Annotated in this window: 58 protein-coding genes (2 of these 58 running past the window's edge); 40 read left to right on the top strand and 18 right to left on the bottom strand. The window is 72.6% G+C overall.

The genetic code is table 11. The features are described 5' to 3' along the window. The 3 genes from ACPOLA_RS04705 to ACPOLA_RS04695 all read right to left on the bottom strand — a co-directional run. Positions 1-779 carry the 5' end (the start) of an SDR family oxidoreductase gene (locus ACPOLA_RS04705; RefSeq protein ID WP_435769237.1) on the bottom strand. 1,267 nt of this gene lie to the left of the window's left edge, so 779 of the gene's 2,046 nt are visible here — the first part of the coding sequence; the start codon lies at positions 777-779; its stop codon lies off the left edge, out of view. Positions 780-805: 26 nt separating this feature from the next. Then, positions 806-1,729, bottom strand: coding sequence for a septation protein SepH (gene sepH / locus ACPOLA_RS04700; protein WP_435769236.1), 924 nt, complete (start codon positions 1,727-1,729; stop codon positions 806-808). Positions 1,730-1,859: 130 nt separating this feature from the next. Next, on the bottom strand, positions 1,860-2,252 hold the full coding sequence (locus ACPOLA_RS04695; protein WP_435769235.1) for a YchJ family protein: 393 nt from the start codon (positions 2,250-2,252) through the stop codon (positions 1,860-1,862). Between the two features lie 75 nt (positions 2,253-2,327). Here ACPOLA_RS04695 and ACPOLA_RS04690 point away from each other — a divergent pair, with 75 nt between their 5' ends. After that, entirely contained in the window at positions 2,328-3,125 is a 798-nt protein-coding gene (locus tag ACPOLA_RS04690; protein ID WP_435769234.1) for an SDR family oxidoreductase, read from the top strand. Between the two features lie 14 nt (positions 3,126-3,139). Here ACPOLA_RS04690 and ACPOLA_RS04685 read toward each other — a convergent pair whose 3' ends face one another. Both ACPOLA_RS04685 and ACPOLA_RS04680 read right to left on the bottom strand, forming a co-directional pair. After that, complete coding sequence (locus tag ACPOLA_RS04685; RefSeq protein ID WP_435769233.1) at positions 3,140-4,468, bottom strand: D-arabinono-1,4-lactone oxidase; 1,329 nt, start codon at positions 4,466-4,468, stop codon at positions 3,140-3,142. After that, positions 4,428-5,654 carry an MFS transporter gene (locus tag ACPOLA_RS04680; RefSeq protein ID WP_435769232.1) on the bottom strand — a complete coding sequence of 409 codons (1,227 nt, stop codon included), beginning with the start codon at positions 5,652-5,654 and terminating at the stop codon, positions 4,428-4,430. The genes ACPOLA_RS04685 and ACPOLA_RS04680 overlap by 41 nt, the downstream gene beginning before the upstream one ends. Before the next feature lie 32 nt (positions 5,655-5,686). Between ACPOLA_RS04680 and ACPOLA_RS04675 the strand changes: the two genes are divergently transcribed. The 3 genes from ACPOLA_RS04675 (at position 5,687) to ACPOLA_RS04665 (ending at position 8,023) form a co-directional block, all read left to right on the top strand. Further along, positions 5,687-6,778 (top strand): ferrochelatase, encoded by a 1,092-nt coding sequence (locus ACPOLA_RS04675; RefSeq protein WP_435769231.1) that lies wholly within the window; start codon positions 5,687-5,689, stop codon positions 6,776-6,778. Continuing rightward, positions 6,775-7,593, top strand: a complete 819-nt coding sequence (locus tag ACPOLA_RS04670; protein WP_435769230.1) for an inositol monophosphatase family protein — start codon at positions 6,775-6,777, stop codon at positions 7,591-7,593. Before ACPOLA_RS04675 ends, ACPOLA_RS04670 begins: the two co-directional genes overlap by 4 nt. Before the next feature lie 139 nt (positions 7,594-7,732). Beyond that, entirely contained in the window at positions 7,733-8,023 is a 291-nt protein-coding gene (locus ACPOLA_RS04665) for a DUF4193 domain-containing protein (protein WP_240249118.1), read from the top strand. Positions 8,024-8,303: 280 nt separating this feature from the next. Here the strand turns inward: ACPOLA_RS04665 and ACPOLA_RS04660 are convergent, their stop codons facing one another. Continuing rightward, complete coding sequence (locus ACPOLA_RS04660; RefSeq protein WP_435769229.1) at positions 8,304-8,594, bottom strand: DUF4235 domain-containing protein; 291 nt, start codon at positions 8,592-8,594, stop codon at positions 8,304-8,306. A gap of 20 nt (positions 8,595-8,614) precedes the next feature. Beyond that, complete coding sequence (locus tag ACPOLA_RS04655) at positions 8,615-9,082, bottom strand: DUF3093 domain-containing protein (protein WP_435769228.1); 468 nt, start codon at positions 9,080-9,082, stop codon at positions 8,615-8,617. Positions 9,083-9,134: 52 nt separating this feature from the next. On the opposite strand from ACPOLA_RS04655, the gene dut reads away from it, so the two are divergent. The 4 genes from dut to ACPOLA_RS04635 are packed head-to-tail and all read left to right on the top strand — an operon-like array spanning position 9,135 to position 11,463. Beyond that, the gene (dut, locus tag ACPOLA_RS04650; protein WP_435769227.1) at positions 9,135-9,605 is read left to right on the top strand and encodes a dUTP diphosphatase; all 471 of its coding nucleotides are present in this window, start codon (positions 9,135-9,137) and stop codon (positions 9,603-9,605) included. Between the two features lie 48 nt (positions 9,606-9,653). Next, positions 9,654-10,313 carry a DUF3710 domain-containing protein gene (locus ACPOLA_RS04645; protein ID WP_435769226.1) on the top strand — a complete coding sequence of 220 codons (660 nt, stop codon included), beginning with the start codon at positions 9,654-9,656 and terminating at the stop codon, positions 10,311-10,313. Between the two features lie 11 nt (positions 10,314-10,324). Then, positions 10,325-10,687, top strand: a complete 363-nt coding sequence (locus tag ACPOLA_RS04640; RefSeq protein ID WP_435769225.1) for an OB-fold nucleic acid binding domain-containing protein — start codon at positions 10,325-10,327, stop codon at positions 10,685-10,687. After that, on the top strand, positions 10,684-11,463 hold the full coding sequence (locus tag ACPOLA_RS04635; RefSeq protein ID WP_435769224.1) for a DUF3159 domain-containing protein: 780 nt from the start codon (positions 10,684-10,686) through the stop codon (positions 11,461-11,463). The genes ACPOLA_RS04640 and ACPOLA_RS04635 overlap by 4 nt, the downstream gene beginning before the upstream one ends. Before the next feature lie 31 nt (positions 11,464-11,494). Here the strand turns inward: ACPOLA_RS04635 and ACPOLA_RS04630 are convergent, their stop codons facing one another. Both ACPOLA_RS04630 and ACPOLA_RS04625 read right to left on the bottom strand, forming a co-directional pair. Then, on the bottom strand, positions 11,495-12,172 hold the full coding sequence (locus tag ACPOLA_RS04630) for a potassium channel family protein (RefSeq protein WP_435769223.1): 678 nt from the start codon (positions 12,170-12,172) through the stop codon (positions 11,495-11,497). A 14-nt stretch (positions 12,173-12,186) separates the two neighbouring features. Then, positions 12,187-12,852: a potassium channel family protein gene (locus ACPOLA_RS04625; RefSeq protein ID WP_435769222.1), complete on the bottom strand. Its 666-nt coding sequence runs from the start codon at positions 12,850-12,852 to the stop codon at positions 12,187-12,189. 45 nt (positions 12,853-12,897) lie between these two features. Here ACPOLA_RS04625 and ACPOLA_RS04620 point away from each other — a divergent pair, with 45 nt between their 5' ends. Together ACPOLA_RS04620 and ACPOLA_RS04615 are read left to right on the top strand one after the other, a co-directional pair. Beyond that, positions 12,898-14,943 carry an APC family permease gene (locus ACPOLA_RS04620; protein ID WP_435769221.1) on the top strand — a complete coding sequence of 682 codons (2,046 nt, stop codon included), beginning with the start codon at positions 12,898-12,900 and terminating at the stop codon, positions 14,941-14,943. Continuing rightward, positions 14,940-16,145 (top strand): class I SAM-dependent RNA methyltransferase, encoded by a 1,206-nt coding sequence (locus ACPOLA_RS04615; RefSeq protein ID WP_435769220.1) that lies wholly within the window; start codon positions 14,940-14,942, stop codon positions 16,143-16,145. Before ACPOLA_RS04620 ends, ACPOLA_RS04615 begins: the two co-directional genes overlap by 4 nt. Here ACPOLA_RS04615 and ACPOLA_RS04610 read toward each other — a convergent pair. Then, positions 16,127-16,705, bottom strand: a complete 579-nt coding sequence (locus ACPOLA_RS04610; RefSeq protein ID WP_435769219.1) for a dihydrofolate reductase family protein — start codon at positions 16,703-16,705, stop codon at positions 16,127-16,129. The two genes, ACPOLA_RS04615 and ACPOLA_RS04610, sit on opposite strands and share 19 nt — an antisense overlap. A gap of 202 nt (positions 16,706-16,907) precedes the next feature. On the opposite strand from ACPOLA_RS04610, the gene ACPOLA_RS04605 reads away from it, so the two are divergent. After that, positions 16,908-18,803 (top strand): ABC transporter ATP-binding protein, encoded by a 1,896-nt coding sequence (locus ACPOLA_RS04605; protein ID WP_435769218.1) that lies wholly within the window; start codon positions 16,908-16,910, stop codon positions 18,801-18,803. A 160-nt stretch (positions 18,804-18,963) separates the two neighbouring features. Further along, positions 18,964-21,876, top strand: coding sequence for an aconitate hydratase (locus ACPOLA_RS04600; protein ID WP_435769217.1), 2,913 nt, complete (start codon positions 18,964-18,966; stop codon positions 21,874-21,876). A 61-nt stretch (positions 21,877-21,937) separates the two neighbouring features. Here ACPOLA_RS04600 and ACPOLA_RS04595 read toward each other — a convergent pair whose 3' ends face one another. Next, complete coding sequence (locus ACPOLA_RS04595) at positions 21,938-22,636, bottom strand: hypothetical protein (protein ID WP_435769216.1); 699 nt, start codon at positions 22,634-22,636, stop codon at positions 21,938-21,940. Beyond that, a complete protein-coding gene (locus ACPOLA_RS04590; protein WP_435769215.1) occupies positions 22,629-22,880 on the bottom strand; it encodes a hypothetical protein in 252 nt (83 codons plus the stop codon). Before ACPOLA_RS04590 ends, ACPOLA_RS04595 begins: the two co-directional genes overlap by 8 nt. Positions 22,881-22,922: 42 nt before the next feature. Here ACPOLA_RS04590 and ACPOLA_RS04585 point away from each other — a divergent pair, with 42 nt between their 5' ends. Genes ACPOLA_RS04585 through ACPOLA_RS04545 form a run of 9 tightly spaced genes read left to right on the top strand, consistent with a single transcriptional unit; the run spans position 22,923 to position 30,810 of the window. Next, complete coding sequence (locus tag ACPOLA_RS04585; protein WP_435769214.1) at positions 22,923-23,222, top strand: thiamine-binding protein; 300 nt, start codon at positions 22,923-22,925, stop codon at positions 23,220-23,222. Next, entirely contained in the window at positions 23,219-23,890 is a 672-nt protein-coding gene (locus tag ACPOLA_RS04580) for a thioredoxin-like domain-containing protein (protein WP_435769213.1), read from the top strand. Before ACPOLA_RS04585 ends, ACPOLA_RS04580 begins: the two co-directional genes overlap by 4 nt. Before the next feature lie 30 nt (positions 23,891-23,920). Then, entirely contained in the window at positions 23,921-24,325 is a 405-nt protein-coding gene (locus ACPOLA_RS04575) for a YjbQ family protein (protein WP_435769212.1), read from the top strand. Positions 24,326-24,357: 32 nt separating this feature from the next. Further along, positions 24,358-24,798: an NUDIX domain-containing protein gene (locus ACPOLA_RS04570; RefSeq protein WP_435769211.1), complete on the top strand. Its 441-nt coding sequence runs from the start codon at positions 24,358-24,360 to the stop codon at positions 24,796-24,798. After that, entirely contained in the window at positions 24,783-25,718 is a 936-nt protein-coding gene (locus ACPOLA_RS04565) for an SMP-30/gluconolactonase/LRE family protein (RefSeq protein WP_435769210.1), read from the top strand. The genes ACPOLA_RS04570 and ACPOLA_RS04565 overlap by 16 nt, the downstream gene beginning before the upstream one ends. 17 nt (positions 25,719-25,735) lie before the next feature. Continuing rightward, positions 25,736-27,658, top strand: coding sequence for a 1-deoxy-D-xylulose-5-phosphate synthase (dxs, locus tag ACPOLA_RS04560; RefSeq protein ID WP_435769209.1), 1,923 nt, complete (start codon positions 25,736-25,738; stop codon positions 27,656-27,658). After that, on the top strand, positions 27,639-28,949 hold the full coding sequence (locus ACPOLA_RS04555; RefSeq protein WP_435769208.1) for a hypothetical protein: 1,311 nt from the start codon (positions 27,639-27,641) through the stop codon (positions 28,947-28,949). The genes dxs and ACPOLA_RS04555 overlap by 20 nt, the downstream gene beginning before the upstream one ends. Before the next feature lie 29 nt (positions 28,950-28,978). Continuing rightward, complete coding sequence (locus ACPOLA_RS04550) at positions 28,979-29,950, top strand: PAC2 family protein (protein WP_435769207.1); 972 nt, start codon at positions 28,979-28,981, stop codon at positions 29,948-29,950. Next, a complete protein-coding gene (locus ACPOLA_RS04545) occupies positions 29,947-30,810 on the top strand; it encodes an acyl-CoA thioesterase (protein WP_435769206.1) in 864 nt (287 codons plus the stop codon). Before ACPOLA_RS04550 ends, ACPOLA_RS04545 begins: the two co-directional genes overlap by 4 nt. 29 nt (positions 30,811-30,839) lie before the next feature. Here the strand turns inward: ACPOLA_RS04545 and ACPOLA_RS04540 are convergent, their stop codons facing one another. Beyond that, positions 30,840-31,727: a MaoC/PaaZ C-terminal domain-containing protein gene (locus ACPOLA_RS04540; RefSeq protein ID WP_435769205.1), complete on the bottom strand. Its 888-nt coding sequence runs from the start codon at positions 31,725-31,727 to the stop codon at positions 30,840-30,842. Continuing rightward, positions 31,720-33,066, bottom strand: coding sequence for a 3-oxoacyl-ACP reductase (locus ACPOLA_RS04535; protein WP_435769204.1), 1,347 nt, complete (start codon positions 33,064-33,066; stop codon positions 31,720-31,722). The genes ACPOLA_RS04540 and ACPOLA_RS04535 overlap by 8 nt, the downstream gene beginning before the upstream one ends. 153 nt (positions 33,067-33,219) lie before the next feature. On the opposite strand from ACPOLA_RS04535, the gene ACPOLA_RS04530 reads away from it, so the two are divergent. After that, entirely contained in the window at positions 33,220-34,500 is a 1,281-nt protein-coding gene (locus tag ACPOLA_RS04530; RefSeq protein ID WP_435769203.1) for an acetyl-CoA C-acetyltransferase, read from the top strand. Between the two features lie 110 nt (positions 34,501-34,610). Here ACPOLA_RS04530 and ACPOLA_RS04525 read toward each other — a convergent pair whose 3' ends face one another. The 3 genes from ACPOLA_RS04525 to ACPOLA_RS04515 form a co-directional block, all read right to left on the bottom strand. Then, the gene (locus tag ACPOLA_RS04525) at positions 34,611-35,306 is read right to left on the bottom strand and encodes a TetR/AcrR family transcriptional regulator (protein WP_435769202.1); all 696 of its coding nucleotides are present in this window, start codon (positions 35,304-35,306) and stop codon (positions 34,611-34,613) included. A gap of 66 nt (positions 35,307-35,372) precedes the next feature. Continuing rightward, positions 35,373-36,899 (bottom strand): ATP-dependent DNA ligase, encoded by a 1,527-nt coding sequence (locus ACPOLA_RS04520; RefSeq protein ID WP_435769201.1) that lies wholly within the window; start codon positions 36,897-36,899, stop codon positions 35,373-35,375. A 5-nt stretch (positions 36,900-36,904) separates the two neighbouring features. Continuing rightward, positions 36,905-37,516 carry a TetR/AcrR family transcriptional regulator gene (locus ACPOLA_RS04515; RefSeq protein WP_435769200.1) on the bottom strand — a complete coding sequence of 204 codons (612 nt, stop codon included), beginning with the start codon at positions 37,514-37,516 and terminating at the stop codon, positions 36,905-36,907. Between the two features lie 94 nt (positions 37,517-37,610). Here ACPOLA_RS04515 and ACPOLA_RS04510 point away from each other — a divergent pair, with 94 nt between their 5' ends. From ACPOLA_RS04510 to uvrB, 16 genes are all read left to right on the top strand, one after another. Further along, positions 37,611-38,351, top strand: a complete 741-nt coding sequence (locus ACPOLA_RS04510) for a DNA-3-methyladenine glycosylase family protein (RefSeq protein WP_435769199.1) — start codon at positions 37,611-37,613, stop codon at positions 38,349-38,351. 3 nt (positions 38,352-38,354) lie between these two features. Then, positions 38,355-38,534 (top strand): hypothetical protein, encoded by a 180-nt coding sequence (locus ACPOLA_RS04505; RefSeq protein ID WP_435769198.1) that lies wholly within the window; start codon positions 38,355-38,357, stop codon positions 38,532-38,534. Positions 38,535-38,622: 88 nt separating this feature from the next. Beyond that, positions 38,623-39,447 carry an MlaE family ABC transporter permease gene (locus tag ACPOLA_RS04500; protein ID WP_435769197.1) on the top strand — a complete coding sequence of 275 codons (825 nt, stop codon included), beginning with the start codon at positions 38,623-38,625 and terminating at the stop codon, positions 39,445-39,447. Continuing rightward, positions 39,447-40,316, top strand: a complete 870-nt coding sequence (locus tag ACPOLA_RS04495) for an MlaE family ABC transporter permease (protein ID WP_435769196.1) — start codon at positions 39,447-39,449, stop codon at positions 40,314-40,316. Before ACPOLA_RS04500 ends, ACPOLA_RS04495 begins: the two co-directional genes overlap by 1 nt. A 4-nt stretch (positions 40,317-40,320) precedes the next feature. Beyond that, a complete protein-coding gene (locus ACPOLA_RS04490; protein ID WP_435769195.1) occupies positions 40,321-41,382 on the top strand; it encodes an MCE family protein in 1,062 nt (353 codons plus the stop codon). Then, positions 41,379-42,398 (top strand): MCE family protein, encoded by a 1,020-nt coding sequence (locus ACPOLA_RS04485; RefSeq protein ID WP_435769194.1) that lies wholly within the window; start codon positions 41,379-41,381, stop codon positions 42,396-42,398. The genes ACPOLA_RS04490 and ACPOLA_RS04485 overlap by 4 nt, the downstream gene beginning before the upstream one ends. Beyond that, a complete protein-coding gene (locus tag ACPOLA_RS04480; RefSeq protein ID WP_435769193.1) occupies positions 42,395-43,372 on the top strand; it encodes an MCE family protein in 978 nt (325 codons plus the stop codon). Before ACPOLA_RS04485 ends, ACPOLA_RS04480 begins: the two co-directional genes overlap by 4 nt. After that, positions 43,372-44,412, top strand: a complete 1,041-nt coding sequence (locus tag ACPOLA_RS04475) for an MCE family protein (protein WP_435769192.1) — start codon at positions 43,372-43,374, stop codon at positions 44,410-44,412. Before ACPOLA_RS04480 ends, ACPOLA_RS04475 begins: the two co-directional genes overlap by 1 nt. Then, on the top strand, positions 44,409-45,527 hold the full coding sequence (locus tag ACPOLA_RS04470; protein ID WP_435769191.1) for an MCE family protein: 1,119 nt from the start codon (positions 44,409-44,411) through the stop codon (positions 45,525-45,527). The genes ACPOLA_RS04475 and ACPOLA_RS04470 overlap by 4 nt, the downstream gene beginning before the upstream one ends. Continuing rightward, positions 45,524-46,615 (top strand): MCE family protein, encoded by a 1,092-nt coding sequence (locus tag ACPOLA_RS04465; RefSeq protein WP_435769190.1) that lies wholly within the window; start codon positions 45,524-45,526, stop codon positions 46,613-46,615. Before ACPOLA_RS04470 ends, ACPOLA_RS04465 begins: the two co-directional genes overlap by 4 nt. Further along, the gene (locus ACPOLA_RS04460) at positions 46,612-47,157 is read left to right on the top strand and encodes a hypothetical protein (RefSeq protein WP_435769189.1); all 546 of its coding nucleotides are present in this window, start codon (positions 46,612-46,614) and stop codon (positions 47,155-47,157) included. The genes ACPOLA_RS04465 and ACPOLA_RS04460 overlap by 4 nt, the downstream gene beginning before the upstream one ends. Positions 47,158-47,197: 40 nt before the next feature. Next, positions 47,198-48,460, top strand: a complete 1,263-nt coding sequence (locus tag ACPOLA_RS04455) for a phospholipase D-like domain-containing protein (RefSeq protein ID WP_435769188.1) — start codon at positions 47,198-47,200, stop codon at positions 48,458-48,460. Then, positions 48,460-49,350: an SDR family oxidoreductase gene (locus ACPOLA_RS04450; protein ID WP_435769187.1), complete on the top strand. Its 891-nt coding sequence runs from the start codon at positions 48,460-48,462 to the stop codon at positions 49,348-49,350. The genes ACPOLA_RS04455 and ACPOLA_RS04450 overlap by 1 nt, the downstream gene beginning before the upstream one ends. A 32-nt stretch (positions 49,351-49,382) precedes the next feature. After that, on the top strand, positions 49,383-50,099 hold the full coding sequence (locus ACPOLA_RS04445; protein ID WP_435769186.1) for an SDR family NAD(P)-dependent oxidoreductase: 717 nt from the start codon (positions 49,383-49,385) through the stop codon (positions 50,097-50,099). 17 nt (positions 50,100-50,116) lie between these two features. Beyond that, a complete protein-coding gene (locus ACPOLA_RS04440) occupies positions 50,117-50,722 on the top strand; it encodes a carboxymuconolactone decarboxylase family protein (protein WP_435769185.1) in 606 nt (201 codons plus the stop codon). Positions 50,723-50,751: 29 nt separating this feature from the next. Further along, positions 50,752-52,881, top strand: coding sequence for an excinuclease ABC subunit UvrB (uvrB, locus tag ACPOLA_RS04435; protein ID WP_435769184.1), 2,130 nt, complete (start codon positions 50,752-50,754; stop codon positions 52,879-52,881). 51 nt (positions 52,882-52,932) lie between these two features. Here the strand turns inward: uvrB and ACPOLA_RS04430 are convergent, their stop codons facing one another. Next, a complete protein-coding gene (locus tag ACPOLA_RS04430) occupies positions 52,933-53,619 on the bottom strand; it encodes a potassium channel family protein (RefSeq protein WP_435769183.1) in 687 nt (228 codons plus the stop codon). A gap of 224 nt (positions 53,620-53,843) precedes the next feature. Between ACPOLA_RS04430 and ACPOLA_RS04425 the strand changes: the two genes are divergently transcribed. Together ACPOLA_RS04425 and ACPOLA_RS04420 are read left to right on the top strand one after the other, a co-directional pair. Next, positions 53,844-54,566, top strand: coding sequence for an MlaE family ABC transporter permease (locus ACPOLA_RS04425; RefSeq protein WP_435769277.1), 723 nt, complete (start codon positions 53,844-53,846; stop codon positions 54,564-54,566). After that, a protein-coding gene (locus ACPOLA_RS04420) for an MlaE family ABC transporter permease (RefSeq protein ID WP_435769182.1) crosses the window boundary here: on the top strand, positions 54,566-55,133 show its 5' portion. 272 nt of this gene lie beyond the right edge of the window; only the first 568 of its 840 coding nucleotides appear in the window; the start codon lies at positions 54,566-54,568; its stop codon lies off the right edge, out of view. Before ACPOLA_RS04425 ends, ACPOLA_RS04420 begins: the two co-directional genes overlap by 1 nt.

Raw genomic sequence — 55,133 nt, 5'->3', positions numbered from 1 at the left:
ATGTCGACCACCGGCTGCGGCTCGGGGTTCACCAGGTGGAAGGCCTCGCCGTCACGGTCGGGGAGATGGGCGAGGTGGTCCATCGCCTTGGCGACGTAGTCGACCGGCACCAGGTTGGTGTCACCGAGGTCCACTCCCATCAGCGGCAGCCAGGAGGGCAGCGAGTCGCGCAGCCGCTTGATCAGCGGGAAGAAGTAGTAGGGCCCGTCGATCTTGTCCATCGCGCCCGTCTCGGAGTGCCCCACCACGATGGCGGGCCGGTAGACGCGCCACGGCACCGTGGCCTCGTCGCGGACGATCCGCTCCGACTCGTGCTTCGTCCGGTGGTACGGCGACGGGAGCGGCTGGCCCTCGTCGAACATCGACTCGTCGAACGGTCCGGCGTGGTCGCCGGCCGCGGCGACCGACGAGACCTGGTGGAAGCAGCCCACCCGGAGGCTCTCGGCCAAGGCCAGCGCATGGCGGGTGCCGCCGACGTTCAGCTCCTCGTTGGTCGCGTCGTCGGCGGTCATGTCGTAGATCGCGGCGAGGTGGAAGAAGTGGTCGACGGATCCGGCGTGCTCCTCGACCCACGCCGGGTCGACCCCGAGCCCGGGCGCCGCCAGGTCGCCGACGACGGGCTGCACGCGGGTGGAGCCCCACCCGCGGATCAGCGCCTCCATGCGCGGGAGCGACGACTCCCGCACCAGCACGAACACCGGACCCTCGCGGTGGTCGACGAGCTCGGCAACGAGGTGACGCCCGATGAAGCCTGTGGCGCCGGTCACGAAGTAGGCCATGGCCGCAGGCTACGCCCGAACCCGGGCTACTGGTCAGAGCCGCCGAACATGATCTCGTCCCAGCTCGGCACCGAGGCGCGACCGCGCTTCTTCTGCACGGGGCGACGGTGGCGCGCGGGCTCGTCGGCGTCGGCGCGCGCAGGGTCGGGGGTGGGCGGCTGGTCGGCGGTCGCGCGGATCGGCTCGTCGTACTCCAGCTCGGGCACGTCCAGGACCTCCGGGACGTCGGCGCCCACGAGGTCGAGGGCGTCGTCGCCCAGGGGCAGCTCGTCGGCCGGCACCGCGGCGAGCCGCCGCTCGCGCACCTGCTGGAGGTCGTCGCGGGCCGGCGCGGGGTCGGGCACGACGAGGTCGCCGACCAGCCAGCGGGCGTCGTCGTTGTCGGACAGCGCGTAGTTGCCGGGCGCGTCGTAGGTGAACCGCGCGGTGCCCGAGCGCTCACCCGTCTCGTAGGCGGCCGACAGCACCCACCGGCCCGTCTCGCGCCGGTAGGCGTCCCAGGTCACCTCGGCGGGGTCGGCGCCGACGCCGCGCAGCCGGGCGGCCACCGCGTCGCCGAGCGCGCGGCTCTGGGTGTGGGCGGGTGACGGGCTCGCGGCGTCGCCGGGCTGCCGGCGCAACGAGGCCTTCTGGGCGCGGGCGGCGACGTGCTCGCGCTCGGCCAGCACCGGCGCGACGTAGGGCATGATCGCGTCGACCGTGGTGCCCGCCGCGGCGGCGACCGCCTCGGCGGACTCGCCGGCACGGATGCGGGTCTGGATCTCGCGGGGACGGATGCTGCTGGTCATCTGGGTCTCCAATCGACGCGGAGCGTCGCCGCGCACGGCATTGCGGAGGTCGGGCGTGATGGCGAGGGTGAACTCGGTGCCCTGGTCGTCGACCAGGAGCAGGCGGCGGTCGCTCGTGAGACCGGCGAGGCTGAGCGCGGCCTGCTCCGCCTTGTCCGCCATCGTTTCCGTCCTCGGTCCTGCGTGGGTGCTGCTCCGGTGGCGCCGAGCCTACGCCGCGGAGCGCGCCGGATCGGGTTGCGCGCCCGGCGTGTGGCGACGTGTCGACATTTCTCCCGGTGCGGCCGAGCCGTCACGACCAGGTCGCCCGGCCGCGGACGTAGCGCCACGCGCCGTCCTGCCGCCGGAACCGGCTCACCTCGTGCAGGGTCGCGGGCCGCCCGTCGACGACGTGCTCGGCCCGGAACTCCACGACGCCACGCTGGTCGTCCGGGCCACCCGCCTCGGTGGCGAGAACCCGCAGCCCGGTCCACTGCACCCGGTCGTCGAGCTCCAGCGACTCCGGCCGCGTCGCCGGGTGCCAGGTCCGCAGCAGGTACGACGCGTCGCCCACCACGAACGCGGCGTACCGCGACCGCATCAGCTCCTCGGCGGTCACCGGCGCGGCGGCGTCGGCGTGGAAGGGGCGGCAGCAGGCGTCGTACCGCCGGCCGGTGCCGCAGGGGCAGTCGCGCTTCCTGGTCATGGCGCCGATTGTGGTGCCTTCGCCGGTCCGCCCACGTTCCGTATCCGGGCGCTGGGGCGGGGGTACCGACCCGGCATGAGCGACAACCTCCCGCGCAAGGCGATCGTCACCGGCAGCGACTCGGGCATCGGCAAGGCCACCGCCGAGCTCCTCGCGACCGAGGGGTTCGACGTCGGCCTCACCTGCCACCGCGACGTGGCGGGCCTGCGCGACACGGTCGCCGCGGTGGAGGAACGCGGGCAGCGGGCGTTCGTGGAGGCCTTCGACGCCTCGCGGCCCGACGCCGGGGACGTCGTCGACCGGCTTGCCGACCAGCTCGGCGGCCTCGGCGTGCTGGTCAACGTCGCCGGCACCGGCCACAGCGACCAGGCGCTCGACCTGTCGTTCGAGTCCTGGCGCGAGGTGCTCGCCACCGATCTCGACGGCCCGTTCCTGTGCGCCCAGCGCGCCGCGCGGATCATGGCCGCCGCCGGCCACGGCGGCCGGATCGTCAACATCACCAGCGTCCACGAGCACCTCCCGCGCTACGGGGCGGCCGCGTACTGCAGCGCGAAGGCGGGGCTCGGCATGCTGACGAAGGTGCTCGCCCTCGAGCTCGCCGAGCACGGCATCACCGTCAACGCCGTCGCACCCGGCGAGATCTCCACGCCGATGACCGGCCAGGACGAGGCCCAGGCCTTTCACGAGGAGCGGCCGGGCAACCCGACCGGCCGGCCCGGACACGTCAACGAGGTCGCCTCGGTCATCGGCTTCCTGGTCTCCCCGCGGGCGTCGTACGTCACCGGGTCGTCGTACGTCGTCGACGGTGGCCTCTCCCTGATGGCCGCCCACGGCCACGACGGCCTCACCGGTGGCTGGCGCAGCGGCGGCTGACCGCCCGGATCGGCTCAGGGGCCGAGGACGCGGGTGAGGTAGGGGTTGGTGAAGACGCGGTCGGGGTCGAGCCGGTCGCGGAGGGCGACGAAGTCGGGAAACCGGGGGTAGCGGGCGGCGAGGTCGTCCGCATCGAGGCTGTGCAGCTTGCCCCAGTGGGGACGGCCGTCGTGGTCGCGCACGATCGCCTCCATCAGGGCGAAGTAGGCGGTGTGGTCGGCCCGGCGGTGGGTGTGGAAGGCGAGGTAGAGGGAGTCGCGACCGCTCGCGGTCGACAGCGGCACGTCGTCCGCCGGCGCCACCCGGATCTCCACCGGGAACGAGACCCGGAGGCCCGACCGTTCCAGCGCGGCCCGGCACTCCCGCAGCGCCGAGAGCCCGGCCTCCCGGGGCACGGCGTACTCCATCTCCCGGAAGACCACGGCCCGCTCGGTGGTGAACACGCGGTGCGCGACGTCGGTGTAGGTGCGCGGTCCGAGCAGCCGCGACGCGACCCGGTTGGCCGCGGGGACCGCCGGCGGCGCCAGGTTGAGCGCCGCGGTCTGCGCGCCGAAGACCTTGTTGGAGAGCAGGTCGTCGTCCAGCCGCGCACGCCAGCGCGGCAGCGGGTCGGCGGCCGCGAGGTCGGTGCCCGCCCGCTGGTTGCGCTTGGTCAGGACCCGGTCGGAGTGCGGGAACCAGTACATGTCCACGTGGTCGTACGACGCCGCCAGCTCGTCGAAGGAGCCGAGGGCCGCGTCCCAGGCCATCGGGCGCTCCTCGGCGCGGAGCAGGAACAGCGGCTCCACGGCGAAGGTGACGGTGACCAGCACCCCCAGCGCGCCCAGCCCCACCCGGGCGAGCTCGAGCACGTCGGGGTTCTCCGTCGCCGAGGCACGGAGCACCTCGCCGGTGCCGGTCACCAGCTCCAGCGCCACGACCTGCGCCGCCAGCCCGGCCGTCCGGCCGCCGGTGCCGTGGGTGCCGGTGGAGATCGCCCCGGCGAGGGTCTGCTCGGCGATGTCGCCCATGTTGTGCAGGCTGAGCCCGAGCCCCTCGAGCGCGGCGTTGAACGCCTTCAGCTGGGTGCCGGCGAGGGCGGTCACGGTCATCGCCTCCCGGTCGACGGCGACGATGCCGCGCATCCGGTCGGGCAGCAGGTGCACGTGCCGGGGCTGCGCGATCGCGGTGAAGCTGTGGCCGGTGCCCGCCGCCTTGACCGTCTCGCCGGCCGCCCGGGCGGCGACGACCGCGTCCGCGACCTCCTCGGCGCCGGCAGGGGAGACCGGGCGCAGCCCGGAGGCGGACTCCAGGCCCGACCAGTTATGCCACGTGCTCCCCGGAGGTCCCGACCGACGGCTCATGGGACCGCACCGTAGTCGGCACCCGGGTCAGCAGGGCACCGACCAGGGTGATCAGCCCGCCGACCGCGCACACCACGTAGGCCGGCGACGCGCCGGCCTCGTCGATGACGACGCCGGCGACCGCGGCTCCGGGCGCGAGGCCGGCCGCCAGCCCGGTCTGGATGAACGCCATGCCCTCGGTCAGCCGCGCCGGCGGCAGCACCTGCTCGGCGAGCGACATCGCTGCGATCAGGGTCGGCGAGATGGCCAGTCCGCCGACGAGCAGCACCACGCCCATCACGGGCAGCGAGGGGACGAAGGGCAGCGGCAGCATGGCCAGCGCCATCCCGAGGGCGCCCCAGCGCAGCCGGACCGCGGGACCCCGCTTCCAGGTGATCGCGCCGGAGACGACGCCGGCGAGGAGGCTGCCGAGCGCCCAGATCGCCAGCAGGAACCCCGCGGCGGACTTGCGCCCCTGCTCCTCGGCGAATGCCACGGTGACGACCTCGGCGGCGCCGAACAGCACGCCGAGCGCCGCCGAGGCGAGGGTGAGCGGACCGATCGCCGCCCACGGCATCGGCTGCCGCTCACCGGGCGTGCGGACGGGCGGATGCGCCGGCGGCTCGGTGCCGCGCTGGGCGGCGAACGCGAACGTCCCGACGACGCCGGCGAGCAGGGCCGTGCCGAGCCCGGCGAGCGGGTGCACGGCGGTGGCGAGCATGGTCACCGCGATCGGACCGATGAGGAAGACCGCCTCGTCGGCGACCGCCTCGAACGAGAAGGCGGTGTGCAGCCGCTCCGGGTGGTCGATGAGCCGGTGCGCCCACCGCGCCCGCACGCAGGTGCCGACCGACGGGAGGGAGGCGCCGGTGACCGCGGCGAGGAGGTACGTCGACCAGGTCGGCCAGTCCCACGACAGCGACGCCATCGTCCCGGCGAGCCCGATGCCCCACACGCTGATCACGACGGGCAGCACCCGGCCCTGACCCAGCCGGTCGATGAGGCGGCCCTGCACGACGGCGAAGAGCGCGTTGGCGATCAGCGTGACGGCCGAGACGGAGCCGGCGAAGCCGTAGGAGCCGGACTCGTGCTCGGCGAGCAGCACGATGCCGAGACCCACCATCGAAATGGGCAACCGCGCCACCAGGCCCGTCGCGCTGAACAGGGCGGTCGGGCGGGAGAAGATGTGGCGGTAGGACGCGAGCATGGCGACTGGATCTTCCTCCCTACGATGGGCGAGTGCCGAATCAAGGGCAGCTGCCCACCACGGACCCGTACGACGCCCTCCTCCTCGTCTCGTTCGGGGGGCCCGAGAAGCCCGAGGACGTCGTGCCCTTCCTCGAGAACGTCACCCGCGGACGCGGCATCCCCCGCGAGCGGCTCGAGCAGGTCGGGGAGCACTACTTCCTGTTCGGCGGCCGCTCGCCGATCAACGACCAGAACCGCGCGCTGATCGCCGCGATCGAGGCCGACTTCGCCGCCAACGGCGTGGACCTGCCGGTCTACTGGGGCAACCGCAACTGGGACCCCTACCTGACCGACACCGTCGCCCGGATGGCTGCCGACGGGGTACGGCGAGCGGTGTGCCTCGCCACGTCGGCGTACTCCTCCTGGTCGAGCTGCCGGCAGTACCTCGGCAACCTGGAGGCCGCCGCCGAGGCGGTGCCCGACGGGCTGGTCGCCCCGCGGCTGGACAAGATCCGGCCCTACTACAACCATCCCGGCTTCGTGGCGTCGGTCGTCGACGGCGTCCTCGACGCGCTCGCCGACCTGCCCGAGGACCTCCGCCACCTCGCCCGGCTGGTCTTCGTCACCCACTCGATCCCCGACGCGATGAACGACGACAGCGGTCCCGACGGCGGGGCCTACCTCGCGCAGCACCGCGACGTCGCCGACGTGGTCGCCGCGCAGGTCGCCGAGAGCAGCGGGGTCGACCGCGCCCACGAGCTGGTCTTCTGCTCGCGGTCCGGCTCGCCGCAGACGCCCTGGCTGGAGCCCGACGTCAACGACCGGCTCGAGGAGCTGGCCGCCGAGGGGGCCGCGGCGGTCGTGCTCGTCCCGGTCGGGTTCGTCTCCGACCACATGGAGGTCGTCTACGACCTCGACACCGAGGCCCTCGCCACCGCCGAGCGGCTCGGCCTCCCGGCCGTGCGGTCGGCGAGCAGCGGCACCCATCCCCGGTTCGTCGCGGCGATCCGCGAGCTGGTCCTCGAGCGCGCCGCCACCGAGCGGGGGGAGACCGTCGACCGGCCCGCGCTGGGCTCGCTCGGACCGGTGCACGACTGCTGCCCCGCCGGCTGCTGCCTCGGCGGCCGGACCGTCGCCCGGTGACCGCTCCCACGCCGGCCGGGCTGGCCGGGCTGGCGAGGGCCGTCGCCACCGAGGCCGCGACCCTCGTGCGGCAGCACGCCGCCCGCGAGGTCAGCGTCGCGGCGACCAAGTCCAGCGAGGTCGACGTCGTCACCGCGGCCGACCGGGCCACCGAGGAGCTGGTGCGCGAGCGGATCCTCGCGGCGCGACCGCACGACGCCCTCCTCGGCGAGGAGGGCGACGACGTGGCCGGCAGCTCCGGCGTCCGCTGGATCGTCGACCCCATCGACGGCACCGTGAACTTCCTCTACGGCATCCCCGAGTACGCCGTCTCGGTCGCCGCCGAGGTCGACGGCGACGTGGTCGCGGGCGTGGTGGTCGACGTCGCCAAGGACGTCGTGTACGCCGGCCACCTCGACCCGGCGGCCGGCCCCGCCGGGGGAGTGGCGACCCGCGACGGCCGGCCGGTCGCCGTACGTCCTCCTGCGCCGCTGGCCCGGCGGCTGGTCGCCACCGGGTTCAACTACACCCGCGAGGTCCGCACCGTGCAGGCCGCAGCGGCCGCGCGGCTGCTGCCCGAGGTGCGCGACATCCGGCGCACCGGCTCCTGCGCCCTCGACCTGTGCCGGGTGGCGGAGGGCGCGCTCGACGGCTACGTCGAGGAGGGGGTCCACCTCTGGGACCACGCCGCCGGCGCGCTGATCGCCCGGCTCGCGGGCGCCCGGACCCTGGTCACCGTCGGCGCGGCCGGCACCGAGGCGATCGTCTGCGGTCCAGACCACGGGTTCGACGAGCTGCTCGAGGCCGTACGATTCGCTGGATTCCTGCGGGAATAGGGCGGCGTCACCTTCTGTTCTGGCGACTCGCGCATCCACCCGGGTGTCGCGCGACGACACCGATGGTGCACAATCTGCCGCGCCGTACCAGGCCATCCCGTGCCTGGGGCCGGCCAGCCGAGGGGAGAGAGCAGACGTCATGGCGACCGATTACGACGCACCGCGCAAGAACGAGGACGAGCAGTCCGAGGAGAGCATCGAAGAGCTCAAGGCGCGCCGCCACGACAAGAACTCCGGCAAGGTCGACGAGGACGAGGCGGAGGCCGCCGAGTCCTTCGAGCTCCCCGGCGCCGACCTCTCCCACGAGGAGCTCGCCGTCGAGGTGAAGCCCAAGCAGGAGGACGAGTTCACCTGCATGAGCTGCTTCCTGGTCCACCACCGCAGCCAGCTGGCCGACGAGAAGAAGATGATCTGCTTCGACTGTGCTTGATTCGCGCGAGCGCGTCTGCGGCACCGGGGGGAGGGCAGCAAGCTGCCCGGGAGGTGCCTCTCGCCGCGCTGCCGCGCGTGCTTGATTCGCGCGAGCGCGTCTTCGGCACCGGGTGGAGGGCAGCAAGCTGCCCGGGAGGTGCCTCTCGCCGCGCTGCCGCGCGTGCTTGATCCGCGCGAGCGCGTCTTCGGCACCGGGGGGAGGGCAGCAAGCTGCCCGGGAGGTGCCTCTCGCCGCGCTGCCGCGTGCTTGATCCGCGCGCGGCGTGCCGGTCCGTCCGTCAGGCGTTCTTCTTGCGCAGCGGCGGCGGCAGGTGACCCGTGGACCGCAGGTAGTAGCTGGCCGCGCGGCGCTGGGCCAGCATCTTGGCCAGGCCGATGAAGGTGCCGCTGACGGCGGCCCACGCCACCGCCTCCCACACGTCGACGTCGGGGTCGGCGGGGTTCTCGGGCGGCTCCTTGCCGGTGGCGACCTTCCAGCCGCCGTCGATGCCCTTCTTGGCGAGCGCGGCCGCGCCGAGCGCCGCCGCGAGGGAGAACACCGACCAGAACTTGGAGCTGTCCTTTGCCATGCCCCGAGCCTACTGGTCGATCAGGACCCGCTCCGGGCCGCGTCGAGGGCCCGGGCCAGTGCCTCGGGGTGCCGCGAGCTCACCAGCCAGTACGGCGTGGGGTCGGCCGGGTCGGCGATCTCGACCCTCACCGCACGCTTGAGGTAGGGCCGCAGGAGCAGGTAGGCCCGCGCGTCGGCCTCCGGGCCGGCGACCCGCCGCGTCTCCTCCGCGTCGAGCGCCGCCACGGCGCCGACGTACGACGCCTGGATCCGCGCGCGGCCGGCCCGGAACCAGCCGTCCGCGACGGCCACCCGGGCGTCGCCGTAGGCGAACAGGCACAGGGCCAGCAGCCCCATCGCGCCACCGGTGATCGCCCACGCGACCGGACCGGGCAGGGCGACGACCACGCTCAGCCACAGCGCGGCCACGGCCATGGTGCCCTGGGCCCACCACCGCAACGGCACCTTCAGCCGTTCGTGGTAGGCCTCGCCGGCGCCGTCGGTCACGCCGAGGATGATCCCATCCACCCGCCGCGGCGCAGTCGTTAGGGTCCTCCCCGTGCCCCACGCCGATGACCTCGCCCACGACGTGGAGATCGCGGTCTCCCTGCTGGACCCCGACCTCCCGCTGCCTGCCTACGCGCATCCCGGCGACGCGGGCGCCGACCTGGTGACGACGGTCGACGTCACCCTGGCGCCCGGTGAGCGCGCGCTGGTCCCGACCGGCATCGCGATCGCCCTGCCCGACGGCTACGTCGCGCTCGTCCACCCCCGCTCCGGCCTGGCGGCCCGGCACGGGCTGTCGATCGTCAACACGCCGGGCACCGTGGACGCGGGCTACCGTGGAGAGATCAAGGTGCTGCTGATCAACCACGACCCGGCCGAGCCGATCGTGCTGCGTCGAGGCGACCGGATCGCCCAGCTGGTGGTCCAGCGGTTCGAGCGCGCGAGGTTCGTGGCGGTGGACGCCCTTCCGGACAGCGTCCGTGGGAGCGGCGGCTACGGTTCCACAGGAGGGTTCGGTGCGTGAGGGAGAAGCGCTCGGACGCTCGACGCACGGACTGACGAGGAGGACACAGTGAGGTTGCGGCGCAAGGCGACGCAGGGCGCCGAGGCTGACCAGCCGACGACGACCGCCGACGAGCCGGGGGACGACGCCGGGACGGAGGCCGCGAGCGACCTCGAGGGTCCCTTCGACATCGACGAGCTGCCCGACGACGAGGTCCAGCGGGTCGACCTCGGTGCGCTGCTGGTCGCACCGACCGCCGACAAGGAGCTGCGGGTCCAGGTCGACGACAAGACCGGTGCGGTGCGCGCGGTGCTGCTCGCCACGGACGCCGGGGCGCTCGAGCTGCGCGCCTTCGCGGCCCCGCGCAACGGGGATCTCTGGAGCGAGATCCGACCGCAGATCGCGGCCGACGCATCCCGCCGGGGCGGCACCGCCACCGAGCGCGAGGGCCGGTTCGGCACCGAGCTGGTCTGCGAGGTCCGGATGACCCGGGCCGACGGCGCGGTCGGCACCCAGACCTCCCGCGTGATCGGCATCAACGGTCCCCGCTGGCTGCTCCGGGCGACGCTGCTCGGCGAGCCCGCGCGCGAGCCGGAGGCCGCGGAGGAGTGGGAGGCGGCGATCGCCAACGTCGCGGTCCGCCGCGGCGCGCACGCCATGCCCGTGGGGGAGCAGCTGCCCCTGGAGCTGCCCGAGGGTGCCCGGCCGAAGGCCGTTCCCGCGACCTGAGGACGAGGCCGATGACCACCACCAGCCGCCTGCGGCGGACCATCAGCAGGTGGGCGAACCCTGACGACCAGGAGGCCCGCGACCTGCGCCGTACCTTCACCACGGCGGGGGTGGTCTCCGTGGCGGAGGCACCCGAGCGGGAGCCGGTTCGGCTCCGCGGCAGCCTGCGCACGGTGACCCTCCGCCCGCGCGGCGGCGTACCGGCCCTCGAGGCGGAGCTGTACGACGGCACGGGCACCGTGACGATCGTGTGGCTCGGGCGCCGGCGGATCGCCGGCATCGACCCGGGCCGGGCGATGGAGGTCGCCGGGCGGATCGGGCGGATGCCCGACGGCGCGCGGATCCTCTACAACCCGAAGTACGAGCTGCTGTGAGCACCGGCGACCCGCAGGAGCGGGACGAGCGGGAGGAGCCCGGCACGCCGGTGCCCGCGCACGTCGGCATCGACACCGTCGAGGCGCTGGTCCGGCGCCAGCTGTCGGACTCGCTCGGGGGACGCCGCGGCATCCTCGAGGCGGCGATCCCCGGCATCGTCTTCACGGTGGTCTGGCTGACCACCAAGGAGCTCCAGTGGGCGCTGGTCTCCAGCCTCGCGTTCGCCGGCCTGGCGCTGCTCGCCCGGTTGGTGCAGCGCAGCAGCACCCAGTACGTGCTCAACGCCATCTTCGGGATCGCCCTGGGCTGGGTCTTCGTCCGGTGGGCGGAGAGCTCGGGCGGCTCGGAGACCGACCAGGCGCTGGCGTTCTTCCTGCCCGGCATCCTGATCAGCCTCGGCTACACGATCGTGCTGGGCGCGTCCTGCCTGGCGGGCTGGCCGCTGCTCGGGTTCATGCTGGGCAGCGTGACGGGCGACGCGACCGCGTGGCACCGGGACAAGCAGGTGGTCCGGCTGTGCACCCGGCTGACCTGGGTGATGCTGCTGCCCGGCGCGATCGGCGTGCTGCTGCAGGGGCCGGTGTGGCTGCTCGGCTACAGCGACGCGATCGACCCCGACCACGCGGTGGTGCTCATCCTGGTCCTGCGCAGCGGTCTCGGCTGGGCGCTGCGGATCGCCTCGTGGTCGGCGATGGTGTGGCTGCTCGCGCGCAACGCCACGCCGCTGGAGCGGGTGGAGCCGGCGACGCCCGCCGCGGACCAGTCGCCCGGCTGAGGCCGGTCGGGACGGGCTGGAGGCGGTCCGGTCAGTCCTTCGCCGGGTGCGCCGCGGGTGCCAGGAGCCGCTCGAGCCCATCCTCGGCCTCGGCGGGGACGACGAAGAGCAGCTCGTCGCCGGCCTCGACCGGCTGCTCCGGTGCGGGCACGTAGACCTGGCCGTCGCGCAGGATCGTCACCAGGGCGCAGTTCTCCGGCAGCGGGATCAGGCCCGACGCCTTGCCGACGTAGGGGGAGTCGAGCGGCAGGGTCATCTCCACCAGGTTGGCGTTGCCCTGGCGGAAGGTGAACAACCGCACCAGGTCGCCGACGGTCACCGCCTCCTCGACGAGGGCCGACATGATCCGCGGGGTCGACACGTTGACGTCCACCCCCCAGGCCTCGGTGAACAGCCACTCGTTGTTGGGGTGGTTGACCCGGCCGACCGTGCGCGGGACGCCGAACTCGGTCTTGGCGAGCAGCGCGGTCACCAGGTTGGCCTTGTCGTCCCCCGTCGCGGCGATCACGACGTCGCACTTGTCGAGGCGGGCCTCCTCGAGCGAGGACAGCTCGCAGGAGTCGGCCAGCAGCCACTCCGCCTCGGGCACCCGCTCCGGCCGGATGGCGCTGGCGGACTTGTCGATCAGCAGCACCTCGTGACCGTTCTCGATCAGCTCGCGCGCGATCGAGCGACCGACGGCGCCGGCACCGGCGATGGCGACCCTCATCTCACCCTCCCTCCTCAGGCCTCGTGATCCGGGCCGCGACCGAACACCTCGTAGGTCAGCTCGGCCGTGTCCTCGCGGACCACCAGGTGCAGCATGTCGCCCTCCTGGATGACGCTGTCGCGGTTCGGCAGCACGCCCTCGCCGAGCCGGTCGATCCACGCCACCCGGCAGCGCGCCTGCTCCTGGAGCCGCTCCACGCTCGAGCCGACCCACGCCTCGGTGACCGGCAGGTGGTCGACCCGGATGGTGCCCGACGGGTCGCGGAAGTCCGGCTCGGCGCCGGCGGGCAGGATCCGGCGCAGCACCTGGTCGGCGGTCCAGCGGACGGTGGCGACCGTGGTGATGCCCAGCCGCTGGTAGACCTCGGCCCGGCCCGGGTCGTAGATGCGGGCGACGACCTGCTGGATGCCGAACGTCTCGCGTGCGACGCGCGCGGCGATGATGTTGGAGTTGTCGCCGCTGGAGACCGCGGCGAACGCGTCGGCACGCCGGATCCCGGCCTTCTCCAGCACCTCCTGGTCGAAGCCGATCCCGGGCACCTTGTCGCCGTTGAAGCCGGGGCCGAGGCGCCGGAACGCGTCGGGCTCGCTGTCGATGACCGAGACGGTGTGGTTGCGGTCCTCCAGACTGCGCGCCAGGGTCGAGCCCACGCGGCCGCATCCCATGATCACGACGTGCACGGGTTCACCGTAGCGTGCCCCAGGCGTGCACTAGCCTTGCCGCTCGTGGGAGTGGGCGACGTCTCGAAGCGCATCCTGCTGGGCCGCAAGCTTCGAAGCGCGCAGCTCGGCGAGACGCTGCTTCCCAAGCGGATCGCCTTCCCCGTCTTCGCCAGCGACGCCCTCTCCTCGGTCGCCTACGCGCCCGACGAGATCTTCATCATCCTCGCCCTCGCGGGCGTCGCCCTCTACTCGCTGTCGATCTGGGTCGCGCTCGCCGTCGCGCTGGTGATGCTGATCGTGGTGGCGTCGTACCGGCAGAACGTCCACGCCTATCCCTCCGGGGGCGGTGACTACGAGATCGCGACCGTCAACCTCGGCCCGAAGGCCGGCGTGACGGTCGGCAGCGCGCTGATCGTCGACTACGTCCTGGTCGTCGCGGTGTCGCTGTCGTCGGCCGCCCAGTACGCCGCCTCGGCGGTGGACTTCGTCGCCGACCACCGGGTCCTGGTCGCGGTCGGCCTAGTGGTGCTGCTGGCGCTGATGAACCTCCGCGGCGTGCGGGAGTCGGGGACGTCCTTCGCCGTGCCGGCCTACGCCTTCCTGATCGCGCTCGGCGGGATGTGCCTGTGGGGCGCGGCCCGCTACCTGGGCGGCGACCTTCCCGACGCGGAGAGCGCGCAGCTCGAGATCCTCCCCGCCGAGAGCTACGAGGGCACGCTCACCACGATCGCCCTGGTCTTCCTCGTCGCGCGCGCCTTCTCCTCCGGCTGCGCCGCCCTCACCGGCGTCGAGGCCATCTCCAACGGGGTGCCGGCGTTCCAGCGGCCGAAGAGCCGCAACGCGGCGACCACCCTGCTGCTGCTGGGCATGATCGCCATCACGCTGATGCTGAGCGTCGTCTCGCTGGCCAACGCGATGGACGTCAAGTACGTCGACCCCCACGACCTCGACCGTCTCGTCGGCCCCGACGGGACGCCGGTGGGGGCCGACTACCACCAGGACACGCTCATCGCCCAGATCGCCGACGGGGTCTTCGACAACTTCCCGGTCGGCTTCTACCTCGTGGTGGTCGCCACGGGCGTGATCCTGGTGCTGGCCTCCAACACCGCCTTCAACGGGTTCCCGGTGCTGGGCTCGATCCTGGCCCGCGACGGCTTCCTCCCGCGCCAGCTCGCGGCGCGCGGCGACCGGCTCGCCTACAGCAACGGCATCATGATCCTCACCGGGATGTCGGTGGCGCTGATCGTCGCCTTCGAGGCGGAGGTCACCAAGCTCATCCAGCTCTACATCGTCGGCGTGTTCGTGTCGTTCACGCTCAGCCAGCTCGGCATGGTGAAGCACTGGACCCGCCACCTGGCGTCCGAGCCGGACGCCCGCGAGCGGCGGCGGATGATGCGCGCCCGGCTGATCAACGGCACCGGCTTCGTGATGACCGCGGTCGTCCTCGTCGTGGTGCTGGTGACCAAGTTCCTCAGCGGCGCCTGGCTGACGCTGCTCGCCATGGGCTCCTTCATCGTGATCATGGTGGCGATCAAGCGCCACTACGACAACGTCGCGCTCGAGCTGGCCGCCGACGAGACCGACAAGGCGCTGCCGACGCGGGTGCACGCCGTGGTCCTGGTGTCCAAGCTGCACAAGCCGACGCTGCGGGCGCTGGCGTTCGCCAAGGCGACGAGGCCCAACGCGCTCGAGGGCGTCTACGTGTCGGTGGACGCCAAGGACACCGCCCGGCTGCTGGAGGAGTGGGACGAGCGCAACACGGGTGTGCCGCTCAAGGTGCTGCACTCGCCCTACCGCGAGATCGTCAAGCCGATCGTCGACTACGCCTCGGCCATCCGCCGGGCCAACCCGCGCGGGGTGGTCGCGGTCTACATCCCGGAGTACGTCGTCGGCCGCTGGTGGGAGCAGCTGCTGCACAACCAGACCGCCCTGCGGCTCAAGGGCCGGCTGCTGTTCACCCCCGGCGTCATGGTGATCTCGGTGCCCTACCAGCTGCGGTCCTCGCAGATCGCCCGCGAGCGCGAGGAGCGCGACGACGCCCGGGTGCGCCCCGGCGACCTCCGTGGCGGCCGGGTCGACGAGGGGCGAGAGCGGCAGATCCCCCGGTGAGCCGGCCCCAGCGTCCCCGCAGGGGCCGCGCCCGCCGCGTTCCGAAGCCGCGCGGCGCCTCCGCCGTCGGGCGCCGGTTCGAGGTCGACGTCGGCCCCGTCGCCCACGGCGGCCACTGCGTCGCGCGGGTCGGGGCGCCCACGGAGGAGGACCCGGCGCGCGAGCGGGTCGTCTTCGTGCGCCACGCGATCCCGGGCGAGCGGGTCGTCGTGGAGGTCACCGAGGGCACGGAGGGCGACCGCTTCTGGCGCGGCGACGCGGTCCACGTGCTCCGGCCCTCGCCGGACCGGGTCGCGCCGCCCTGCCCCTTCTCGGGCCCCGACGCGTGCGGCGGCTGCGACTTCCAGCACGTCGAGCTGGGCGCCCAGCGCCGGCTGAAGGCTGCCGTGATCGAGGAGCAGCTGCGCCGGCTCGCGGGCCTCGACGTCGCCGTGACCGTGGAGGCGGTGCCCAACCCGGCGCTCGACCCGGCGCTCGCCGACCGGGGTCTGGGCTGGCGGACCCGGCAGCGCTACGCCGTGCTCCCCGACGGCGGCCGGGCGATGCGCAAGCACCGCTCCCACGACCTGGTCCCGGTCGACGAGTGCCTCATCGAGGCGCCGGTCGGGCCGTCGTACGACGTCAGGGGGCGCTCCTTCGAGGTCGCCGACGGCGGCTTCTGGCAGGTCCACCCCGGCGCCCCGGAGACCCTGGTGGACGCGGTCCTCGAGGCTCTGGAGCCACGGCCGGGCGAGTCGGCGCTCGACCTGTACGCCGGCGTCGGGCTGTTCAGCCGGTTCCTGCTCGAGGCGGTGGGCCCGGACGGGCGGGTCGCCGCCGTGGAGGGCGACGCCGCGGCGTCCGAGCTCTCGCTGCGCAACTGCCCCGGCCTGCACGCGACGTCGGGCGACGTGGCCGGTGTCCTGGCGGCTGGGCGCGACGGTGGGCTCGGCCCGGAGTGGGACTCGGTCGACCTGGTCGTGCTCGACCCGCCCCGCACGGGCGCGAAGCGGGCCGCCGTCGAGCAGGTCGTCGCCCGGTCACCCCGAGCGGTCGGCTACGTCGCCTGCGACCCGGCCGCGCTCGCCCGCGACGTGGGGATCTTCGCCGAGCACGGCTACCGGCTGGCCGGACTACGGGCCTTCGACCTGTTCCCGATGACGCACCACGTGGAGTGCGTCGCGCTGCTGGTGCCGGACGCCGGTCAGCGAACGACCTCGTAGACCAGCTTCTGCACGCCGTTGGCGTAGGCCTGGCTCTCGACGAGGGCGAGCTTCTGCCGGTCCTTGTCGGTGTCGCTCCACATCCGCTTGCCGGCGCCGAGCACGGTCGGGAAGACCAGCAGGTGGTAGCGGTCGACGAGGCCCGCGTCCGCGAGGCTGCGGGCCAGGCTCGCCGACCCGTGCACGGAGATCGGTCCGCCCTCGGTCGACTCCTTCACCGCGGCGACGTCGTCGAGCGAGCGGAGGATGGTGGTCTCGCCCCAGTTGTCGACCAGGTCGTCCTCGGTCAGGGTCGTCGAGACGACGTACTTGGGCATCGCGTTGTAGAGGGGGAACTCCTCGGTCATCGTCGGCCAGACCGGCGCGAACGCCTCGTAGCTGGCGCGCCCGAGCATCAGTGCGCCCGCCTCCTGCTGCTCGCGGCCCTTCAGCTCGTAGACCTCCTCGAGGAAGTCGATGTCCTGGAAGGTCCACCCGCTGTTGCGGTAGCCCGGCTCGGGCCCGGGACCCTCCACGACGCCGTCGAGGGAGACGAAGGCGGTGTAGATCAGGGTGCGCATGGTGACCTCCTGGGTCGTTCGGTGGAGCGGTTGTCATCCTCTCCACGACCGGCGGTGCCCGGATACGACAGTCCCCGGGAATCTTTTCCGCGCGCGCCGGTTGGGCCCGGTGACCGCTGGGGTCCACCCGGTCTTGCCCTCAACCCGACTTGAGGTCCTACCGTCGCGATGACCGGGTCGACGAGACGGACGGAGCGCACCCATGAGCATGGAGTCGATCGCCTGGAGCCAGGTGTACCGGGGCATGCACGCTCCGGACGAGCAGCGCGGCTTCGACCGGGCCACCGCACGGCGGATCTTCCGGTTCGCCCGTCCGCACCGCGGCAAGCTGGCCGGCTTCCTCGTGCTCAGCGTGGTCACCTCCGGTCTCGCCGTCGCCACGCCGGTGCTCGCCGGCGAGATCGTCAACGCGATCGTCGGGGGCGACCGTCCGGGGCTGGTCACCCTCCTGGCGCTCGTGATCGCGTTGATAGCCGTGGTCGACGCCGGCCTGGGGCTGCTGGCCCGCTGGCTGTCGTCCCGGATCGGCGAGGGGCTGATCCTCGACCTCCGCACCGCGGTGTTCGACCACGTGCAGCGGATGCCGGTCGCCTTCTTCAGCCGCACCCGGACCGGCGCCCTGGTCAGCCGGCTCAACAACGACGTGATCGGCGCGCAGCGCGCGTTCAGCCAGACGCTGTCCGGGGTGGTCGGCAACCTCGTCACCCTCGCCCTGACGCTCGTGGTGATGCTGGGCATCTCCTGGAAGGTGACCCTGCTCGCGCTCGCGCTGCTGCCGGTCTTCGTGCTGCCGGCGCGCCGGATGGGCCGTCGCCTCGCGGGCATCCAGCGCGAGGCGGCCGACCACAACGCCGCGATGGGCAACCAGATGACCGAGCGCTTCTCCGCGCCCGGCGCCACCCTGGTCAAGCTGTTCGGCCGCCCGACCCAGGAGTCGGCGGAGTTCGCCGCCCGGGCGGAGCGCGTGGCGCAGATCGGCGTCCGGACCGCGATGGTGCAGACCACCTTCGTGACCGCGCTGACCCTGGTCTCGGCGCTCGCCGTCGCGGTGGTGTACGGCGTCGGGGGCAACCTCGCGCTGCGCGGCACCCTCGACGCGGGCGACGTCGTCGCGCTGTCGCTGCTGCTGACCCGGCTCTACGCCCCGCTCACCGCCCTGGCCAGCGCCCGGGTGGAGGTGATGAGCGCCCTGGTCAGCTTCGAGCGGGTCTTCGAGGTGCTCGACCTGGAGCCGCTGATCCGCGACCGCCCCGGCGCGCGCGGCCTGCCGGACGGCCCGGTGTCGGTGGAGCTGGCCGACGTGCGCTTCGCCTACCCGGCCGCGGACCGGGTCTCCCTCGCCTCGCTCGAGGCGGTCGCGACCATGGACACGCGCGGCGGCGAGGAGGTGCTCCACGGGGTGTCGCTGCGCGCCGAGCCGGGCCAGGTGGTGGCCCTGGTGGGCTCCTCGGGGGCCGGCAAGTCGACCATCGCCCAGCTCGTCCCGCGGCTGTACGACGTCGACGCGGGCGCCGTACGCCTCGGCGGGGTCGACGTCCGCGACCTCACCGCCGAGGCGATCCAGGGTGCGGTGGGCATGGTCACCCAGGACGGGCACCTGTTCCACGACACGATCCGCGGCAACCTCCTCCTCGCGCGCCCCGAGGCCGATCCCGACGAGCTGTGGGACGCGGTCGAGCGGGCCAGGCTCGCCGACCTGGTGCGCGCACTGCCGGACGGCCTGGACACCGTCGTGGGGGAGCGCGGCTACCGACTCTCCGGCGGCGAGCGGCAGCGGCTGACGATCGCCCGGCTGCTGCTGAAGCAGCCGCGCGTCGTCATCCTCGACGAGGCCACGGCGTCGCTCGACTCGACCTCGGAGCAGGCGGTGCAGGCGGCCCTCGCCGAGGCGCTGGCCGGCCGGACCGCGCTGGTGATCGCCCACCGGCTCTCCACCGTGCGGGCGGCCGACCTGATCCTCGTCGTCGAGGACGGCCGGATCGTCGAGCGGGGCACCCACGCCGACCTGGTCGCCGCCGGCGGTCGCTACCAGGAGCTGTACCGCACCCAGTTCGCGGAGGACGACGCGGCACCGCAGCCGGCCCCGGCCGTGCCGTGAAATTCCCTTCGACGTGATGTATCTTGACATCAAGACATCGCTCGGCGGTCCACCCACCACGACTTAGGCTCGCCTCACTACCGGCGCGTTGCCGCGCGGCGGCAAGATGAAGCGGTACGGCACCCGAGCGCACAGCAGCGACGAGGAGACGGAGACCCCGATGGCCAGCAAGAACAGCTTCGGTGCCAAGAGCACCCTGGACGTGGACGGCAAGTCCTACGAGATCTTCCGCCTCGACGCGGTGCGCGGGGAGGGCATCCCCGACGGCGCGGTGGAGAGCCTGCCGTTCTCCCTCAAGGTGCTCCTGGAGAACCTGCTCCGCACCGAGGACGGCGCCGACATCACCGCCGAGGACATCCGGGCCCTCGCCGGCTGGGACGAGAGCGCCCAGCCCGACAAGGAGATCCAGTTCACCCCGGCCCGGGTGATCATGCAGGACTTCACCGGCGTTCCCTGCGTCGTCGACCTCGCCACCATGCGCGAGGCGATGGCCGAGCTCGGCGGCGACCCGTCCCGGATCAACCCGCTCGCGCCGGCCGAGATGGTGATCGACCACTCCGTGATCGCAGACGTCTTCGGCAGCCCGGAGGCGTTCGAGAAGAACGTCGAGATCGAGTACGAGCGCAACCGCGAGCGCTACCAGTTCCTCCGCTGGGGGCAGACCGCGTTCTCCGACTTCAAGGTCGTCCCCCCGGGCACCGGCATCGTCCACCAGGTCAACATCGAGCACCTCGCCCGCACCGTGTTCACCCGCGAGGTCGACGGCGAGCTGCTGGCCTACCCCGACACCTGCGTCGGCACCGACTCCCACACCACGATGGTCAACGGCATCGGCGTGGTCGGCTGGGGCGTCGGCGGCATCGAGGCCGAGGCCGCGATGCTCGGCCAGCCGGTCTCCATGCTCATCCCGCGGGTGGTCGGCTTCAAGCTCTCCGGCGAGCTGCCCGAGGGCTCCACCGCCACCGACCTGGTCCTGACGATCACCGAGATGCTGCGCAAGCACGGCGTGGTCGGCAAGTTCGTCGAGTTCTACGGCCCCGGCGTCTCGGCGCTGCCGCTGGCAAACCGCGCCACGATCGGCAACATGTCGCCGGAGTTCGGCTCCACGATCGCGGTCTTCCCGATCGACGAGGAGACGGTGAGCTACCTGCGGCTGACCGGCCGCTCCGACGAGCAGCTCGCCCTGGTCGAGTCCTACGCCAAGGCCCAGGGCCTCTGGCTCGACCCCGACGCCGAGCCGCGCTACTCCGAGAAGCTCGAGCTCGACCTCTCCACGGTCGTGCCCTCGATCGCCGGCCCGAAGCGCCCGCAGGACCGGATCGAGGTCACCGAGGCCAAGCCCGCCTTCCGGGCCGCCCTCGCCGACTACGTCGAGGACGACCAGACCGGCACCGAGAACCGCAAGCCCGGCGTGCCCTCCAACGAGAAGCCGTACGGCGTCGTGTCGACCGCCGACGAGGCCTCCGCGGAGTCCTTCCCGGCCAGCGACTCCCCGGCGACCAACGGCGGCAGCAACGGCAAGGACGACGCCCCCGGCCAGCCGGTCGACTGGCACTCCGCGGCCGCGACCGACGGCGGCCGGCCCAGCTCGCCGGTCGAGGTCGAGCTCGCCGACGGCACGAGGTTCACCCTCGACCACGGCGCCGTCACCATCGCCGCGATCACCTCGTGCACCAACACCTCGAACCCGTCGGTGATGATCGGCGCCGCCCTGCTCGCCAAGAAGGCCGTCGAGAAGGGGCTGCAGCGCAAGCCGTGGGTCAAGACGACCCTGGCGCCGGGCTCCCAGGTGGTCTCCGACTACTACGAGAAGTCCGGGCTCACGCCGTACCTCGACAAGCTCGGCTTCAACCTCGTCGGCTACGGCTGCACCACCTGCATCGGCAACTCCGGCCCGCTGATCCCGGAGGTCTCGGCGGCCGTGCAGGAGCACGACCTGGCGGTGACGTCGGTGCTGTCCGGCAACCGCAACTTCGAGGGCCGGATCAACCCCGACGTCAAGATGAACTACCTCGCGTCGCCGCCGCTCGTCGTCGCCTACGCGCTGGCGGGCACCATGGACGTCGACCTGTTCAACGACCCGCTGGGCAACGACTCCGAGGGCAACCCCGTCTACCTCAAGGACATCTGGCCCAGCCCGGCCGAGGTGGAGGCGACGATCGCCGACGCGATCACCGCCGACATGTTCGGGTCGAGCTACTCCGACGTGTTCGCCGGCGACGAGCGGTGGCAGTCGCTGCCGACGCCCGAGGGCGACACCTTCGCGTGGGACCCGGACTCCACCTACGTCCGGCGGGCGCCGTACTTCGACGGCATGCCCGACGAGCCGACGCCGGTCACCGACATCGAGGGCGCCCGGGTGCTGCTCAAGCTCGGCGACTCGGTCACCACCGACCACATCAGCCCGGCCGGTGCGATCAAGAAGGACAGCCCGGCCGGCAAGTACCTCGCCGAGCACGGCGTCGAGCAGCGGGACTTCAACTCCTACGGCTCGCGCCGCGGCAACCACGAGGTGATGATCCGCGGCACGTTCGCCAACATCCGGCTGCGCAACCAGATCGCGCCGGGCACCGAGGGCGGGTTCACCCGCGACTTCACCCAGGGCGAGGGCGAGGACGCCCCCGTCACGACGGTGTACGACGCCTCGGTGAGCTACCAGGAGGCGGGGATCCCGCTCGTGGTGCTCGCCGGCAAGGAGTACGGCTCCGGGTCGTCGCGCGACTGGGCCGCCAAGGGCACCTCGCTGCTCGGCGTGAAGGCGGTCATCGCCGAGTCCTACGAGCGGATCCACCGCTCGAACCTGATCGGCATGGGCGTCATCCCGCTGCAGTTCCCCGAGGGCAAGGACGCCGCGTCGCTCGGCCTCACCGGTGAGGAGACGTTCTCCATCTCCGGGATCACCGAGCTCAACGAGGGCGACACCCCCCGCACCGTCAAGGTGGTGGCGAGCAAGGCCGACGGGTCCGACGTGGAGTTCGACGCGGTGGTCCGGATCGACACCCCCGGCGAGGCGAACTACTACCGCAACGGCGGCATCATGCAGTACGTCCTGCGGAACCTGCGTCGCTCCTGACCGCGTAGCCCGGTCGCGCACGGCCCGTCCCTCCACGGTGAGGGGCGGGCCGTCGCGCTGCTCAGGCCTCCTCGGCCAGCGCGGTGATCCGCTTGCGGGTCCTCGCCGACATCCGGCCGAGCAGCAGGGTCGCCGCCTCGGGGTCGTGCTCGTCGGCGGCGCTGAGGATGCCGCCGAGCTGCTCGTCGGTCAGCCGCTCGGCCACCGACTCGATGAGGGCCGGGTCGTCGGCGAACAGCGCGATCTGCAGCAGCTGCTCACCGGTGGCGTCCGCCACGACGCGTGCGGCCAGGGCGGGGGAGACGACCGCCACCAGCCGGGCCAGCGCGGCGTGCTCGCCGGCGGCGAGCAGCCGGCGGCCGATGTCGACGAGCAGCTCGTCGGGGAGCCGCTCGACGATCGGTCCCACCCGCGAGGGCTCCAGCGACACCGCCAGCTCGGCCAGGAAAGCGGGCGGCAGGTGGGACGCCAGCCGCACCGCGTCGGCCGGGGCCACCGCGCCGGCGACCCGGGCGCTGAGGGCGGGGCCGAACGCGTGCTGGGCGACCTTGGCGGCCACGCCGGTCGGCGCCATCTTCGTCAGTGAGCCCAGCCGCTCGACCCGCTCGGCGTTGCGAGCGGCGACCGCGTCGCGGGCGAGGTCACGCAGCGCCCGCACCTCGGCGGGCGAGCTCCTCCACAGGAAGTCCAGCCGGTCGTCGCCGACTCCCAGCTCGGCGCTCAGCTTGGCGATCTCGATGCGCACCTCGAGGTCACCCATAGCGGCCCCCGAGGAGCAGCTTGCGGGCGGGCCCGCGCAGCAGCCGCGGCACGTGCCGCACGGCGTCCTGCGTCGCCCGGTCGAACGCGGCGTCCTCGCCGGCGAGCGCCTCGGACACGGCCGCCTCGAGCACCGCGACCTGCGCGGCGTCGTACGGCCCGAGGACGGGCTCGAGCTCGGCCTCGCGCACGCCGAGCAGGTCGGCCAGCGCGGCGAGCGGCTGGCCGGATGCCTTGGCTCCCATGGCGCCACCCTAGGGCGAGCACCCGCTGGATACCGTGGCGACATGCTCGTCGCCTTCAGCATCAGCCCCGCCGCCGCCGACCAGACCGGCGGCGTCTCGGAGGCCGTCGCCGCGGCCGTCCGCGTGGTCCGTGAGTCCGGCCTGCCCAACGAGACCAACGCCATGTTCACCAACATCGAGGGGGAGTGGGACGAGGTGATGGCCGTGGTGAAGCGGGCCGTCGACGTCGTCGCGGAGGTCTCCCCGCGCGTCGGCCTGGTGTTGAAGGCCGACATCCGTCCCGGCTTCTCCGGCGAGCTGACCGCCAAGGTCGAGCGGGTCGAGCGGGCGCTCGAGCAGTGAGCGGGCAGCTCCCGCCGTCGCCCGCCTTCCCACCCGGTGCCTACGGGCCCCCGCCGGCCTCGCGACGCCGGCGGGTGCTGCCGGTGGCGCTGGCCGTCGTGGCCGCGGTGCTCGTGCTCGCGCTGGCCGTACTGGTGCCGGTCCTGCTCGCCGGCGACGACGAGGACGAGCGTGCCGCCGGACCCGACGACGGCCCGGACACCTCCCTCGCCGACGTCCGGGTGTACGGCGACCTCGCGGTCGACCACGTGCCCGACGGGGTCAGCGTGGACTACCCGCAGTCCCCGCCGGTCGGCGGCCGGCACGCGCAGGCCTGGCTGGAGTGCGGCGTGTACGACGCCGAGGTCCCCGTCGAGAACGTGGTGCACAGCCTCGAGCACGGCACCGTCTGGCTCACCTACCGCGCCGACCGGCTGGACGCCGAGGAGGTCGCCGCCCTGGCGGCGCAACTGCCCGACAACGGCATCCTGTCGCCGTACCCCGACCAGAAGGCACCGGTCGTGGCCACCGTCTGGGGCCGCCAGCTCGCGCTCACCGGGCCCGACGACCCGCGGATCCCGCTCTTCGTCGCGGAGCACGGCGCCGGCGACACCGCGCCGGAGCCGCTGGCGTCCTGCCACGGGGGCGTCCGGCCCGGCGACGTCGGCGGCGACCGCCGGGCGGTCTGAGCCCGCGACCGGGCTGGCACCATCGGTGACATGGAATCGCAGACCAGGGCCTACCGCACCGGCGGCACGGAGCGCGTCCTCGACATCACCGGCGACTGCGCCGACTTCGTGGCCGGCCGCGGCGACGGGATGCTCCACGTCTTCGTGCCCCACGCCACCGCGGGCGTCGCGATCATCGAGACCGGCTCGGGGAGCGACGACGACCTGCTCGCGGCGCTCGGCGACCTGCTGCCCGCCGACGACCGGTGGCGTCACCAGCACGGCTCCCCGGGTCACGGGCGCGCCCACGTCATGCCGGCCCTGGTGCCGCCGTACGCCACGGTCCCGGTGCTCGGCGGCGGGCTCGCGCTCGGCACCTGGCAGAGCGTCTGCCTGGTCGACCTCAACGTCGACAACGCCGACCGGGAGGTCCGGCTCTCCTTCCTCCCCGGATAGGCCGGCCGGGCGGGCCCGATAGGTTGGCCGCCGTGCACCGCTTCGCCTCGATCGTCCTCGTCGACCCGCAGGGACGGCTGCTGCTGCAGGAGCGTGACGAGCACCCGGTGATCGACCCCGAGTGCTGGGGCTTCGTGGGTGGCCATGTCGACGACGGCGAGGACGCCGACGACGCCGCCTACCGGGAGCTGGAGGAGGAGACCGGCCTCCGGCTGGAGCCGCCGGAGCTGCGGTTCTGGCGGGAGTTCGAGGTCTTCCACGCCGCCTACGGCACCCGCGACTCGGTGCGGCTCTACCTCGCACCGACCACGGCGACCGACGCCGACATCACCGTCGGCGAGGGCCGCCGGATCGTGTTCGTGGAGCCGGGGGAGGTGACCGGCCTGCCGCTCACCGTCGCCGCCCGCCGGATCCTTCCCGAGCTCCTCGCCTCCGAGACCTACCAGGAGCTGCAGTCATGGCGTTTCGCGTGATCCCCGTCCCCGGGCCCGGCGCGGAGGACGTGCTCGTCGCGACCTCCGGTCCCGACGAGGGCTGCGTGTTCACCGGCACCGAGGACGGCGCGATCTTCCGCGTGTCGCCCGACGGTGCGCGGGTGGACCGGGTGGCCCACACCGGCGGCCGGCCGCTCGGCATCGAGCTCGCGCCCGACGGCAGGCTGCTGGTCTGCGACGCCCGTCGCGGCCTGCTCTGGGTGGACCCCCGCGGCGGCGACGTCGAGGAGATCACCGCCGAGATCGACGGGGTGCGGATGAGGTTCTGCAACAACGCGGCGATCGCGTCCGACGGCACGATCTGGTTCTCCGACTCCTCCCTGCACTTCGGCATCGAGGAGTGGAAGAAGGACTTCGTCCGCAACACCCGCACCGGGCGGCTGTTCCGCCGCGACCCCGACGGCACCATCACCCAGGTGCTCGACGGCCTCGCCTTCGCCAACGGCGTCGCCCTCTCGGCCGCCGAGGACTTCGTCTGCGTCGCCGAGACCGCCGGCCGCACCGTCGTGCGGCACTGGATCAGCGGCCCGAGCAAGGGGATGCGCGACCGGCTGTGCATGGACCTCCCGGGCTACCCCGACAACATCGCCCGCGGGTCCGACGGGCTGATCTGGATCTCGGTCGCCAGTCCCACCGACCCGGTCGTCGAGCGGGTGCAGCGCGGCCCGATGCCGCTGCGCAAGCTGATCACCAAGGTGCCCGAGCGGCTGCAGCCCAAGCCGCAGCAGACCGTCCGGGCCGTGGCGTACGACGACCGCGGCCGGCTGGTGCACGACGTGGACGTCCGCCCCGAGGAGCACGGCGCGTCGTACCACATGGTGACCGGCGTCCGGGAGCACGATGGGCGGCTCTGGCTCGGCAGCCTGCACGAGCCGGCGATCGCGGTCTACGACCTGTGACGTTCTAGAATCGGTCCATGCCCGTCCTCGACCAGATCACCGCGCCGCGCGACCTGCGCGCGCTCTCCGAGGACGAGCTGACCCAGCTCGCGGCCGAGATCCGCGACCTGCTGATCCGCACGGTGGCGACCAACACCGGCCACCTCGGTCCCAACCTGGGCGTCGTCGAGCTGACCCTGGCCCTCCACCGGGTGTTCGACTCCCCGCGCGACAAGGTGGTCTTCGACACCGGCCACCAGTCCTACGTCCACAAGCTGGTGACCGGCCGCGCCGCCTCGTTCGGCACGCTGCGCCGCGAGGGCGGCCTGAGCGGCTACCCCAGCCAGGCCGAGTCCGAGCACGACATCGTCGAGAACTCCCACGCCTCGACCGCGCTGAGCTATGCCGACGGCCTGGCCAAGGCCTACGCGATCCGCGGCGAGGACCGCCACGTCGTCGCGGTGATCGGCGACGGCGCGCTCACCGGCGGGATGGCCTGGGAGGCGCTCAACAACATCGCGATCCAGCACGACAGCCGGCTGGTGATCGTGGTCAACGACAACGGGCGCTCCTACACGCCCACGATCGGCGGCCTCGCGACGGCGCTGACCTCGCTGCGCACCAACCCCCGCTACGAGTCGGTGCTGGAGCTGGTGAAGAAGCGGCTCAACGCGGTGCCCGGGGTCGGGCCCGCGGCGTACGACGCCCTGCACGCCGTGAAGAAGGGGCTCAAGGACGCCATCGCGCCCCAGGGCCTCTTCGAGGACCTCGGCCTGAAGTACGTCGGCCCGGTCGACGGGCACGACCGGTCGGCGATGGAGCAGGCGCTGACCCAGGCGAAGCGGTTCGGCGGCCCGGTCATCGTGCACGCGATCACCCGCAAGGGCTTCGGCTACGACCCCGCCGAGCGCCACGAGGCCGACCAGTTCCACGCGCCCGGCCCCTTCGACGTCCAGACCGGCGCCGAGCAGCCCAAGGGGCCGATCTGGACCGACCACTTCGCCGAGCACATGGTGCAGCTGGGTGCGCGGCGCCCCGACATCGTCGGGATCACCGCCGCGATGATGCACCCGGTGGGCCTGGACAAGTTCCAGGCACGGTTCCCCGAGCGCACCTTCGACGTCGGCATCGCCGAGCAGCACGCCGCGACGTCCGCGGCCGGTCTCGCGCTCGGTGGGTTGCACCCCGTCTTCGCGGTCTACGCGACGTTCCTCAACCGCGCCTTCGACCAGGTGCTGATGGACGTGGCACTGCACCGCTGCGGCGTGACGTTCGTCCTCGACCGCTCCGGCGTCACCGGCGACGACGGCGCCAGCCACAACGGCATGTGGGACATGTCCATCCTCCAGGTCGTGCCCGGCCTGCGACTGGCCGCACCGCGCGACGTGGCCCGGATGCGCGAGCTGCTCGACGAGGCCGTCGAGGTGGCGGACGCGCCGACGGTCGTCCGGTTCCCCAAGGGTCCGCCGCCCGACGACATCGAGGCCGTCGACCGCATCCGCACCGAGCACGGACAGCTCGACGTCCTCGTGCGCGAGGGCACCCGCGACGTCCTGGTCGTCTCGGTCGGCGCGATGGCGCCCGTGGCGGTCGACGTCGCCCGGCGCCTCGTCGCCCAGGGCATCGGGGTCACCGTCGTCGACCCGCGGTGGGTCAAGCCGGTCGACCCCGCGCTGGTGGAGCTGGCGCGCGAGCACCGCCGCGTGGTGACGATCGAGGACAACGGGCGGATCGGCGGTGTGGGCGCGGTGCTGCTGCAGGCCCTCAGCGACGCCGGCGTGCGCACGCCCGTCCGGCTCCACGGCATCCCGCAGGAGTTCCTCGACCACGCCAAGCGGGCCGCGATCCTCGAGCGCGTCGGCCTCTCGGCCTCCGCCATCGCGCTCGACGTGCTGCACGACATCACCGCGGAGCCTGCGCCGGAGGGTCGGGCGCTCCTCGATGTGGACGGGCCCCGCTGACGCCGACCGCAGCCCGACCCGTCGCCCCGCCCCCCCGGCGCGCCACCCGCTGCGGTCCCTGATCGTCCCGCTCCTCCTGGCCTGCCTGCTGCCGCTGGCCGCCTGCTCCGACGACGCCCCGCCACCCGCCGACCCCGCTGCGGCGTTCGCGGACGTCGGCCAGCGGATGCAGCGCACTCTCAACGTGCGCGCGAAGGCGCTGCGGCAGCGCGACCGGGCCCGGTTCCGTCGGACGCTCGACCGCTCCGACCGGGGACTGGTCGCCGAGCAGCAGACCTACTTCGACAACCTCAGCCAGCTGCCGGTGGGCGCCCTCCGCTACCGGCTGCTCCCGGACACCGTCACGCCGGAGGAGGGGACCGACGACTACTGGGCCGAGGTGGTGGTCGCGCTGCGCCTGGACGGGTACGACGCCGCCGCGGTCCGCACCCGCGACCGGCTGCGGTTCACCCCGTCCCCCGACGGCCGGCGGATGCTGGTCGGCTCCACCACCGACCCCGCGTGGGAGGCCGACCACCCCGGCCACGCCCAGCCCTGGGACCTCGGGCCGGTGCACGTCGAGCAGGCCGCGGGTGTGCTCGGCATCTTCGACGCGGCGACGGCCGGCCGGTCCCGGTCCGTCGTCCAGGCGGCCAGCAACGGGCGCTACGACGTGCGCGCGGTCGTGGGCGGCGACGACTCGCCCACCAGCAGCGGGGTCGTGGTCTACGCCCTGCAGGACCCCGACTTCCTGCGCGGCCTGTCCAACCAGACGGTCGGCGACCCCGGCCGCGCCGACGGTCTCACCATCGCCGTGCCCGTCGACGCCACCGACCGGCGCAAGGGCGTGGCGTCCTACCGGGTGTTCCTGAACCCGCGGGTCCTCGACGAGGACCCGGGCGTGCTGGGCCGGCTGGTGCGCCACGAGCTCACCCACGCCACGCTCGGGCCGCGCGGCGTCCGCGCGCCGCTGTGGCTCAGCGAGGGCATCGCCGAGTACGTCTCGGTGCGGCCGATGCCGCCCAGCCGGCGCCGGCTCCCCACGGACGCGCTCCGGGTCGCCGGCGCGGCCGACGAGCTGCCCGGCGACGAGGAGTTCGGCAGCGCCCAGGCCGAGGCGTGGTACGCCGTGTCGTGGTGGATCTGCGAGTACGTCGCACGCACCTACGGCGAGGACACCCTGTTCGTGCTCCTCGACCGGCTCGACGGCTCCGCCGACCAGGAGGACGTGGTGCCCGAGGTGCTCGGGATCACCACGGCGCAGCTCGCGCAGCGCGGTGTGACGCTGATGACCGCGACCTACGGGCGATGACGCGGGTGCGCCGCCACTAGGCTGGTCGGGTGACCTCCCCAGCTCAGCCTCCGTCCCCAGGCCCGCGGCTGGTCCACATCGTCGACGACGTGCCGGAGCTCGAGGGCGTCCGGGCGCTGCCCCTAGTGGTCGCGCTCGACGGGTTCCTCGACGCCGGCAACGCCGGCAACCTCGCGGGACGCCACCTGGTGCGGCGCGGCGGCTCCTCGCCCGAGGGCGGCGGGGTCGTGGTGGCGACCTTCGACGTCGACCAGCTCCACGACTACCGGGCCCGCCGGCCACCGATGACCTTCGCCCGCGACCACTACGAGGGCTACCAGCCGCCGCGGCTCGTGGTGCGGCTCCTGCACGACGCCGGCGGGTCGCCGTACCTGCTGCTGCACGGTCCGGAGCCGGACATCCAGTGGGAGGCGTTCTGTCGCGGCGTGCTCGAGGTCGTCGAGCGGTTCGACGTGGCGTTGGTGGTGTCGATGGGCTCGGTGCCGATGGCCGTGCCGCACACCCGGCCGATCGCGATCACCCACCACGCCAACAACCCCGGCCTGCTCACCGGCACCAGCCCCTGGCGCGGCGAGCTCCGGGTGCCGAGCAGCGCGCAGGCGCTGCTGGAGGTCCGGCTCGGCGAGTGGGGCCATGACGCGCAGGGCTTCGTCGCCCACGTGCCGCACTACCTCGCGCAGCTGGACTACCCCCGCGCGTCGGTGGCGCTGCTGGAGCAGGTGGAGCTGGCGGCCCGGCTCACCATCGAGTTGACCGAGCTGACCGAGCTCGCGGAGGAGCGCGAGGAGGAGATCAACCGCTACCTCGCCGCCAACGAGGAGGTCCGCGACGTGGTCGTCGCCCTCGAGCAGCAGTACGACACGTTCGCCCGCGCCGAGGAGGAGGGCAGCAGCCTGCTGGCCCGGGAGGAGCCGCTGCCGACCGGCGAGGAGATCGGCCGCCAGTTCGAGCAGTTCCTCGCCGGCCTCGAGGGACCCGACGAGACCGGAGGTGGGTCGTGACCGACCCGGACATGAACGACGCGACCCGGCAGCTCGTGTCGCTGCTCGATCTCGAGCAGCTCGACACGGACCTGTTCCGCGGGAGGCAGCCGGAGAGCGTCCGGCAGCGGGTGTACGGCGGCCAGGTGGCCGCCCAGGCGCTGATCGCCGCCTCGCGCACCGTGGCGGAGGAGTTCCACGTGCACTCCCTGCACTCCTACTTCCTCCTGCCCGGCGACTACAACGTGCCGATCATCTACGACGTCGAGCGGATCCGGGACGGCAAGTCGTTCGCGACCCGCCGCGTGCTCGCCCGGCAGCACGGCCGGCCGATCTACTACCAGTCGCTCAGCTTCCAGCGCGCCGAGGAGGGCCTGGAGCACCAGGACGTGATGCCCGAGGTCAAGCCGCCCGAGGAGGGCCTGGACCTGATGGAGCTGATGTCCGAGCGGGGCTCGGACGACGGGCTGGGCAAGGAGTGGGCCGCGCTCGACGTGCGCTGGCTGGGCAACTCCCGGCACGGCCTTGAGCCGGACCCGATGCACCCCTCGCGCACGCAGGTCTGGATCCGGGTCGACGGGCGGCTCACCGACGACCCGATGGAGCACCTCGCCACGTTCGCCTACGCCAGCGACGTGTCGCTGCTCGGCGCCACCCTGGCGGCCCACGAGACCGACCCGACCAAGGTGCAGATGGCGTCGCTGGACCACACGATCTGGTTCCACCGCCCGTTCCGGGCCGACGAGTGGTGGCTCTACGACCAGTGGTCGCCGTCGGCGGTCGGGGCCCGCGGCCTCGCGCTCGGCCGGATCTTCACCCAGGACGGGACCCTGGTCGCGACCGTGGCCCAGGAGGGCCTGATCCGGCCGCGCTCGACGTAGCGCGGCCGGACAGGCGCCCGTCGCCCCGGCTATGCCGGAGCGGTGCGGCCCAGCAGGTGCGGAGCGCCGTTCTTCGGGTTGACCAGCGTGAAGTCCCAGCCGTCCGTGGTCGGCTCGGCGCCGAACTGCACCTTGCCGGGCAGGAAGATCGGCTTCTTGAACGCCACCGACACGGTGACCGCGTCGGGGAGCCGGTTCTCCAGGGCCGCGATGCAGCGGGCCTTGCTCCACATCCCGTGCGCGATGTGCCGGGGGAAGCCGAGCGCCTTCGCCGTCAGCGGGTGGAGGTGGATCGGGTTGTGGTCGCCGGAGACGGACGCATAGCTGCGGCCGAGGTTGTCGGGCAGCTTCCAGACCGGACCCTTGGCGGGGACGGCGGCGAACTCGCGACCGGGGTCGCCATTCTCCTTGTCGCCCTTGCCGACCCGCAGGTACGTCGACACCGACTCCCACACGACCTCGTCGCCGACGGTGGCCGTCACGTCCATGTCCCACGCCCGGCCCTTGGTGCTGGCCCGCAGGTTGCTCGCGCGGAGCGAGAGCGACACGGTCTCCCCGATGGCGACGGGGCGGTGCTGGGTGATCGAGTTCTCCAGGTGCACCGACCCGATCGCGGGGAACGGGAAGGAGGCGTCGGTCATCAGCGCCATGTGCAGCGGGAACGCCAGCATGTGCAGGTAGGGGACCGGCGCCACGTCCTTGCGCGGGAACCCGCAGACCGCGGCGTAGCGGTCCACCTCGCTGCGGGTCACCGCGACGTCCTCGCGCCGCAGCTCCAGCGACGGCAGCTCCGTGCCGGTCTTCTTGACGCCGGGGAGCTGGTTGACGCCGGGGACCGCCGGCAGGGCGGCCTTGACCATGGTGCCGATGCCGCCGCCGCCCTGGACGACCTTCACGTCGCCGGCCACGTCAGGCACCCAGCATCATCTGGCCGCACACCCGCACCACGTTGCCGTTCACGGCGCGCGAGGCGGGGTTGGCGTACCAGGCGATGGTCTCGGCGACGTCGACGGGGAGGCCGCCCTGGGCCATGGCGTTCAGCCGCTGGCCGACCTCGCGCGTCGCGAACGGCACGGCCGCCGTCATCTGGGTGATGATGAAGCCCGGGGCGACGGCGTTGATGGTGATGTCGTCGTCCAGATCGTCGGCGAACGCGTCGACCAGGCCGATCACGCCGGCCTTCGAGGCGGCGTAGTTGGTCTGGCCCACGTTGCCGGCGATGCCGGCGATCGAGGCCACGCCGATCACCGAGCCGCCCCGGTTGATGACCTTCTGGTCCAGCAGCTCGCGGGTGATCCGCTCGGGCGCCGCCAGGTTCACGTCGATGACCTGCGTCCAGCGGTCGCCCTTCTCGCTCGGCGACATGTTCGCCAGCTTGCGGTCGCGGGTGATGCCGGCGTTGTGGACGACGACGTCGACGCCGCCGTGCTTCTCCTTGAGGTGGTGCGCGATGCGCTGCGGGGCGTCCTTGGCCGTGATGTCGACGGTGAGCCAGTCGCCCTCCAGCTCCTTCATCAGCGTCGTGAGCTCGCTGGCCGCCTGCGGCACGTCCACGCCGACCACGGTGGCGCCGTCACGGTGCAGGACCCGGGCGATCGACTCGCCGATGCCCCGGCTGGCGCCGGTCACCAGGGCGACCTTGCCCGCCAGCGGCTTCTGCCAGTCGTCGACGGTCGGCACGTCCTGGTCGCCGTGCGCGCCGACCCGGATGACCTGACCGGAGACGTAGGCCGACTTGGGGGAGAGCAGGAACGCCAGCGTGCTGAGCACGCCGCCCTCGGCGCCCTCGGCGACGTAGACCAGCTGCACCGTGCCGCCGCGTCCGATCTCCTTGCCCAGGCTGCGGGTGAAGCCCTCGAGCGCCCGCTGCGCGACCCGCTCGGACCCCTTGACCTGCTCCGGCGGCGTGCCGAGCACCACCACGCGCGGGCACTGCTCGAGGCTGCGGAGCTGGGGGGTGAAGAAGTCGCGCAGCGCCACGAGGTCCTCGGGGCTCTTGAGCGAGGTGGCGTCGAAGACGAGGCCCTTGAACCGCTGGCCCTCGCCGGCGGAGGTGGTGGTGGAGACGCCGACCAGGTCCAGCAGGCCGGGCAGCGACTCGGCCAGCCGGCCGGTGCCGCCGAGCAGGACGGTTCCGTCGACGAGCGGCGCGCCCTCCTCGTAGCGCTCGAGCCGGACGGGCGCGGGAAGGCCGAGGTTCTTGACCAGCACCTTGCCGATCGGGGTGGAGACGAAGCCCTGGTACTTGTCGCTCATGGTCGATGCCTCAATGGGGTCGATGGGTAGGTTGGTCCACGGGGCAGACCCGCTCACGTTGTATGTAACTACTTGTGTAACTCTGAGTCCACATTTCGTGATCTGCCCCTCAAACGGTTCTCTCCGGGGGCCCTGCGCGTGAGGATAGGAAGCATGGCAAACACTGTTCGTCGGGCCGCCGTCATCGGCGGCAACCGCATCCCGTTCGCCCGTTCCAACGGCGCGTACTCCACGGCCTCCAACCAGGAGATGATGACCGCTGCCCTGGACGGGCTCGTCGCGCGCTACGGGCTGGAGGGCGAGCGGCTGGGCGAGGTGGCCGGCGGCGCCGTGCTCAAGCACGCCCGCGACTTCAACCTCGTGCGGGAGGCGGTGCTCGGCACCAAGCTCGCCGCGGAGACGCCCGCGGTCGACCTCCAGCAGGCCTGCGGCACCGGCCTCCAGGCGATCAACTACATCGCCAACAAGATCAAGCTCGGCCAGATCGAGTCCGGCATCGGCGGCGGCACCGACACCACCTCCGACGCCCCGATCGCGATCGGCGAGAAGCTGCGCAAGAAGCTGATCCAGCTCAACAACGCCCGCGACCTCAAGGCGCGACTGGCCGTGCTCGCCACCATCCGGCCCGGCGACATCGGCCTCGCGATCCCCTCCAACGGCGAGCCCCGCACCCGGCTCTCCATGGGCGACCACCAGGCGCTGACCGCGCTGGAGTGGCAGATCTCCCGCGAGGACCAGGACAAGGTCGCGGTGACCTCCCACCACAACCTCGCGAAGTCCTACGAGGACGGCTGGCAGGACGACCTGGTCACCCCGTTCCGCGGCCTGGAGCGCGACAACAACCTGCGCCCCGACTCGTCGGTGGAGAAGCTCGCCAAGCTGAAGCCGGTCTTCGGCAAGGGCGAGGCCGCCACGATGACCGCAGGCAACTCGACCCCGCTCACCGACGGCGCCTCTGCGGTGCTGCTGGCGTCGGAGGAGTGGGCCGAGGAGCACGGGCTGCAGCCGCTCGCCTACTTCGTCGACTCCGAGGTCGCCGCGGTCGACTTCGTCAACGGCAACGAGGGCCTGCTGATGGCGCCCGCCTACGCCGTCCCGCGGCTGCTCGCCCGCCACGGCCTCACGCTGCAGGACTTCGACTTCTACGAGATCCACGAGGCGTTCGCCTCGCAGGTGCTCTCCACGCTGAAGGCCTGGGAGGACCCGGTCTTCTGCAAGGAGCGGCTCGGCCTCGACGCCCCGCTGGGCTCGATCGACCGCAGCAAGCTCAACGTCAAGGGTTCCTCGCTGGCGGCCGGCCACCCGTTCGCCGCGACCGGCGGCCGGATCGTCGCCAACACCGCCAAGCTGCTTGCCGAGAAGGGCTCCGGCCGCGCGCTGATCTCGGTCTGCGCCGCCGGCGGCCAGGGCGTCGTCGCGATCCTGGAGCGCTGAGCGCGACGCCGACCCGGCGTCGTACGGCGGAAGGCGGGCCCGTCCGGAGCGATCCGGGCGGGCCCGCTGTCGTCCGGCCGCCCGTGCGTCGGAGCGGTTTGGGTCGTCGGTCAGGCGGGGACCCGTGGCGAGACCAGCGCCAGCGCCGACGTCACCAGGTAGGACCGCACCTGCTCGGCGGAGATCTGGCCGACGGTGGGCACGCCGGGCGCGGCCTCGCTGACCAGGATGCCGAGGCGGGCGAGCTGCAGCGCGCCGAGGCCGCTGGCGTAGAGCGTGTTCGCGAGCAGCACCGGGTCCTCGGACAGCGTGAAGACCCCCTGCTCCGCGCCGGCGGCGAGCGAGCTCGACAGGATGGTCAGGCACGAGGTGATGCCGCGGCCGAGGCGGAACAGCGCCCCCTCGGAGATCTCGTCGAGGAGCTCCTCGCCGGGCCGGATCATCAGCGCCTGGGCACAGTCCACGAACGCGGGGTGGGCGACGCCGTAGTCGACGAACGCGCCGACGATGGCGGCGAGCTGCTCGGGCGGGGCGCCGGCCCCGTCGGCGGCCGCCTCCATCGCGTCGTGCAGCTCGTCGAGGTAGCCGACGAGGGTGAGCGCGAACAGCTCCTCCTTGCCGCTGAAGTGGCGGTAGACGATCGCGCGGTTGATGCCCACGGCGCCGGCGATCTCCTCGATCTGCACGTCGCGGACACCCTTGGAGTCGAACAGCTCGCGGGTCGCCGCGATGATCTCCGCCTCGCGGACGCGGCGGCGGGCCGCGGCCGCCCTGCGCCGCCCGTCCGTGGCCGGTGCCTTGCTCATGAGCCGTAGTGTACGGCCTGTGCAACTCCGTGTTGCAACATCTGTGACCGGCGTCGCCGGACGGTCTCAGCCGGGGACGAGCGACCGGACCGTCTCGAGCGTGTCGGCCTCGTCGGCCGTCTTGTCGTCGCGGTAGCGGACCACCCGCGCGAACCGCAGCGCCAGCCCGCCGGGATAGCGCGTCGAGCGCTGGAGGCCGTCGAAGGCGATCTCGACGACCTGCTCGGGGCGCACCGTGACGACCCAGCCGTCGTCGGCGACCTCGAGCTCGCGGAACCGCTCGGTCTGCCAGCGCAGCATCTCGTCGGTCATCCCCTTGAACGTCTTGCCCAGCATCACGAAGCCGGTGGGGGTGGAGGGGTCGCGGGCGCCGAGGTGGATGTTGGACAGCCAGCCCCGCCGCCGGCCGGAGCCGTGCTCGACCGCGAGGACGACGAGGTCGAGGGTGTGGACCGGCTTCACCTTGACCCAGGCCGAGCCGCGCCGCCCGGCGTCGTACGTCGCGTCGGCGGCCTTGACCACGACGCCCTCGTGGCCCTGGGCGAGCACCTCGTCGGTGAACGCCTGCGCCGCCGCCGGGTCGGTGCCGGTCCAGCGACGGACCCGGTGCTGCTCGGGCACGAGTGCGTCCAGCGCCGCCCACCGCTCCGCCGCCGGGAGGTCGATCAGGTCGCGGCCGTCGACGTGGAGCACGTCGAAGAAGTACGGCGACACGACCGTCGCGCTGCGCTCGACGGCGGAGGCGGTGCGGGAGGCGGTCTCCTGGAAGGGCCGCGGGCGGCCGTCGGGGCCCACGGACAGGGCCTCGCCGTCGAGGACCAGCCGGCTGGCCTGGAGGGCGCGGACGATGTCGACCACCTCGGGGAGCCGGTGGGTGACGTCGTCGAGGCTCCGCGTGGCGACCACCACGTCGTCGCCGTCGCGGTGCACCTGGATCCGGATGCCGTCGAGCTTGGCGTCCACGGCGAGCGGCCCGCCGCGGCCGCCGGAGGCCTTGTGCAGCGCCGCGTCGACGTCGGGGGCGGAGGAGGCGAGCATCGGCAGGATCGGCCGGCCCACCGTGAGGCCCACCCGCTCGAGCGCCGAGGTGCCCTCGAAGGCCTCGCCGACGACGTACGTCGCCCCGCCGGCCAGCATGGCGGCGCGGCGGACCGCCGCCAGTGGCACGTCGGCGGCCTGCGCCAGCGCCTCGGTCACGACCGCCTCCAGCGCACCCTGCCGCACCTCACCGACCGCCACCGCCCGCAGCCACCGCTGCTCCGGCTCGGTCGCGCGGGCGAACAGCTCCGCCGCCAGCCTCGCCCGCTCTCCGGCGGACCCGGCACCGGCGAGCCGCGACATCGCCTCGAAGCCGGCGTCGACCTCGGTCACCGACAGCGACGGGACGTCCGCGGGGGAGGGCAGGGCCTGCAGGCTGCGCCAGCCGAGGCCGGTGCGGCGCTGGCGCAGCCTCCCGCTGAGGTAGCGGGCGGCGAGCTCGCGCTGCTCGGGCCCGGCCGCCAGCAGCAGCTCGGCGATCAGCCGGGTCTTCTCCTTGCGGGACCTGGTCGCGGCGACGGCGGCCGAGACGTCGACGACCTCGCGCAGCAGCATGGCGGTCAGTGGGTGGTGGCCTCGAGGACCGCCGCGGTGACCGCCCCGCGGATGACCAGCTCGTAGACCTCGTCGAGGTCGAAGACCTCGGCGTCGGTGCCCGACAGGTCGCCGAAGTAGCCGGCGACCTCCAGCGACACGAACCCGTGCAGCGCCGCGAAGACGGCGGTCCCGGTCGGGAGCAGCCGCTCCTCGGGCAGCCCGGCCGAGCGGACCATCACGGCGAGCGCCTCGATCGCGTCGAGCGCCGCGGCGTAGAACCCCTCCCGGTCGATCGGCGGACGGGTGAGGGCGGCGTAGCGCTGCGGGTGGGCGCGGGCGAAGAGCCGCAGCTCGTGGCTCAGCGCCCGGAGCCCGTCGGCGCCCGCGTGGCCCATGGCCGCGCTCCGCACGTGGTCGCCGAGCATCCGCATCGCGCGGACCTGGATCAGCGCCCGGAGGTCCTCCAGGTTGGCCACGTGGTTGTAGAGCGAGGACACCCGCGCGTCGAGCTCCGCGGCGAGCGACGTCATCGTGAGGGCGTCGTACCCGTCCCGGTCCACGAGGGCCTCGGCCGCCTGCAGCACCGCCTCCTGGTCGAGACGGGCGCGGCGACCGCGGGTCGTGTCGATGGTCAACTGCCCTCCGGGAGCATGAAGGTGATTCGTGGATGCACGAGACACCCTAGTCTGCCAAGTCTGATTCGTCGGCCACGACGCCTAGAGTGCTGCGGTGATGCCTCCGGACGCCGCGCGCACCTGGCTCCCCGGCCGCTCGGTGCCGGTCGGCCGGATCCTGCGCCAGCAGCGTCGTGGCGCCGGTGACCCGACCCTGCGCCTGGACGTCGACGGCCGGCACTGGCGGGCCAGCCGCTCCCCGGAGGGGCCGGTCACCCTCGCCGTCAGCGAGCAGGACACCGACGGAGCGGTGCGGGCCGCGGCGTGGGGGCCCGGAGCGGAGTGGGCCCTCGAGCAGCTCCCCGAGCTGCTCGGCGACGCCGACGACTGGTCCGGGTTCGAACCGCGGCACCCCGTGCTCGAGGACGCCCGCCGCCGGCACGCCGACCTGCGGCTGGGGCGCACCAGCCGCGTCCTCGAGGCGCTGGTGCCGAGCATCATCGAGCAGAAGGTCACCGGGCAGGAGGCCTTCTCCGGCTTCCGCCACCTCGTACGCCGGCACGGCGAGCCGGCGCCGGGCCCGGGCCCCGCGCTCCGGCTGATGCTCCAGCCCGAGGCCCGGACGCTGTCCGCGATCCCGTCGTGGGAGTGGCTGCGCCTGCACATCGACCCGGCACGCTCCAAGGCGGTGGTGACCGCTGCCCGGCATGCCGACGCCCTCGAGCGCCTGGTCGGCCTGACCGGCGAGGACGCGGACCGCAGGCTGCGCAGCCTGCCCGGCGTGGGGGTGTGGACGAGCGCCGAGGTGCGCCAGCGGGCCCTGGGCGACCCGGACGCGGTCTCGTTCGGCGACTAACACGTGGCCAAGGACGTGGGCTGGGTTCTGGCCGGCCGGCCGTTCGACGACGCCGCGCTCGCGGCGTACCTCGAGCCCTGGCGGGGCCATCGCGGGCGGGTGCCGTTCCTGCTGCTGGCAGCCGGCCACCGGCGGCCGCGGCGAGGTCCGCGGATGTCGCCCCGCGCGCACCTGCCGGCGTGACCAACGCCCGTGATATCTGTTACACCGAGCAACAGGCAGTCGCGCGCCGCGCCACGGCAACGGCGCCGCCGACGGACAGGGGTGTGATGTGAGCGTCGTCGCGGCAGGCTCCCGCACCGTCGGCAACGGCCTCGGACGACGGCTGCGGGCCGGTGTGGTGACCACCGGCCAGCTCGTCACGCTGGCGGTCGAGTCGGTCCAGTGGGGCGTCTCCGACATCCTCGCCCGACGCTTCTCGTGGTCGGAGTTCCTGCTCCAGTGCTGGTTCATGACCCGGGTCTCGCTGCTGCCGACCATCCTCGTCGCGATCCCGTTCGGGGTGATCATCTCGGTGCAGATCGGCGGGGTGGCCAACCAGATCGGGGCCAGCTCCTTCATCGGGGCGGTCAACGGCATCGGCGTGCTGCGCCAGGGAGCACCGCTGGTGACGTCGTTGATGATCGCCGGCGCGGTCGGCTCGGCGATCTGCGCCGACCTCGGCGCCCGCACGGTGCGTGAGGAGATCGACGCGCTCAAGGTGATGGGCATCTCGCCGGTCCAGCGGCTGGTCGCTCCGCGCATCCTCGCCGCGCTCGTCGTGGCGCTGCTGCTGACGGTGATCGTCGCGATGGCGGCGATGACGACGGCGTTCGTGCTCAACGTCGGCGCCGGCACGATCTCCTCGGGCGCCTACATCGAGTCCTTCGTCGGGCTGTGCCAGCCGGCCGACCTGGCGGTGGCGGAGGTGAAGGCGTTCATCTTCGGCTTCGTCGCCACCGTCGTCGCCGCACACAAGGGTCTCAGCGCGCGGGGTGGACCGAAGGCGGTCGCCGACGCGGTCAACCAGGCAGTGGTGCTGAGCGTGATCCTGCTCGCCGTCATCAACGTCGGCCTCACCCAGGCCTACGTGATGCTCTTCCCGGGGAGCGCGTGATGTCGGAGGTCCGGCTCGGCCGCGGCATCGGCGCCCGGCTCTCCGACGCGGTCGTCGGCGCCGCGGACGCCGTCATGGACGCACTGGCGGTCCTGGGCTCCTTCGCGACGTTCTGCTGGGACGTCTTCCGCAACGTCCCGGCGGCGATGGCGCTCTACCCGAGGGAGATGCTCCGCCAGCTCAAGGACATCGCCTGGGGCAGCGGCGCCATCCTGGTCGGTGGCGGCACCGTCGGCGTGATGGTGCTGCTCTCGGTGGCCGCCGGCACCTCGTTGGGGATCGAGGGCTTCAACGGCCTGGAGATCGTCGGCCTCGCGCCGCTCACGGGCTTCATCTCCGCCAGCGCCAACACGCGCGAGCTCGCTCCCCTCATCGCCGCGCTCGCCCTGGCGGCGCAGGTCGGCTGCCGGTTCACCGCCCAGATCGGCTCGATGAGGATCCACGAGGAGATCGACGCGATCGAGGTGATGGCGGTGAACCCGATGCGCTATGTCGTCGCCACCCGCGTGGTCGCCTGCATGCTGGCGATCCTCCCGCTGTACCTGGTCGGCCTGATCGGGAGCTACGTCGCGTCACAGGCCTCGGTCGTGGTCCTGTTCGGCCAGTCTCCCGGCCAGTACGACCACTACTTCTCCACCTTCATCCAGGGGCGGGACATCCTCCTCTCGGTGGTGAAGATCCTCCTGTTCGCGCTCGTCGTCGCCCTGATCCACTGCTGGTACGGCATGAAGGTGAGCGGCGGCCCCCAGGCCGTCGGGGAGGCCACGGGCACGGGCATCCGGGCCAGCATCGTCGCCGTGATCGTCCTCGACATGATCCTGACCCTCCTCTTCTGGGGCGGCGACCCCGGCTTCCGGATCCACGGGTGAGCTGATGGCACGAGACGTCACCCGCAAGCAGCTGGCCCGCCGGGGCCTGCTCGTGCTCGTCGCCCTCGCCGTGGTCGGCGCCTTCGTGTCGCTGCGCGGCAACGGCACCTTCGGCTCCCGGCCGCACGTCGTCGCCGAGGTGGCCGATGCCGGTGGCGCGTTGCGGGTCGGCTCCGACGTGAAGCTGAACGGCGCCATCGTCGGACGCGTGGCGGGGATCCGGCAGGCCGAGTCGGGGGCCGCCGTCGCGCTCGACCTCGAGATGTCGGAGGCGGACCTCGACGAGGTGCCCGCCAACGTGGTCGCCAGGATCCTGCCGGCCACCGTGTTCGGGACGACGTTCGTCGACCTGGTCGCGCACGACCCACCCGTCGGCTCGCTCGAGCCAGGAGCGACCATCGAGGCCGACGCGACCCAGGAGACGCTGGAGCTGCAGCAGGCGCTCGACGACATCGACCGGCTCGTGAAGGCGTTGGGTCCCGCCGAGCTCGCCGCGGCCATCGGCTCGGCCGTCGAGGCGCTCGACGGCCGTGGCGACCGGGTGGGCCGCACGGTGCGGACCCTGAGCTCCTACCTCGGCCGGCTCAACCCCCGCCTGCCCCAGGTGCGCCGTGACGTGGACGCGCTGGCCACCACCCTCCGGCTCGTCGACGAGATCGCGCCGGACCTGCTGGACGCCACCGACGACGTGCTGGTCACCATGAGCACGATCGTCACCCAGCAGGCCGCCCTCACCGCCCTGGTCAGCGGCGGCACGGACCTCGCGCGGACGTCGGGCGGGTTCCTCCGCAGGAACCAGCGCGACCTGGTGCGGTTCCTCGACAACGCCGCGCTGCTCGTCGACGCGGTCCACGACAACCGGAAGGCCGGGATCACCGACGCCATCGCGATCAACCTCGCGCTCGGCCGGATCCTGCCGACCACGGTCAGGGAGGGGTTCGTGCGGACCGACGGCGTGCTCAAGCTCTCGCCACCGCCCTACTACGGGCCGGGTCAGCGCCCGCGCTACCGCACCGTCGGCGAGCACCGCGCCGGACTCGGACTGCTCGCGGGAGCCCAGCGATGACCGGGCTGCGGGTGACCGCCGCCAAGTTCGCGGCGTTCGCGGTCGCGAGCCTCCTGCTCCTCGCGCTGCTGGTCAACACGATGACCAACGGCGTGGACGGGCCCGCCAAGGAGTACGCCGCGGAGTTCACCGACGTGAGCGGGCTGCGGGTCGGCGACGACGTGAAGGCGGCCGGCGTACGGGTCGGCCGTGTGGAGAGCATCGAGGTCACCGCCGAGGGTGCGCTGGTCGGGCTGGAGCTCGTCGACGAGCAGCCGCTGCTCGACACCACACGGGTCGTGATGCGCTACCAGAACCTGCTCGGCCAGCGCTACCTGGCGCTGGTGCAGGTCGGGGAGTGGGGCGAGCCGGTCACGGAGGGCGCCACCATCCCGGTCACGCGCACCGACCCGGGGTTCGACCTCACCGCGCTGCTGAACGGCTTCCGGCCGCTGTTCCGCGTGCTGCAGCCGGGCGACGTCAACACCCTCGCCGCCTCGCTGGTCAAGGTGCTCCAGGGTGAGGGCGGCACGGTCGAGCAGCTTCTCGCCCAGACCGCCGAGCTGACCAGCTTCCTCGCCGACCGCGACGAGGTGTTCGGCGAGGTGATGACCAACCTCAAGCCGGTGCTCGACAACCTCGCCGGCCAGGACGACGAGCTGGCCGCCACGGTGCGGGAGCTGCGTCGGCTGATGACGGGCCTGGCGCGGGACCGGAAGTCGATCGGAGCCTCGATCGACGGCGTCAGCCGTCTGGTGGGTGCGACCAGCTCCCTCCTGCAGGAGGTGCGCCGGCCCGTCACCCGGACCACCGACCGCCTGGCCTCGGTCGCGGACCTGCTCGAGCGCTCGCGCGAGCAACTGGCCACGGTCGTCCCGGCCTTCACCACCGTGTTCGAGTCGCTGGGCCGGGCGATGTCCTACGAGAACGCCATGAACGTGTACGTCTGCTCGATGGCACTCACCCTCGGACCGGCCGGCGACGGCATCCCGCTGTCGGGCAGCCACGACGGACCGTGGTCGGCGGTGTGCCGATGAAGCCGCTGAGCGAGCGGGACCCGTTCCGGGTCGGCCTGGTCACCCTCGCGGTCCTCGGAGCCGTCACCGCACTGGTCGTCCACCTGAGCCTCACCAACTTCGGGACCAGGGAGTACACCGCCGTGCTGGAGCACACCGCCGGCCTGCGCGCCGGCGAGGACGTGCAGGTGCACGGCGTGCCCTCCGGCGAGGTGACCGCGATCGCCCTGGAGGACGACCACGTGGTGGTCACCTTCGCGCTCGACGCCGACATCGACCTGGGCGAGCGCTCGCGGGCGACGGTCAAGGTCGCGACCCTCCTCGGCAGCCACTACCTCGAGATCGACCCCGAGGGCTCCGGCGAGCTGGCCGACGACCGGATCCCGCTCGAGCGGACGGCCGTCCCCTACAACCTCCAGGACGTGCTGGAGCAGGGGTCCGAGGCGCTGGACGAGCTCGACCCGGAGCTCCTCGCCGAGGCGTTGACCGCCGTGGCGGGCACCCTCGGCGCGAGCCAGGAGGAGATCGGTCCCGCGCTCGAGGGGGTGGCCCGCCTCTCGGAGGTGGTCGCGCGGCGCTCCGGACAGGTCGGCGACCTGCTCCGCTCGACGCGCGAGGTCACCGACCAGCTCGCTGCCGGGAGCGCCGACATCGTCGGCCTGATGAGGCAGTCGAACCTCGTGATCAGCGAGATCACCGCTCGCAGGGAGGCGATCCACCGGCTGCTCGTCGAGACGACGGAGCTCTCGGAGGCGCTGACCGCCGTCGTGGAGTCCACCGACGGCAGGCTCGAGCCCGCACTCGCCGACCTCGACGCCGTCCTGCGCACGCTCAACCGACAGGACGAGCAGCTGACGCGCCTGCTGGAGGTGATGGCACCGGCCGTCCGCTACGTCACGAACGCGACCGGAAGCGGTCCGTTCCTCCCGCTGTACGTCGACCCGCCGGCGATCCCGGCCGACGACGCCACCTGCCGACAGCGGGGTGCCTGCTGATGCGCACCGAGCTGCCCCTGCTCCGGTCGGTCGCGGCGCTGCTGGCCGTCGCGGTCGCCCTGGCGGCCGGCGGCTGCGGGGCCGGAGGCGGATCCGACACGATCGAGGTGAAGGCCTACTTCACCGACGCGGCCGGGCTGTTCGTCGGCAACGACGTCGGGATCCTTGGGGTGCCGGTCGGGGAGGTCGTCGCGATCGAGCCGGCCGGCGACAAGGTGCTGGTCACGCTCGAGGTGGACGCCGAGCAGCCGGTGCCGGCCGACGCGGGGGCCGTGGTGGTGGCCCGCTCCGTCGCCACCGACCGCTACGTCGAGCTGACCCCGGTCTACCGGGGCGGGAAGCGGATGCGGGACGGCGCCACGATCGACGTCGACCGCACCCGGACGCCGGTGGACTTCGACCAGGTGCTGGAGTCGCTCAACCGGTTCGCGACGGGCATCGCCGGCAGCCGGCGCACGACCAGAGCGATCGATCGGTTCATCGACGCCGGCGCCCGCGCGCTGCGCGGCCGGGGGCCGCTGCTCAACCAGGCGATCCACTCCCTGGCCGACGGCGTCGACGGGCTCGCCGCCCAGCGGGGCGACATCGCGGCGACGCTCCGGTCCCTCGACACGCTGCTCGCCTCCATCGCGACCAACGAGGCCACCGCCCGGAGGTTCATCCGGCAGGTCTCGAGAGCGGCCCGGCTGCTGGCGGACGAGCGCCACAGCTTCCGGCGCGCCCTCCGGTCGCTCGACCGGGCGGTGACGGCGGTCGCCGAGTTCGCCGTGGCGCACCGTGCGGAGATCGTGGACACCGTGGAGGGCTCGACGGAGCTGATGGGCACCTTGCTGGAGAAGCAGGACCGCCTGGCCGAGATCCTGCGGGTGATGCCGGCCGCCCTGGAGAACCTGCGCCTGATCCCCGGGGACCGGCTCCCCGTGCGCATCGACCCGCTGATCCTCGACCCGCTCGGCGGCGTCCTCCAGCAGCTGTGCGCCTCGCTGCCCGGTGACCTCTGCGAGATCATCAACGGCACCCAGCCGGGGACCGGCCGGTGAGCGCGCGGACGAGGGCGCTCGTCGCCGTCGTGGTCGGGCTGGCCCTGGTGACCCTAGCGGGGTGCACCACGACGATGGGCGACGTCCCGGTGCCGGGCACGGGAGTCCCCGGCGACACGGTCCAGGTGCGGGCGCGGTTCGACGAGGCCCTCAACCTCACCAGGGGCGCTCCGGTCAAGGTCAACGGCGTCTCCTTGGGCAAGGTGGAGTCCATCGCCGTGGACGGCTTCGTCGCCGAGGTGACGATGACGCTCCAGGACGACGCCCGGCTGCGCCAGGGCGCCCGGGCCCGACTGCGCTACACCACCCCGCTGGGCGAGCTGTTCGTCGACGTGACCAACCCCGTGTCCGGGGCGCTCCTCCCGGACGGTGCGGTCCTCGACCGCGCGGACACCGACACGGCGCCGTCGGTGGAGGACGCGCTCGCGCAGGCCTCGCTCCTGGTCAACGGCGGTGGGCTCGACCAGCTCCAGACCGTGACGGAGGAGCTGAACCGCGCGCTGAGCGGCAAGGAGGGCGACTACCGGACGCTCCTGGACCGGGCGACCGTCTTCCTCACCCGCGCCAACGAGACCACACGCACCATCGACCAGGTGCTGGACTCGCTGTCGTCCCTCTCCCGCACGCTCTCCTCGCGGGAGCGCACGATCAACCGGGCCGTCCGGGAGATCCGCCCCGCGGCCCGGGTGCTGCGGAGGCAGACGCCCGACTTCACACGGCTCCTGGCCGAGGTCGAGAGGTTCACGGCTGTCGCGAACGGCACGGTCGAGGCCACCCGGAGCCAGCTGCTCACCCTCCTGCGGGAGGTGGAGCCGGTGCTGGCGGAGCTCGCCCGCAACAACGGCACGTTCGACCGGTCGCTGCGCGCGGTGATCCGGGCGGCGGCGTCGGCGGACGAGGTCGTCGCCACCGACTACCTCAACATCAGCCTGCAGCTGCACCTCGACGGGGTGGACGCCGGTGGCGCGCTCGAAGGCACGCTCGCGGCCCTGCTCGACCTCGTGGGTCTCGACCTGCCGCTGCCGGGGCGGGCGCGCCGCGCGCCGGCACCCGCGGACCCGGCCGGGCTCAACGGGCTCGTCGGCGGTCTGCTCGAGAGGAAGGGACGAGGATGATCAGGCGACTCCTGGCCGACCGCCTCCACCTCAGCGTCCTGGGCATCCTGGTCGTGCTGGTGGTGAGCGTCGGGTACCTGTTCGCCGAGGTGCTCGACCGCCCGCTGACGTCCAGCCCGGAGACCGTCACGGTGGAGCTGGCACAGACCGGTGGGCTGTTCGAGGGGTCCGCGGTGACCTATCGCGGTGTCAAGGTCGGCAAGGTCGAGTCCGTCCGTCCGGCCGACGACGGCGTCGTCGCGGAGGTGGCGCTGACGGCCGACGCCGCAGTCCCGAGGGACTCGCTGGCCCGGGTGCGGAGCCTCTCGCCGGTCGGCGAGCAGTACCTGGACTTCCAGCCGAGGGAGGCTGGCGGCCCCTACCTGCAGGACGGCGACGTCGTGCCGGCGGAGTCGACCGACCTGCCGAAGACCCTGAGCTCCACCGTGGTCGCGGTCAACGAGGTGCTGAGCCAGGTCGACGACCGGAAGCTCCGCCTGGTCCTCCAGGAGCTGAGCGCGGGCCTGAGCGGCACGGGCGAGGACCTCGGCCTCATCCTCGACCAGGCCTCGGCGCTGCTGGAGTCGCTCGACGAGGTGTGGCCCGAGACCGAGCGCCTGATCGACAACACCGGCCCGGTGCTCTCCATCGCCACCGACAACGCCGACTCCCTGCGGGTCCTTGCGCGGTCGTCGAAGCAGTTCGCTCGCTTCCTGCGCGACTACGACCCCGAGCTCCGCGACGTGCTGGCGCGCGGACCCGGCCAGCTGAAGGAACTGGTGCGGTTGGTGCGCGACGCCGATGAGGTGCTGCCCGGCTTCCTGGCGCGAGGGGTCAGCTTCACCGACGTGTTCGCCTCGTACGAACCCCACCTGAGGGCTCTGCTGCAGCGGTACTCGCCGGGCCTGCGCTCACTGCTGGAGAAGGTGCGCGGCGGTGAGCTGCGCATCTCGATCATCCCTGACAAGGATCCACGGTGCGACTACCGCACCAGCCGGCTCGATCCGCGCTCGACCGACCGTCGCCCGCTGCAGAAGGACGGTCGCTGCTCTGCGTCGTTCGCGACCCTGCAGCGTGGCGCCGCGCACGCTCCGGGACCGGTCCGATGAGCCGCGACCACCGGCCCGGACGCAACCTGCTCGTGGCGCTCGTCGCCGTGCTGGTCGCGTGCCTCGGCGTCGGGGCGTGGCTCGTGGTGGAGAACCGCGAGCAGTCCGAGGACATCGCGCAGCTGCGGGAGAGGGCGCGACTGCTCTCCGCCGAGCAGGAGGCCGAGCAGGACGCGCTCGCCGCGGCAAGGGCGTTCGTGGCCGAGGTGACGACGTACTCCTACAAGCGGGGCGAGCACGACTTCGACTGGGTCGACGAGCTGCACGACCCCGAGGTGCGGGAGCGCTACGAGCCGGTGGTGGCGGACCTCCAGAGGGCGATCCGTCGCAACCGCACCACCGCCAGGGGACAGGTGGTGGAGTCGGCCGCCCGGGTCGTCGACCCGACCCAGGTCGAGGTGCTGGCCTTCGTCGACCAGGCGCTGACCGATCCGAGCGGCGAGGTCAGCGTCGAGCAGTCCAGCATCACCCTCACCATGAAGCTCGTCGACGGGGAGTGGCGCGTCGACGAGATCGGGTTCCTCAACGCGCTCAACCCGTAGCGTGCCCTCGCCCGGACGGGCATGCTCTAGATTGACGCGCGTGGGGCAGCACGACGGCGACGGGCACGCGCGGCTCAGGGCCGCGCTCCGCAGGGTCGTGCTCGCGGCCGTCGGCGTCCCGTTCGTCGTCGCCATCGCGATGTCGCTGGTCGACTCCTACCGACGTCGCGGGAAGAAGCCGAAGCCCTTCCCCACCCGGGCGCCGAGCACGGTCGCCGTGGGCGAGGGCGAGGTCACGACCTACACCTACGGTCGCGACCTGTACGACGACATGCTGGCGGCTATCGAGGGCGCCCAGCGGCAGATCCTCTTCGAGACCTACATCTGGAAGGGCGACGCCACCGGGGAGCGCTTCAAGCGTGCCCTGATCGCCGCGGCCGACCGCGGGGTCGAGGTCTACTGCATCTACGACGCCTTCGCCAACCTCGTGGTGGCGCCGCCGTTCAAGCACTTCCCGCCCAACGTCAAGGTGCTGCGGTTCCCGGTGTACTCCGCGGGTTGGCGCTTCTTCGACCTCCGGCGCTACGGCCGCGACCACCGCAAGATCCTCGTCGTCGACGACAGCGTCGGCTTCATCGGCGGCTACAACATCGGTTCCGCCTACGAGAGCGAGTGGCGCGACACGCACGTGCGGATCACCGGGCCCGCGGTGTGGGACCTCAAGCGGGCGTTCGCCGACTTCTGGAACCTCAACCGGCGGCGGCGGATCCGCGGCTCGGACCGGCCGCTGCTGCTGGAGACCGCGTCGACGTGGGAGCCGCGGGTGCGGGTGCAGCGCAACGTGCCGAGGCTGTGGATGTTCCCCATCCGGTCGATGTACCTGGAGGCGATCAACCGCGCCACCCACAACATCTGGATGACCCAGGCCTACTTCCTGCCCGACCAGGACTTCGTGGACGCCATGAAGGACGCCGCCCGGCGGGGCGTCGACGTACGCCTGCTGCTGCCGCTGAAGTCCAACCACATCGTCGCCGACTGGATCTCCCGCGGCTACTTCGGCCAGCTGCTCGGCGCCGGGGTGCGGATCCTGCGCTACCGCGACGCGATGGTGCACGCGAAGACCGCCACGGTCGACGGCAACTGGGCGACCGTCGGCACCGCCAACGTCGACCGGCTGAGCCTGCAGGGCAACTTCGAGATCAACGTCGAGATCATCGACGAGGCCTTCGCCAAGGAGCTGGAGGCGATCTTCGAGGTCGACCAGTCGCACTGCCTCGAGCTCACCAGCGGCGAGTGGGAGGCCCGCGACCTGCACCGGCGGTTCACCGAGCTGATCCTGTCGCCGCTCAGGCCGCTGCTCTGATGCCGCTGCTGATGCGGCCTCCTGTCCGCGACCTCCGCGGTCGCCGGGTGTTCGTCACCGGAGCCGCCAGCGGCATCGGGCGAGCCGTCGCGGAGAGCGGCGCGGCCCAGGGTGCCGTGCTCCACCTCACCGACGTCGACGCCGACCGCCTGGCAGCCGTGGTCGACCGGATCCGTGCAGCCGGTGGGCAGGTGGCCGTCGCCGAGGCGGCCGACGTCTCCGACGTCGAGGCCGTACGACGCCTGGCCCGCCGGGTGACCGAGGTCTCCGGCCCGATGGACGTGGTGATGAACGTCGCCGGCATCGCGGTGTGGGGCACGGTCCGGGGGATGCCCCACGACGACTGGCGCCGGCTGGTGGAGGTGAACCTGATGGGACCGATCCACGTGATCGAGGAGCTCCTGCCGCCGATGATCGACGCCGGCCGCGGCGGCCAGCTGGTGAACGTGTCCTCCGCGGCGGGAATCATCGGCATGCCCTGGCACGCCGCCTACAGCGCGAGCAAGTTCGGGCTGCGGGGGGTCTCGGAGGTGCTGCGGTTCGACCTGCGCAAGCACCGGATCGGCGTGAGCCTGGTGTGCCCGGGCGGCGTGGACACCGGACTGGTGGAGACGATCCGGATCGCGGGGGTCGACCAGCAGAGCCGTCGCTTCCGGAGGGCGCGGGCGCACTTCCGCAGGCGCGCGGTCAGTCCCGAGCGCGCGGCGGAGGCCATCTGGCGGGGAGTGCGGCGCAACCGGTTCTGGGTCTACACCTCGCCCGACGTCCGGGTCGCGCACTGGGCGCAGCGCTGGTTCCCGCCCGGCTACGTGCTGGCGATGCGGGCGCTCAACCTCGGTGCCAACCGGGCGCTGCCGGCCGTCGAGCGGGCGCGCCGCCCCGGTTTGTAGAACGTGTTCTAGCTCGCTGCTAGGGTCCGGCCATGACCCAGCGCGTCGTCGTCATCACCGGGGCCGGCAGCGGCATCGGCCACGCCACCGCAGCCCTGTTCCGCGACCTCGGCGACATCGTCTACGGCCTCGACGTCGCGGGCTCGTCGCCCGAGGGGGTCCGGCACGTCGGCTGCGACGTCTCCGACAAGGGCGCCGTCGACGCCTCGATCGGCGCGATCGGCGCGGAGCACGGCCGGATCGACGTCCTCGCCAACGTGGCCGGCATCGTGCAGTTCGGTCGGTTCGAGAATATCTCCGAGGAGCAGTTCGACCGCACCCACGCGGTGGACCTCAAGGGCCCGTTCCTGACCATGCAGGCCGCGCTGCCGTACCTGCGAGCCTGCACGGGCTGCATCGTCAACGTGTCCTCGGTCGCCGGCAACGTGGCGCAGCCCTACTCGGCGGCGTACGCGGCGGCGAAGGGCGGGCTGACCATGCTCACCCGCTCGCTCGCCCTGGAGCTATCGCCGGAGGGCATCCGGGTCAACGCCGTCTGTCCCGGCACGGTGGACACCCCCATGGTCGCGGGCGTCGCGGAGTCCTTCCCTCCCGACCTCGACCGCCGCGTCTCCGAGCGGCTGTTCGGGATGCTGCCGGGCCCGCCGATCACGCCGGCGGAGCTCGGCTCGGCGATCGTCTACCTCGCGTCGCCGGAGGCCCGGATGGTCACCGGTGCCGTCTTCGCCTTCGACGCCGGCATGAGCTGAGGGTCTAGGCTCGGGCCGTGGACGACCTCGGCGCACCGCGCGTCGCCCCGGGCGGCTGGCGCGAGGTCGGCCCGCCGGTGGTGGCTCTCGCCCGGGTCGCCGGCCGCGTCTCCGGCACCGAGCCGCCCGCCGTCTTCCTCACGCTCGGCCGGCACCGCCGGCTCTTCTGGGGGTGGCTGCACTTCGCCGGCCGGCTGATGCCGGGCGGCCGGTTGTCGCGCCGCGAGTCGGAGCTGGTGATCATCCGGGTCGCCGCCCGGCTGGGCTCGGCCTACGAGCTCGCGCAGCACCGTCGGCTGGGCCGGCGGGCAGGGCTGAGCGCCTCCGAGATCGCGCTGGTCGAGGAGTGCGTCGAACCGGTCGCCGGGTCCACCCTGTCCGACCGCGAGCAGCTGCTCGTCTCGGTCGCCGACGAGCTGGTCGCCGACCAGGACCTCTCCGACGCCACCTGGAGCCGGCTGGCCGGCCTCTTCGACGATCCCGAGCGGATCGAGGTCGTGATGCTGGTCGGCCACTACTCGATGCTCGCCACCACGCTCCGCACGCTGCGCGTGCGCCCGGATCTCCCGCGCCGGCGGCCCGGGACGTCGGGGCGCCGGAGGTCCGGCCCGGGCGGATCCTGACTGTCGGCGCGCCGCCGTACGCTGGCCGCATGCGTCCCGTCACCGATCTCGAGCGCCGCGTCGCACCGTTCAAGGTGGAGTCGGACTACGTCCCGTCCGGCGACCAGCCGGCCGCCATCGCGGAGATCACGAAGCGGGTCACGGCGGGCGAGTCCGACGTGGTGCTCCTGGGAGCCACCGGCACGGGCAAGACCGCCACGGTCGCGTGGGTGGCCGAGCAGGTCCAGCGGCCGATCCTGGTCATGCAGCCCAACAAGACCCTCGCGGCGCAGTTCGCCAACGAGCTCCGGCAGCTGTTCCCCAACAACGCGGTGGAGTACTTCGTCAGCTACTACGACTACTACCAGCCCGAGGCCTACGTCCCGCAGACCGACACCTACATCGAGAAGGACTCCTCGATCAACGAGGAGGTCGAGCGGCTGCGGCACTCGGCGACCAACAGCCTGCTGACCCGGCGCGACGTGATCGTGGTCTCCACGGTCTCGTGCATCTACGGTCTCGGCACCCCCCAGGAGTACGTCGACCGGATGATCCGGCTGCGCGTCGGGCAGGAGCACGACCGCGACTCGATCCTCCGCCAGCTCGTCGCCATCCAGTACACCCGCAACGACCTGAGCTTCACCCGCGGCACGTTCCGGGTGCGCGGCGACACCCTCGAGGTCTTCCCGGTCTACGAGGAGATGGCCGTGCGGGTGGAGTTCTTCGGCGACGAGATCGAGCGGTTGATGACCCTGCACCCGGTGACCGGGGAGGTCCTCACCGAGGACGAGGAGCTCTACATCTTCCCCGCGAGCCACTACGTCGCGGGGCCCGACCGGATGGAGCGGGCGATCGCCGGCATCGAGGCCGAGCTGGCCGACCAACTGGAGCGGTTCGAGCGCCAGGGCAAGATGCTCGAGGCGCAGCGGCTGCGGATGCGCACGACGTACGACATCGAGATGATGCGCCAGGTCGGCTCGTGCTCGGGCATCGAGAACTACTCCATGCACATCGACGGCCGGATGCCCGGCTCGGCCCCCAACTGCCTGCTCGACTACTTCCCCGAGGACTTCCTCCTCGTGATCGACGAGTCCCACGTCGCGGTGCCGCAGATCGGTGGGATGTACGAGGGCGACATGTCCCGCAAGCGCAACCTGGTGGAGCACGGCTTCCGGCTGCCGAGCGCGATGGACAACCGGCCGCTGCGGTGGGAGGAGTTCCTCGACCGGATCGGCCAGACGATCTACCTCTCGGCGACGCCGGGCGACTACGAGCTCGACAAGGTGCGGGGCGACGTCGTCGAGCAGATCATCCGCCCGACCGGGCTGGTCGACCCCGAGGTGGTGGTCAAGCCGACCAAGGGCCAGATCGACGACCTCATTCACGAGATCAGGCTCCGCACCGAGAAGGACGAGCGGGTCCTCGTCACGACGCTGACGAAGAAGATGTCCGAGGACCTGACCGACTACCTCCTCGACGCCGGGATCCGCACCCGCTACCTCCACTCCGAGGTCGACACTCTCAAGCGGATCGAGCTGCTCCGCGACCTGCGGCTCGGGCTCTACGACGTGCTGGTGGGCATCAACCTCCTGCGCGAGGGCCTGGACCTCCCGGAGGTCTCGCTGGTCGCGATCCTCGACGCCGACAAGGAGGGCTTCCTGCGGTCGGACAAGTCGCTGATCCAGACCATCGGCCGGGCCGCCCGCAACGTGTCGGGCCAGGTCCACATGTACGCCGACAAGGTCACGCCGTCGATGGCGGCGGCCATCGACGAGACCAGCCGGCGCCGCGCCAAGCAGGTCGCCTACAACGAGGCGCACGGCATCGACCCGCAGCCGCTGCGCAAGAAGATCGCCGACATCACCGAGATGCTCGCGCGCGAGGACGAGACCACGCAGGAGCTGCTCCAGACCTGGGCCGACGCCGGCGTCAAGGGCCGGGCCGGGGGAGTGAAGGCCAAGAAGGCGCCGACCCCACAGCTGCGCAAGAGCGACGTCGGCGGGCACGCGAGCGAGCTCGCCGGCCTGCCGAGCGCCGACCTGGCCCAGCTGATCCAGGACCTCACCGACCAGATGAAGGCCGCCGCCACCGAGCTGCAGTTCGAGCTGGCGGCCCGGCTCCGCGACGAGATCGGCGACCTGAAGAAGGAGCTCCGGCAGATGATGGAGGCCACGAAGTGACCTGGGCTGCCGACGACGGGCTCGGCCGGTCGCGGACCGGGTCGCGGCCTCTCAGCCGCGCCGGGCGATGAGGCCGACCAGGCGGGCCACGACCAGCGCGACGTAGAAGACGCCGGCGACCTGCTCGACCATGACGAAGGACCGGGCGTGGTCCTGCACGGGGTAGACGTCGGACAGTCCCACGCTGGTCAGCGTGGTGAACGACAGGTAGAGCAGGTCGAACCACTGCAGCGCCTCGGTGGCGTCAGGGCTGTCGTGCCCGACGAACGATCCGGGCCAGACCACCTGGACGGCGGCGTAGACGTAGGCGAACCCCCAGGCGACGACGGTGAAGGCTGCCCCCGTCGCGAACAGCTCGTCCCGGGTGACCTTCTCGTCGTGGAACAGGTAGCGGATGAAGGCGTAGGAGACGAAGAAGTAGAACGGCGCGTGCAGCACGGCCGACACGAGCACCACCGCGCCGGACTCGGGAGCGAACGCCTCGGCGACCGTCGCGAGCATCGCCGGGAAGCCGAGCAGCACGGCGACCCAGCTCAGCACGGGGGTGCGTCGCACGGCCCAGACGGCCGTGAGCACCACCGACATCTGCACCACGCCGACCACGGCCCTGCCGGCCACCGACCCGTCGAGCGCGGGGTAGGCGAGCACCATCACCAGCTGCGCGAGGAGCAGCACCGCGGAGGGGTGGCTGACCGCGGCCTCCACCGGGCGCGGGAGTCGCTCGGCCCGGGGATGCACGCCCCTGATAGTAGGGACTCCGTGTCCCGATCGTGACCGCCGTCACCGTGACCCGCCTCCGCGCACCGGCGTTGAGCCTGTGGAGTGCGTCACAGCGCTGCCTCGTGGCCGAGAAAACAAGAACGTGTTCTAATACTGCCGAGCCAACCGAGGGATGGGGAGAGGTGAGGGTCGTGGCGTTCAACGCCGTCTCGGTCGTGCGCGGCCCCGGCGAGATCGCCCTCATGGTGGTCGAGGTCACCAAGCGCATCTTCACCCGTCCCTTCCAGGTCCGGGAGTTCCTGGAGCAGGCGTGGTTCGTCACCAGCGTGACGCTGCTGCCGACCATCCTGGTCTCGATCCCGTTCGGCGCGGTGATCTCCCTCCAGGTCGGCAACCTCACCGGACAGCTGGGAGCCCAGTCCTTCGCCGGGGCGACGGCCGTGCTCGCCACCGTGCGCGAGGCCGCGCCGATGGCCGCGGCGATGATCATCGCCGGCGCCGCCGGCTCCGCGATCTGCTCCGACCTCGGTGCTCGCAAGATCCGCGAGGAGATCGACGCGATGGAGGTGCTGGGGATCGACCCGCTCGAGCGCCTGGTGGCGCCGCGCGTGGTGGCCACCATGTTCGTGGCCCTGATGATCAACGGCATCGTGATCGGCGCCGGCATCGGCGGCGGCTACTTCTTCACGGTGATCGTGCAGGGCGGCTCCGCCGGCGCCTTCCTCTCGTCGTTCACCGCCCTGGCGTCCCTCCCGGACCTCTACATCGCGATGCTGAAGGCGATCATCTTCGGCTGGCTGGCCGCGATCATCGGCGCCTACAAGGGGCTCAACGCCGGCGGCGGGCCGAGCGGCGTGGGTCGCGCTGTCAACGAGTCGGTGATCGTCGCCTTCATGGCGCTGTTCTTCCTCAACGCCGTGATCACCGCGATCTACTTCCAGGTCGCTCCGCCGGTGGGTCTGTGATGTCGGCCGTGTCGGAGCTGGTCAGCGACTCGGTCAAGGCCCGCCGCGCCTCCCTGGAGCAGTACGGCGACCAGCTGCTGTTCTACGTCAAGGCGCTGGCGTGGGTGCCCCGCGCGATCCGGCGCTACCCGCGCGAGATCAGCAACACCCTGGCCGAGGTCGCCTTCGGCGCCGGCGGCCTGAGCCTGATCGCCGGCTCGGTCGGCGTGATCGCCTTCATGGCGTTCTTCGCCGGCACCGAGGTCGGCATCCAGGGGTACGCCTCGCTGAGCCAGATCGGCGTCGCGAAGTTCAGCGCCTTCATCTCCGCCTACTTCAACACCCGCGAGGTCGCGCCGCTGGTGTCGGCGATCGCGCTCGCGGCGACCGTGGGGTGCGGCTACACCGCCCGGCTGGGGGCGATGCGGATCTCCGAGGAGATCGACGCGCTCGAGGTGATGGGCATCCCGTCGCTGCCGTTCCTGGTCACGACCCGGATGGTCGCGGCGTTCATCGCGGTGATCCCGCTCTACATCGTGGCCCTGTGCGCGTCGTACCTCTCGCCGCGGCTGATCGTCGTCTACATCT

It is taken from the genome of Nocardioides proteolyticus (assembly GCF_051280635.3).
In the GTDB taxonomy this organism is placed as follows: Bacteria; Actinomycetota; Actinomycetes; order Propionibacteriales; family Nocardioidaceae; genus Nocardioides.
The sequence above is the reverse complement of the archived record's forward strand: the minus strand, read 5'-3'. Positions and strand labels throughout refer to the sequence as shown.

Coding starts and splice junctions, on each gene's coding strand:
- ACPOLA_RS04590 (WP_435769215.1), bottom strand. CDS start 22,880: ATGGGAGCCAAGGCATCCGGCCAGCCGCTCGCCGCGCTGGCCGACCTG.
- ACPOLA_RS04530 (WP_435769203.1), top strand. CDS start 33,220: ATGGCAAACACTGTTCGTCGGGCCGCCGTCATCGGCGGCAACCGCATC.
- ACPOLA_RS04460 (WP_435769189.1), top strand. CDS start 46,612: ATGAGCCGCGACCACCGGCCCGGACGCAACCTGCTCGTGGCGCTCGTC.
- ACPOLA_RS04610 (WP_435769219.1), bottom strand. CDS start 16,705: ATGCGCACCCTGATCTACACCGCCTTCGTCTCCCTCGACGGCGTCGTG.
- ACPOLA_RS04605 (WP_435769218.1), top strand. CDS start 16,908: ATGAGCATGGAGTCGATCGCCTGGAGCCAGGTGTACCGGGGCATGCAC.
- ACPOLA_RS04495 (WP_435769196.1), top strand. CDS start 39,447: ATGTCGGAGGTCCGGCTCGGCCGCGGCATCGGCGCCCGGCTCTCCGAC.
- ACPOLA_RS04600 (WP_435769217.1), top strand. CDS start 18,964: ATGGCCAGCAAGAACAGCTTCGGTGCCAAGAGCACCCTGGACGTGGAC.
- ACPOLA_RS04585 (WP_435769214.1), top strand. CDS start 22,923: ATGCTCGTCGCCTTCAGCATCAGCCCCGCCGCCGCCGACCAGACCGGC.
- ACPOLA_RS04450 (WP_435769187.1), top strand. CDS start 48,460: ATGCCGCTGCTGATGCGGCCTCCTGTCCGCGACCTCCGCGGTCGCCGG.
- ACPOLA_RS04565 (WP_435769210.1), top strand. CDS start 24,783: ATGGCGTTTCGCGTGATCCCCGTCCCCGGGCCCGGCGCGGAGGACGTG.
- ACPOLA_RS04485 (WP_435769194.1), top strand. CDS start 41,379: ATGACCGGGCTGCGGGTGACCGCCGCCAAGTTCGCGGCGTTCGCGGTC.
- sepH (WP_435769236.1), bottom strand. CDS start 1,729: ATGGCGGACAAGGCGGAGCAGGCCGCGCTCAGCCTCGCCGGTCTCACG.
- ACPOLA_RS04640 (WP_435769225.1), top strand. CDS start 10,325: ATGACCACCACCAGCCGCCTGCGGCGGACCATCAGCAGGTGGGCGAAC.
- ACPOLA_RS04690 (WP_435769234.1), top strand. CDS start 2,328: ATGAGCGACAACCTCCCGCGCAAGGCGATCGTCACCGGCAGCGACTCG.
- dxs (WP_435769209.1), top strand. CDS start 25,736: ATGCCCGTCCTCGACCAGATCACCGCGCCGCGCGACCTGCGCGCGCTC.
- uvrB (WP_435769184.1), top strand. CDS start 50,752: ATGCGTCCCGTCACCGATCTCGAGCGCCGCGTCGCACCGTTCAAGGTG.
- ACPOLA_RS04425 (WP_435769277.1), top strand. CDS start 53,844: ATGGTGGTCGAGGTCACCAAGCGCATCTTCACCCGTCCCTTCCAGGTC.
- ACPOLA_RS04475 (WP_435769192.1), top strand. CDS start 43,372: ATGCGCACCGAGCTGCCCCTGCTCCGGTCGGTCGCGGCGCTGCTGGCC.
- ACPOLA_RS04445 (WP_435769186.1), top strand. CDS start 49,383: ATGACCCAGCGCGTCGTCGTCATCACCGGGGCCGGCAGCGGCATCGGC.
- ACPOLA_RS04465 (WP_435769190.1), top strand. CDS start 45,524: ATGATCAGGCGACTCCTGGCCGACCGCCTCCACCTCAGCGTCCTGGGC.
- ACPOLA_RS04575 (WP_435769212.1), top strand. CDS start 23,921: ATGGAATCGCAGACCAGGGCCTACCGCACCGGCGGCACGGAGCGCGTC.
- ACPOLA_RS04660 (WP_435769229.1), bottom strand. CDS start 8,594: ATGGCAAAGGACAGCTCCAAGTTCTGGTCGGTGTTCTCCCTCGCGGCG.
- ACPOLA_RS04520 (WP_435769201.1), bottom strand. CDS start 36,899: ATGCTGCTGCGCGAGGTCGTCGACGTCTCGGCCGCCGTCGCCGCGACC.
- ACPOLA_RS04680 (WP_435769232.1), bottom strand. CDS start 5,654: ATGCTCGCGTCCTACCGCCACATCTTCTCCCGCCCGACCGCCCTGTTC.
- ACPOLA_RS04630 (WP_435769223.1), bottom strand. CDS start 12,172: ATGAGGGTCGCCATCGCCGGTGCCGGCGCCGTCGGTCGCTCGATCGCG.
- ACPOLA_RS04595 (WP_435769216.1), bottom strand. CDS start 22,636: ATGGGTGACCTCGAGGTGCGCATCGAGATCGCCAAGCTGAGCGCCGAG.
- ACPOLA_RS04685 (WP_435769233.1), bottom strand. CDS start 4,468: ATGAGCCGTCGGTCGGGACCTCCGGGGAGCACGTGGCATAACTGGTCG.
- ACPOLA_RS04665 (WP_240249118.1), top strand. CDS start 7,733: ATGGCGACCGATTACGACGCACCGCGCAAGAACGAGGACGAGCAGTCC.
- ACPOLA_RS04535 (WP_435769204.1), bottom strand. CDS start 33,066: ATGAGCGACAAGTACCAGGGCTTCGTCTCCACCCCGATCGGCAAGGTG.
- ACPOLA_RS04555 (WP_435769208.1), top strand. CDS start 27,639: ATGTGGACGGGCCCCGCTGACGCCGACCGCAGCCCGACCCGTCGCCCC.
- ACPOLA_RS04525 (WP_435769202.1), bottom strand. CDS start 35,306: ATGAGCAAGGCACCGGCCACGGACGGGCGGCGCAGGGCGGCCGCGGCC.
- ACPOLA_RS04490 (WP_435769195.1), top strand. CDS start 40,321: ATGGCACGAGACGTCACCCGCAAGCAGCTGGCCCGCCGGGGCCTGCTC.
- ACPOLA_RS04695 (WP_435769235.1), bottom strand. CDS start 2,252: ATGACCAGGAAGCGCGACTGCCCCTGCGGCACCGGCCGGCGGTACGAC.
- ACPOLA_RS04480 (WP_435769193.1), top strand. CDS start 42,395: ATGAAGCCGCTGAGCGAGCGGGACCCGTTCCGGGTCGGCCTGGTCACC.